Annotated in this window: 48 protein-coding genes (1 of these 48 running past the window's edge); 18 read left to right on the top strand and 30 right to left on the bottom strand. The window is 67.5% G+C overall.

The window, feature by feature from the left end; all coding sequences use genetic code 11:
• A protein-coding gene (locus ACULPM_RS08565) for a polysaccharide deacetylase family protein (RefSeq protein ID WP_445332141.1) crosses the window boundary here: on the bottom strand, positions 1–918 show its 5' portion. Its footprint begins 621 nt before the window's first position; the window shows 918 of its 1,539 coding nt (coding positions 1–918); it begins with the start codon at positions 916–918; the stop codon falls past the left edge of the window.
• Between the two features lie 177 nt (positions 919–1,095).
• The gene (locus tag ACULPM_RS08560; RefSeq protein WP_445332140.1) at positions 1,096–1,611 is read right to left on the bottom strand and encodes a nitroreductase family protein; all 516 of its coding nucleotides are present in this window, start codon (positions 1,609–1,611) and stop codon (positions 1,096–1,098) included.
• Between the two features lie 339 nt (positions 1,612–1,950).
• Here ACULPM_RS08560 and ACULPM_RS08555 point away from each other — a divergent pair, with 339 nt between their 5' ends.
• Positions 1,951–4,542: a DEAD/DEAH box helicase gene (locus tag ACULPM_RS08555; protein ID WP_445332139.1), complete on the top strand. Its 2,592-nt coding sequence runs from the start codon at positions 1,951–1,953 to the stop codon at positions 4,540–4,542.
• 146 nt (positions 4,543–4,688) lie between these two features.
• Here ACULPM_RS08555 and ACULPM_RS08550 read toward each other — a convergent pair whose 3' ends face one another.
• Positions 4,689–5,690 carry a DUF362 domain-containing protein gene (locus tag ACULPM_RS08550; protein WP_445332138.1) on the bottom strand — a complete coding sequence of 334 codons (1,002 nt, stop codon included), beginning with the start codon at positions 5,688–5,690 and terminating at the stop codon, positions 4,689–4,691.
• Positions 5,691–5,966: 276 nt separating this feature from the next.
• On the opposite strand from ACULPM_RS08550, the gene ACULPM_RS08545 reads away from it, so the two are divergent.
• Positions 5,967–6,800, top strand: a complete 834-nt coding sequence (locus ACULPM_RS08545; RefSeq protein WP_083662102.1) for a gluconate 5-dehydrogenase — start codon at positions 5,967–5,969, stop codon at positions 6,798–6,800.
• Between the two features lie 85 nt (positions 6,801–6,885).
• The gene (locus tag ACULPM_RS08540; protein WP_445332137.1) at positions 6,886–7,683 is read left to right on the top strand and encodes a hypothetical protein; all 798 of its coding nucleotides are present in this window, start codon (positions 6,886–6,888) and stop codon (positions 7,681–7,683) included.
• Positions 7,684–7,880: 197 nt separating this feature from the next.
• Here ACULPM_RS08540 and ACULPM_RS08535 read toward each other — a convergent pair whose 3' ends face one another.
• The 5 genes from ACULPM_RS08535 to ACULPM_RS08515 all read right to left on the bottom strand — a co-directional run bounded on the left by ACULPM_RS08535 (position 7,881) and on the right by ACULPM_RS08515 (position 13,306).
• Positions 7,881–9,860: a heparinase II/III domain-containing protein gene (locus ACULPM_RS08535; RefSeq protein ID WP_445332136.1), complete on the bottom strand. Its 1,980-nt coding sequence runs from the start codon at positions 9,858–9,860 to the stop codon at positions 7,881–7,883.
• 85 nt (positions 9,861–9,945) lie between these two features.
• Positions 9,946–10,770, bottom strand: a complete 825-nt coding sequence (locus ACULPM_RS08530; RefSeq protein ID WP_167930371.1) for a PTS system mannose/fructose/sorbose family transporter subunit IID — start codon at positions 10,768–10,770, stop codon at positions 9,946–9,948.
• Positions 10,757–11,545, bottom strand: coding sequence for a PTS mannose/fructose/sorbose/N-acetylgalactosamine transporter subunit IIC (locus ACULPM_RS08525; RefSeq protein WP_167930370.1), 789 nt, complete (start codon positions 11,543–11,545; stop codon positions 10,757–10,759). Before ACULPM_RS08525 ends, ACULPM_RS08530 begins: the two co-directional genes overlap by 14 nt.
• A gap of 69 nt (positions 11,546–11,614) precedes the next feature.
• Positions 11,615–12,109 (bottom strand): PTS sugar transporter subunit IIB, encoded by a 495-nt coding sequence (locus ACULPM_RS08520; RefSeq protein ID WP_445332135.1) that lies wholly within the window; start codon positions 12,107–12,109, stop codon positions 11,615–11,617.
• A 9-nt stretch (positions 12,110–12,118) separates the two neighbouring features.
• Complete coding sequence (locus tag ACULPM_RS08515; protein ID WP_445332134.1) at positions 12,119–13,306, bottom strand: glycoside hydrolase family 88 protein; 1,188 nt, start codon at positions 13,304–13,306, stop codon at positions 12,119–12,121.
• Between the two features lie 270 nt (positions 13,307–13,576).
• Here ACULPM_RS08515 and ACULPM_RS08510 point away from each other — a divergent pair, with 270 nt between their 5' ends.
• Both ACULPM_RS08510 and ACULPM_RS08505 read left to right on the top strand, forming a co-directional pair.
• The gene (locus tag ACULPM_RS08510; protein WP_167930367.1) at positions 13,577–14,218 is read left to right on the top strand and encodes an RpiB/LacA/LacB family sugar-phosphate isomerase; all 642 of its coding nucleotides are present in this window, start codon (positions 13,577–13,579) and stop codon (positions 14,216–14,218) included.
• Positions 14,219–14,412: 194 nt separating this feature from the next.
• A complete protein-coding gene (locus tag ACULPM_RS08505) occupies positions 14,413–15,423 on the top strand; it encodes a LacI family DNA-binding transcriptional regulator (protein ID WP_445332133.1) in 1,011 nt (336 codons plus the stop codon).
• Positions 15,424–15,536: 113 nt separating this feature from the next.
• On the opposite strand, the gene ACULPM_RS08500 is transcribed toward ACULPM_RS08505, so the two are convergent.
• The 14 genes from ACULPM_RS08500 to ACULPM_RS08435 form a co-directional block, all read right to left on the bottom strand.
• Positions 15,537–17,231 (bottom strand): DUF2264 domain-containing protein, encoded by a 1,695-nt coding sequence (locus tag ACULPM_RS08500; protein ID WP_445332146.1) that lies wholly within the window; start codon positions 17,229–17,231, stop codon positions 15,537–15,539.
• Entirely contained in the window at positions 17,228–18,067 is an 840-nt protein-coding gene (locus ACULPM_RS08495; protein WP_445332132.1) for a carbon-nitrogen hydrolase family protein, read from the bottom strand. Before ACULPM_RS08495 ends, ACULPM_RS08500 begins: the two co-directional genes overlap by 4 nt.
• On the bottom strand, positions 18,064–19,296 hold the full coding sequence (locus ACULPM_RS08490) for a right-handed parallel beta-helix repeat-containing protein (RefSeq protein ID WP_445332131.1): 1,233 nt from the start codon (positions 19,294–19,296) through the stop codon (positions 18,064–18,066). The genes ACULPM_RS08495 and ACULPM_RS08490 overlap by 4 nt, the downstream gene beginning before the upstream one ends.
• A 45-nt stretch (positions 19,297–19,341) precedes the next feature.
• The gene (locus tag ACULPM_RS08485; protein ID WP_445332130.1) at positions 19,342–20,142 is read right to left on the bottom strand and encodes a DUF7402 domain-containing protein; all 801 of its coding nucleotides are present in this window, start codon (positions 20,140–20,142) and stop codon (positions 19,342–19,344) included.
• Positions 20,142–21,788 (bottom strand): family 43 glycosylhydrolase, encoded by a 1,647-nt coding sequence (locus tag ACULPM_RS08480; protein WP_445332129.1) that lies wholly within the window; start codon positions 21,786–21,788, stop codon positions 20,142–20,144. Before ACULPM_RS08480 ends, ACULPM_RS08485 begins: the two co-directional genes overlap by 1 nt.
• Positions 21,785–22,633 (bottom strand): HAD family hydrolase, encoded by an 849-nt coding sequence (locus ACULPM_RS08475; RefSeq protein ID WP_445332128.1) that lies wholly within the window; start codon positions 22,631–22,633, stop codon positions 21,785–21,787. The genes ACULPM_RS08480 and ACULPM_RS08475 overlap by 4 nt, the downstream gene beginning before the upstream one ends.
• Positions 22,627–23,778 carry a glycoside hydrolase family 88 protein gene (locus tag ACULPM_RS08470; protein ID WP_445332127.1) on the bottom strand — a complete coding sequence of 384 codons (1,152 nt, stop codon included), beginning with the start codon at positions 23,776–23,778 and terminating at the stop codon, positions 22,627–22,629. The genes ACULPM_RS08475 and ACULPM_RS08470 overlap by 7 nt, the downstream gene beginning before the upstream one ends.
• Entirely contained in the window at positions 23,759–24,415 is a 657-nt protein-coding gene (locus ACULPM_RS08465; protein ID WP_445332126.1) for a hypothetical protein, read from the bottom strand. Before ACULPM_RS08465 ends, ACULPM_RS08470 begins: the two co-directional genes overlap by 20 nt.
• A gap of 78 nt (positions 24,416–24,493) precedes the next feature.
• Positions 24,494–25,357: a PTS system mannose/fructose/sorbose family transporter subunit IID gene (locus tag ACULPM_RS08460; RefSeq protein WP_445332125.1), complete on the bottom strand. Its 864-nt coding sequence runs from the start codon at positions 25,355–25,357 to the stop codon at positions 24,494–24,496.
• Complete coding sequence (locus ACULPM_RS08455) at positions 25,350–26,246, bottom strand: PTS sugar transporter subunit IIC (protein WP_445332124.1); 897 nt, start codon at positions 26,244–26,246, stop codon at positions 25,350–25,352. Before ACULPM_RS08455 ends, ACULPM_RS08460 begins: the two co-directional genes overlap by 8 nt.
• Positions 26,247–26,330: 84 nt before the next feature.
• Complete coding sequence (locus ACULPM_RS08450) at positions 26,331–26,807, bottom strand: PTS system mannose/fructose/N-acetylgalactosamine-transporter subunit IIB (protein ID WP_445332123.1); 477 nt, start codon at positions 26,805–26,807, stop codon at positions 26,331–26,333.
• A 77-nt stretch (positions 26,808–26,884) separates the two neighbouring features.
• Positions 26,885–27,307, bottom strand: a complete 423-nt coding sequence (locus ACULPM_RS08445; RefSeq protein ID WP_445332122.1) for a PTS sugar transporter subunit IIA — start codon at positions 27,305–27,307, stop codon at positions 26,885–26,887.
• A gap of 381 nt (positions 27,308–27,688) precedes the next feature.
• Entirely contained in the window at positions 27,689–29,482 is a 1,794-nt protein-coding gene (locus ACULPM_RS08440) for a DUF2264 domain-containing protein (RefSeq protein WP_445332121.1), read from the bottom strand.
• A 95-nt stretch (positions 29,483–29,577) separates the two neighbouring features.
• Positions 29,578–30,831, bottom strand: a complete 1,254-nt coding sequence (locus tag ACULPM_RS08435; protein WP_417802112.1) for an ATP-binding protein — start codon at positions 30,829–30,831, stop codon at positions 29,578–29,580.
• Positions 30,832–30,997: 166 nt separating this feature from the next.
• Here ACULPM_RS08435 and ACULPM_RS08430 point away from each other — a divergent pair, with 166 nt between their 5' ends.
• From ACULPM_RS08430 to ACULPM_RS08420, 3 genes are all read left to right on the top strand, one after another.
• Positions 30,998–33,118 (top strand): HelD family protein, encoded by a 2,121-nt coding sequence (locus tag ACULPM_RS08430; protein ID WP_445332120.1) that lies wholly within the window; start codon positions 30,998–31,000, stop codon positions 33,116–33,118.
• Positions 33,119–33,288: 170 nt separating this feature from the next.
• Positions 33,289–34,533, top strand: a complete 1,245-nt coding sequence (locus ACULPM_RS08425; RefSeq protein ID WP_445332119.1) for an AlbA family DNA-binding domain-containing protein — start codon at positions 33,289–33,291, stop codon at positions 34,531–34,533.
• A gap of 128 nt (positions 34,534–34,661) precedes the next feature.
• Positions 34,662–35,858: an MFS transporter gene (locus ACULPM_RS08420; RefSeq protein WP_445332118.1), complete on the top strand. Its 1,197-nt coding sequence runs from the start codon at positions 34,662–34,664 to the stop codon at positions 35,856–35,858.
• A 104-nt stretch (positions 35,859–35,962) separates the two neighbouring features.
• On the opposite strand, the gene ACULPM_RS08415 is transcribed toward ACULPM_RS08420, so the two are convergent.
• Positions 35,963–36,778 (bottom strand): fructosamine kinase family protein, encoded by an 816-nt coding sequence (locus ACULPM_RS08415; protein ID WP_445332117.1) that lies wholly within the window; start codon positions 36,776–36,778, stop codon positions 35,963–35,965.
• Positions 36,779–37,085: 307 nt separating this feature from the next.
• On the opposite strand from ACULPM_RS08415, the gene yihA reads away from it, so the two are divergent.
• Positions 37,086–37,676 carry a ribosome biogenesis GTP-binding protein YihA/YsxC gene (gene yihA / locus ACULPM_RS08410; protein ID WP_167930360.1) on the top strand — a complete coding sequence of 197 codons (591 nt, stop codon included), beginning with the start codon at positions 37,086–37,088 and terminating at the stop codon, positions 37,674–37,676.
• A gap of 132 nt (positions 37,677–37,808) precedes the next feature.
• Here the strand turns inward: yihA and ACULPM_RS08405 are convergent, their stop codons facing one another.
• Positions 37,809–38,384 (bottom strand): manganese efflux pump MntP, encoded by a 576-nt coding sequence (locus tag ACULPM_RS08405; RefSeq protein ID WP_445332091.1) that lies wholly within the window; start codon positions 38,382–38,384, stop codon positions 37,809–37,811.
• A 305-nt stretch (positions 38,385–38,689) separates the two neighbouring features.
• Between ACULPM_RS08405 and ACULPM_RS08400 the strand changes: the two genes are divergently transcribed.
• From ACULPM_RS08400 to ACULPM_RS08390, 3 genes are all read left to right on the top strand, one after another.
• The gene (locus tag ACULPM_RS08400; protein WP_417801546.1) at positions 38,690–39,553 is read left to right on the top strand and encodes a transporter substrate-binding domain-containing protein; all 864 of its coding nucleotides are present in this window, start codon (positions 38,690–38,692) and stop codon (positions 39,551–39,553) included.
• 84 nt (positions 39,554–39,637) lie between these two features.
• Positions 39,638–40,291, top strand: coding sequence for an amino acid ABC transporter permease (locus ACULPM_RS08395; protein WP_445332092.1), 654 nt, complete (start codon positions 39,638–39,640; stop codon positions 40,289–40,291).
• A complete protein-coding gene (locus ACULPM_RS08390) occupies positions 40,284–41,057 on the top strand; it encodes an amino acid ABC transporter ATP-binding protein (RefSeq protein ID WP_417801548.1) in 774 nt (257 codons plus the stop codon). Before ACULPM_RS08395 ends, ACULPM_RS08390 begins: the two co-directional genes overlap by 8 nt.
• 311 nt (positions 41,058–41,368) lie before the next feature.
• On the opposite strand, the gene ACULPM_RS08385 is transcribed toward ACULPM_RS08390, so the two are convergent.
• Both ACULPM_RS08385 and ACULPM_RS08380 read right to left on the bottom strand, forming a co-directional pair.
• On the bottom strand, positions 41,369–45,346 hold the full coding sequence (locus ACULPM_RS08385) for an FtsX-like permease family protein (protein ID WP_445332093.1): 3,978 nt from the start codon (positions 45,344–45,346) through the stop codon (positions 41,369–41,371).
• 15 nt (positions 45,347–45,361) lie between these two features.
• Positions 45,362–46,063, bottom strand: coding sequence for an ABC transporter ATP-binding protein (locus ACULPM_RS08380; protein ID WP_445332094.1), 702 nt, complete (start codon positions 46,061–46,063; stop codon positions 45,362–45,364).
• Between the two features lie 186 nt (positions 46,064–46,249).
• On the opposite strand from ACULPM_RS08380, the gene ACULPM_RS08375 reads away from it, so the two are divergent.
• Positions 46,250–46,795, top strand: a complete 546-nt coding sequence (locus ACULPM_RS08375; RefSeq protein WP_167931088.1) for a TetR/AcrR family transcriptional regulator — start codon at positions 46,250–46,252, stop codon at positions 46,793–46,795.
• A gap of 33 nt (positions 46,796–46,828) precedes the next feature.
• On the opposite strand, the gene ACULPM_RS08370 is transcribed toward ACULPM_RS08375, so the two are convergent.
• The 4 genes from ACULPM_RS08370 to ACULPM_RS08355 form a co-directional block, all read right to left on the bottom strand.
• A complete protein-coding gene (locus ACULPM_RS08370; protein ID WP_445332095.1) occupies positions 46,829–49,264 on the bottom strand; it encodes a homocysteine S-methyltransferase family protein in 2,436 nt (811 codons plus the stop codon).
• Between the two features lie 335 nt (positions 49,265–49,599).
• A complete protein-coding gene (locus ACULPM_RS08365) occupies positions 49,600–50,310 on the bottom strand; it encodes a hypothetical protein (protein ID WP_445332096.1) in 711 nt (236 codons plus the stop codon).
• A gap of 3 nt (positions 50,311–50,313) precedes the next feature.
• Positions 50,314–51,183, bottom strand: coding sequence for a methylenetetrahydrofolate reductase (locus tag ACULPM_RS08360; protein ID WP_445332097.1), 870 nt, complete (start codon positions 51,181–51,183; stop codon positions 50,314–50,316).
• Positions 51,184–51,514: 331 nt separating this feature from the next.
• Positions 51,515–52,033, bottom strand: coding sequence for a prepilin peptidase (locus ACULPM_RS08355; protein WP_445332098.1), 519 nt, complete (start codon positions 52,031–52,033; stop codon positions 51,515–51,517).
• A gap of 215 nt (positions 52,034–52,248) precedes the next feature.
• Between ACULPM_RS08355 and ACULPM_RS08350 the strand changes: the two genes are divergently transcribed.
• The 5 genes from ACULPM_RS08350 (at position 52,249) to epsC (ending at position 56,944) form a co-directional block, all read left to right on the top strand.
• Complete coding sequence (locus tag ACULPM_RS08350) at positions 52,249–53,349, top strand: acyltransferase family protein (protein WP_445332099.1); 1,101 nt, start codon at positions 52,249–52,251, stop codon at positions 53,347–53,349.
• Positions 53,350–53,399: 50 nt separating this feature from the next.
• On the top strand, positions 53,400–54,578 hold the full coding sequence (locus ACULPM_RS08345; protein ID WP_167931082.1) for a cation diffusion facilitator family transporter: 1,179 nt from the start codon (positions 53,400–53,402) through the stop codon (positions 54,576–54,578).
• A gap of 159 nt (positions 54,579–54,737) precedes the next feature.
• Complete coding sequence (gene pth2, locus ACULPM_RS08340) at positions 54,738–55,172, top strand: aminoacyl-tRNA hydrolase (RefSeq protein WP_075279487.1); 435 nt, start codon at positions 54,738–54,740, stop codon at positions 55,170–55,172.
• Positions 55,173–55,382: 210 nt separating this feature from the next.
• Positions 55,383–56,294, top strand: coding sequence for a cysteine synthase A (cysK, locus tag ACULPM_RS08335; protein ID WP_445332100.1), 912 nt, complete (start codon positions 55,383–55,385; stop codon positions 56,292–56,294).
• A complete protein-coding gene (gene epsC, locus ACULPM_RS08330) occupies positions 56,294–56,944 on the top strand; it encodes a serine O-acetyltransferase EpsC (RefSeq protein WP_445332101.1) in 651 nt (216 codons plus the stop codon). The genes cysK and epsC overlap by 1 nt, the downstream gene beginning before the upstream one ends.
• Positions 56,945–57,023 lie beyond the last annotated feature (79 nt).

Genomic DNA, 57,023 nt, shown 5'->3' with positions numbered 1-57,023 from the left:
GTCGTCGAAGGTCAGGGCGATGAGCTTGCGGCCGCCGTCAGCCTGCGGGTTGATGCTCATGAGCTTCACGTTCTGCGCGGGCTCGATGACGTCGCCGGGCACCGACTCGCCCGACTGGTCGCCGACGATGACCTTCTGCTTCCCCGCCTTGCCGTACTGGGCGACGAAGGTCACCGATCCCACGGAGTCCGCCGGCTCGAGCAGGGGCTGGATCTCGCGCTCCTCCTCGTGCGAGGCCTCGGTGGCGTCGGCGCCGTCCCCGAAGGTGATCTCCTCGTTGCCCTTGGCGCGGAAGGCGTCGCGGCCGGCCGCGTCGAGCTGCTCGCCGTTGACGGTGGCAGAGAACGCGTCGCCGCCGCCCTCCGTGAGGACGTTGCCGCTCACGGAGACGAGGTTGCCCGGCTTGAGCGAGAGCCCCTCGCTCTCCACGATCTGCTCGAGCGTGGAGTCCACGCGGACGTCGGTGCGCTCCCCGTTGACGCTCACGTTGACCGTGCGGTTGAGCCACATCCAGATGCCGCCGCCCACGATCGCCGCGACGACGAGAAGGCCCACGATGGTGGCGCCCCTCCCCTCGCGCCGCTTCTTGTAGCGGCTGCGCGGCGCGCGCTGGCGCGGCATGGGGGCCTGCCAGTCGGGCTCGGTGCGCCCATAGGAGCCGGCGTCCCCATAGGGATCGTCGTAGCTCGCTCCGTAGGGGTCATCGTACTGGTCAGCGTAGGAGCCCGCGTAGGGGTCGTCATAGGAATCGTAGCCCGACTGATAGGTCGGGCGGGACTGCGGACGCGCGCCGCGCGAGGTCTCGCCCGCGCGCGAGGACGTCGCGCTGGGAAGGTCGATCGGGCGCATGTAGGGACTGGACGCCTGCGAGCCGCGCGTGCGGCGGTGCGGGCGCTGAGGGTTGTTTCTACTGGTCATGATGCCATCCGTCTGCGCGGGGAAGGTCTCGACTCCGTATTGTGTTTACCGCTCCCGGTGCGGCTCCGCGCATGTTCAAGGGTATCAGTTCACGTCGCGGGCAACCGTGACGGAACCGTCATGCAACCAGAGGTGCACAACTCGCGAGAAGGGCATCACGGGCACGGCGCCGGGACCCTAGACTCGGGTCACGAGCTCGTCTGCGGGACGCCGCTTGAAGTGCATCGGCGCGGGCTCCGCGTCCTCGGCGGGATAGCCCAGCGGGAAGAGCGCCACGAGGTCGTAGGGCTCCATCTCCGGGAACGCCTCCTTCACGGCCGGGGCGTCGAAGTGCCCCACCCAGGTGGTGCCAAGACCGAGGTCATGGGCTGCCAGCATGACGTGCGTCCCCACGATGGAGGCGTCGACGTCGGCGAAGTTGCGACCGTCGTACTTGCGGACCCAGGCCTCCTCCGGCAGCGCGCCGAGCACGAGGATGACCCGCGCCCCGAAGTCGAACCGCGTGTGCGCCGCAAGGCGCGCGACCGCCTCCGGGCTCTCGACGACCCACATATGCCAGGGCTGCTTGTCAACGGCGGTGGGGGCGGCGAGGGCGGCGTCGAGAAGCGCGTCGATCTTCTCGCCCTCCACCGGGCGGTCCGAGAAGGACCTGCAGGAGTAGCGGTCGTGCGCGAGCTGCTGGAAGTCGGTCATGGGAGTCCCTCCTCACGTGGTTTCGGAAAGTATACGCCGCGCGAGGCCTCCCGCCGCGGGGGGGCACCGGCCGGCGGCGGCCCCTTGCGGGGAGAGAGGGGTGCCCCCGCCTGACGGGGCCGGGAAGGAAGGGGAGGAGCGGCGCATCGCGTCTGCGTCCGTGGGCAGGGGCACCCCCGTTGGCTTCATGGTATGACGGGCCTCGCCCGACGCGGCAGCTTCGTCGCAACTGGCCGGTTATGCGACACGATTGGCAGGCCGAGACGCTCACGCGGCTGGTCGGGCCGCACGCTCCCCACCCGCACGCTAGAATGGTGGTCCGTCTATCAAGGAGGCCGCATGCCCGCATTCCCCACAACCGAGTCCGTCGACGAGGGTCCCAACGCCGCAGGCTCTCTGGGGCGTCTCATCCCCTGGCCGGACGAGGAGACCTACCCCAACATCCCCGCCGAGGAGGCGCTCGACCTCTTCCTGGGCTGGGTGGACTCTCGCGGGATCGAGCTCTGGCCGCACCAGGAGGAGGCGCTGCTCTCCCTTGCGGCCGGCGACCACCTGATCCTGGGCACGCCCACGGGCTCCGGCAAGTCAATGGTGGCGCTGGGCATGTGCTTCATGAGCGTGTGCACGGATAGGCGCGCCTACTACACCGCCCCCATCAAGGCGCTGGTGAGCGAGAAGTTCTTCGACCTCGTCTCGCTCTTCGGCCGCGAGAACGTGGGCATGATCACCGGCGACGCGTCCATCAACGCGGGCGCGCCCATCATCTGCTGCACGGCGGAGATCCTCGCCAACCAGGCGCTTCGCGAGGGCGAGAAGTGCGACGTGGGCTGCGTGGCCATGGACGAGTTCCACTTCTACGCGGACCCCGACCGCGGCTGGGCCTGGCAAGTGCCGCTGCTCACGCTCCCCCACGCGCAGTTCCTGCTCATGAGCGCCACGCTGGGCGACACCTCCTCGATCGCGGAGGCGCTTTCCGAGCACACCGGCGGGCGCACCGTGGACACCATCGCCGACGCGCCGCGCCCCGTGCCGCTCTCCTACGAGTTCGTGGACACGGCGCTGGAGGGGACCGTCGAGCTGGCGCTGCGTGCGGGCGAGGCACCGCTCTACATCGTGCACTTCTCACAGGACGCGGCGCTGGCGAGCGCGCAGAGCCTTGCCAGCTACGGCGTCTCCACCAAGGAGCAGCGCGAGGCCGTGAAGGAGGCCATCAAGGGCACGCGCTTCACCACGACCTTTGGCAAGACGCTGCAGCGCCTGCTGGGCTGTGGCGTGGGCGTGCACCACGCCGGCATGCTGCCGCGCTATCGCCTGCTCGTGGAGAGGCTCGCGCAGCAGGGCCTTCTGCCGGTCATCTGCGGCACGGACACGCTCGGCGTGGGTATCAACGTGCCGATTCACACCGTGGTGCTCACCGCGCTCTCCAAGTTTGACGGACGGCGCATGCGCCACCTCAACGCGCGCGAGTTCCACCAGATCGTGGGCCGCGCCGGTCGCGCCGGCTTTGACACCGAGGGCCACGTCATCGCCGAGGCCACCGAGTACGACATAGAGAACGCACGGGCCCTGCGCAAGGCGGGAGGCGACCCCAAGAAGGCGCGCAAGATCAAGACCAAGAAGCCGCCCGAGGGGTTTGTCGGCTGGAACAAGCAGACCTTCGAGCGCCTGATCGCCGCCGTGCCGGAGCCGCTGCGCCCGCGCATGAAAGTCACGCACTCGATGGTGCTCGCCGAGGTCGAGCAGGGCGGTGACGCCTGGGCGCGCGTCCACCGCCTTGTGGAGGAGTCCGCGCAGCCGGCCGAGGAGAAGGCCGCGCTCGCAACGCGCGCGGACGAGATCTTCGCCACGCTGCAGGACGCCGGCGTGGTCACGCGCGAGGAGCTGCCGGACGGGGGCGCGTCCTGGTCCACGACCGTCGACCTCCCAGACGACTTTGCGCTGGACCAGCCCCTGTCGCCGTTTCTGCTGGCCGCGCTCGAGCTTCTGGACCCGGAGTCGGAGACCTACGCGCTCGACGTCATCTCCATGGCCGAGGCCACGCTCGAGGACCCCTGGCAGATCCTGCGCGCGCAGCAGCGCGTCGCGCGCGACCGCGCGATGAGCGAGATGAAGGCCGAGGGCATCGAGTACGACGAACGCATGGAGCGCCTGCAGGAGGTCACCTACCCCAAGCCGCTCGAGGACCTACTCGAGCCGGCCTTCGAGCAGTACTGCGAGCAGGTCCCGTGGGCGCGCGACTTCGCGCTCTCGCCAAAGTCCGTCCTGCGCGACATGGTGGAGACCGCAAGCGACTTCAAGGAGTACGTGGGTCGCTACAACGTGGCGCGCTCCGAGGGCCTGCTGCTGCGCTACCTCTCCGAGGCGTTCCGCGCGCTCGACCGCACGGTACCGCTCGAGAAGCGCGACGAGCGCCTGCGCGACATCATCGCGTGGCTGGGTCTCGTGGTGCGCACGGTGGACTCCTCCCTCGTGGACGAGTGGGCGGCCGCCGGCGAGGGGTCGTCGGAGGGGCTCGACGCCGCACCGCCCGCGGCGGACGAGGTCGTGCACGACCGTCGCGGCCTCACGCTGCTCGTGCGCAACGCGCTCTTCGCCCGCGTGCGGCTGGCGGCTCACGAGGCGACCGACGAGCTCGGCAAGCTCGACGCCGAATGGGGCTGGCGTGCGCCCGTGTGGCAGCGTGCCCTGGACCGCTTCTTCGAGGAGCACGAGGAGATCCTGCTGGACGCCGACGCCCGCAGCGCCGCGTACCTCTCGATAGACGAGAAGGACGAGAAGTCCGCGCACGTCTGGCACGTGCATCAGATATTCCACGACTCCGACGACGAGCGCGACTTCGGCATCTGGGGCGACGTGGACCTCGACGCCACGCAGGACGAGGGCGCCGTGGTCTTCTCCGCCTACCGCGTGGGGTTCGTGGACGACGAGTAGGCTGGCACGGCTGGCTCACGGCGTGCCATAACGCGTTTTTTCGCTACGGCCATCTACCTGCAGTTTTACAAGAAATAGCAGGTAGATGGCCGTATTTTTGCGTTGTGAAAAATGCCGTTATGGCAGGCGAGAAGAACGTCGGCTTCCTACCCCTCGAACGGCACCACGTGCGCCACGGCGTCCTCGGGCAGGATGCGCGCGCCGCCATTGTCGAGGTCCACGAGGACGTAGCGCCAGTTGCCCATCCCAAGCTCCTTCATATAGGAAAGCTGACGCAGGCCGTGGCGGGTCTCCATGCGCTCCACCAGGGCGTGGCGGTCCTCCTCCCCCATCGCATAGACGAGGTCGACGCACGCCTGGTCAATCGCCAGGATGTCCGTGGAGGCAAGTATGCCCACGTTGGGTGTCACGACGGGCTCGGCCGCCGTGCCCTCGCAGTCGCAGGAGACCGACATGTTGCGCATCACGTTCACGAAGGCGATCTTGTCGCCGAAGTGGTCGCAGACGGCCTTGGCGGACTCCATCATGCGCTCCATGAACTCCTCGTTCGAGATGTCCCACATGTCGTCCGAGCCGGGCGTGGTGTGAATCTCACGCTTGCCGATCTTGCCGTCGGCGCAGCCGATGCCGATGTTCTTGGCCGAGCCGCCGAAGCCGCCCTTGGTGTGCCCCTTGAAGTGCGTGAGCACGAGCAGGGAGTCGTAGCTCGCAAGGTGCGAGCCCATGTGCACCTCGTCGAACCACTTCCCGCCTGCAACGGGGAAGGGCGTGGCGCCCTCCTCGTCCATGATGTCGACCGGCGCGAACGTCCAGCCGTTGACCTCGAGCGTCCTGCGATGCTTCTCGGTGGAGTCGCGATCGCCGGCATAGTAGCTGTTGGTCTCCACGATCGTGGCCTCCGGCAGGTCGCTCTCAAGGAGTTCGGCGACCCACGGGCGCGGGATGATATTGGGGCCGTGCTGCTCCCCGGTGTGCAGCTTCACCGCCACCCTGCCGTCGATATGCGCGTTCACCTGCTCGTAGGCGCGCCGCAGCCCGGCAGCAGAGAGGTCGCGCGTGAAGTAGACGATTGACTCGTTCCCAGCACGCTCCCCATAGGAAACGCGACGCTCGCCGCCGGTGCCGGGCCGTGGGTTCTTCTCGGACATGATGCCTCCTTCTTTGAGCACTCCCTGTCTCTCATTATAAACTTTGGAGACGCCACGTCACTTGTCAATCACGTTGGAGCGCGGCGGGATTTTGCCAGCCGGAGACAAATCGGTTTACTTATTCACTGCGCCCGATTATCTTGAAAAATGCAGGCGAACTGTAGAGATTATTTGAACTCAACCGCTCGCGGGAGCTACTTTTCCGTTCCTGTTGACAAAACCGGTTTACTGTCCTTAACTGAGACTCAACAGAAGGCCACCCAACGAGGAGGACACATGGCAGAGCAGTACGCAGATCCCAGCACGTTCAGCATGGACAGCTTCCGTCTTGATGGCAAGGTCGCCCTGGTCACCGGCGCCTCCTACGGCATCGGCTTCGCCATCGCCACCGCGCTCGCCAAGGCCGGCGCCAAGATCGCCTTCAACGACATCAACGCCGAGAAGGCCGAGATGGGCGAGAAGGCCTACGCCGCCGAGGGCATCGAGGCCAAGGGCTACGTGGCCGACGTCACCAACGTCGAGCAGGTCGAGAAGCTCGTCGCCGACATCAAGGCCGACTTCGGCACCACGCCGGACATCCTCGTCAACAACGCCGGCATCATCAAGCGCATCCCCATGCTCGAGATGAGCGCCGAGGACTTCCGCCAGGTCGTGGACGTTGACCTCAACGCCCCCTTCATCGTCTCAAAGGCCGTCCTGCCCGGCATGATCGAGAAGGGCCACGGCAAGATCATCAACATCTGCTCCATGATGAGCGAGCTCGGCCGCGAGACCGTCGCCGGCTATGCCGCCGCCAAGGGTGGCCTCAAGATGCTCACCCGCAACATCTGCTCCGAGTTCGGCGAGCACAACATCCAGTGCAACGGCATCGGGCCGGGCTACATCGCCACGCCGCAGACCGCGCCGCTGCGCGAGATCCAGCCCGACGGCTCCCGTCACCCGTTCGACCAGTTCATCGTCGCCAAGACTCCCGCCGCCCGCTGGGGTACCCCGATCGACCTCATGGGCACCGCCGTCTTCCTGGCCTCCGACGCCTCCAGCTTCGTCAACGGTCAGGTCATCTACGTCGACGGCGGCATCCTCGCCTACATCGGCAAGCAGCCCCAGTAAGGGCTTCAGGCCGATGTCATCTCCCAGCGCCGCAGGATCGCAACCGCGTCCTGCGGCGCTTCCCGATTCACGGAAAGGAGTCGCGATGCCCCAGCTCACCCTCAGCCTCGTCGGCGCCGACGGCGCCGTGCGCGGAACCTCGACCGGTACCGACCTCGTTCAGCTCGACACCCGCTATGCCGAGTACCAGGCCGGCGACGTCCTCGTCCTCACCTCGGACGAGAAGAACGTCGAGCTCGAGGTCATGCTCGACGAGTCCCTGCCCCCGAGCGTCGTCTACCTGACCGAGGGGCGCCTCGAGTTCCCGATCCCCTTCGAGTCCGCCCGCGACTCGTACCCCAGCCACGCCTTCCTCGGCGACACCCACTGGGGCTACGCCCGCGTGCTCGACCCCCGCGAGCGCGAGACCTGGCGCAACCTCGCCCTCAACGCGCACGACCTCGAGGGCGCCGAGGGCGTCTACCCGCACGCCACCACCAACTCCGGCGCCACCAACCCCCGATTCATCGCGCGCAACGCGATCGACGGCACCTGGCAGAGCATCCACCACGGACGCTGGCCCTACGAGTCCTGGGGCATCAACGGCCGCGACGACGCCTGGCTCCAGGTGGACTTTGGCCGGCCGGTCCATGCCGAGGAGGCCATGCTCGTCCTGCGCGCCGACTTCCCGCACGACACCTGGTGGCAGCAGGCCAAGCTCACCTGCTCGGACGGCTTCGAGCTCACCGTGCATCTGGAGAAGACCGGCGTGCCCCAGCGCTTCTCCCTCGGCGCGGGCGGGCGTGACATCGAGTGGATCCGCCTCTCCGACATGGTGAAGGCCGATGACCCGGCGGAGTTCCCCGCCCTCACCCAGCTCATCGTCATGGGCACGCTGGAATAGCCCAACGCAAGACGGCCCGCCTCCGTCAATTGGGGACAGTCCCAATTGACGGAGGCGGGCCACAGAGTCTCTCTCGTTAGCATACACCCCACGCGGATTCGTCAACAAAACGCCTGTTGCCGAGAAGTGCGCCGCGTGGGGTGCATGTTATCGCGCGCCGGGCGGGCGACAGCCGCCACCCGCCCGGCGCGTCAGAGCTAGGCGCGCAGCACGGTGAGCTCGCGCGCGTCACCGGCGCCGTAGACGACGACGGCCTTGGCATGGAAGGAGACGCCCTCGAGGGCGAACGCCTTCACGCCGGTGTAGACCTCCCCGTGGAAGAGCGCCACGGTGTAGAACTCCCCGCCGGGAAGCTCAAAGCGCACAGCCTCGGCAAGGGCCGGGTCCACGGGCTCGGAGCCGCCGCGAAGCACCTGGGCGGGACTCACGCGCACGTCCGCCGGAACGAGCCACCAGAGCTGGCCGCCCCGCTCGGAGAGCGCGCTGCGGGCCTCGACGAGGGCGGCGTCGGACAGGGCATTGTAGTCGAGCGAGATCTGCTCGGAGCCGAGCGTCAACTCGCCCGTGGAGCCGAGCGCCAGCTCGCCCGCGGCGCAGGTGACGCGGCATCCGTCGTCCGCGGCCTCGACGCGCACCTCGGGATCAAAGTGGAACCGCGAGACAAGCTCGTGCTCCCCCTCGGCCATGGCCTCGTCCGCGCAGACCCAGATGCCGCAGTCCAGCGCCACGAGCTTGCGCACCAGGACGTGCAGCGGCTCATGCCCCACGAGGGCGCCCTCGAAGTAGTGGGCGCCGCCCGCGTGACGCGCGTAGGTCTTGAGCGGGTAGCCAAAGTCGGAGTACCCCCAGCTGCCCTTGGGCACGCAGCTCGAGCGGCCGTCAAGCAGCGGCACGTTGTGGGCGAGTGGGCCCTTGAGGTACGGACGCTCCGGGGAGTCCTCGCGGTAGGTGTAGCGCCCGCCGTCAACGAGCACGGGCACGCCGCGATAGACGGCGGTCACGTGCAGGTTATCAGAGTGCCCGTGGCCGGAGCCAAGGGGCCCGGAGGAGAACTCGGTGAGGTTGGCGTCCGCGTCCCAGGAGGAACGTGCCACAAAGAGGCCGGAGTCCATGCCGTCAAAGACGCGCGGCAGCTCGGCGCCCTTCTCGCCCGCGCACGCCACGAGGGCGTCCTCGACGTCGCAGCCAAAGGCAAAGACGTCGCCCGCGTCGAGCTCGGTGCGGCCGGAGGCCGCGGCGAGCGCGCCGTCCCCGAGCACGCCCGCGCACAGGGCCATAAGGCCCCGGACGTCGGTGCGGTCGGAGTCGCCCTGGGCGTCGATGCAGCCGTTGGGCATCATCTGCGCCGCAAGCGCGCGGGAGAGCCGCTCGGCCGCCCCACGCAGCCCGCGCGGGACCGGGGCGCCCTGCGCCTCCAGGACGTGGAGGGCGCGCAGCGAGTAGAGTAGCACCTCGACGTGGTACATCGTGGACTGCTCCCAGTCGATGCCGTCGGGGTAGACCTGCGCGGCCATCTGGGATTCGGCGCGCCCCTGAGCCCAGACCCAGTCGGGGTCGGAGGCGGGGTCGTCCTCGAGGGTGGCCAGGACCGTGAGGATGGCAAGCGTCTGGATGCTGCCCCAGTTGCTGGTCTCGTACTTGGGGAGGTAGCGCTCGCGCAGGGACGCGATCTGGTCGCGCACGCTGCGAACAATCTTCTCCAGCAGCTCATCGGTCAGCACGCCCATCGCGTCGAGCGCGGGAAGCACGCACACCATCGAGCGGATGCGGATGCCGGTGTCGAGCGTGCGCGTGGAGAGCTCGGGCACGATCGAGGGGTGCGCGTCCACCCAGGACTCAATGAGCCGGGCCGCCTTCTCGGCATAGGACGCGTCACCCCTCACCAGCGATACGAGCGCGAGGTCCTCGAGGTAATCCATGCGGTTGAGCATGAAGCACCACTCTTCGTCGTCGTTGTTGACGACGTTCCAGTCGTAGGCGCCGGCCGGCAGCGTGAAGGGCACGCGGCAGCGCTCCATGTCCCACGTCTTTGAGAAGGTGTAGGTGTCCGCCATGACTTCGTCGGCGCGGGCGAGAAGAACGCTGAGGTCGCGCCCCGCAAGGCGCTCGCCCATCTCTCCCACGCGCATGAGCGCGGCGGTCTTCTTGAGTCTTGCTCTAACGGAAACGATATCCATGCCCATCCCTTCTATCGGTGAGCCGTCGGGATATGAAAAAGCGCCGCCCCGCTGGAGGGGACGGCGCAATTGTTTCCTCGGAAAACTAGACGAGGACGCCGCAGACGGAAAGCACCACGCCGACGACGATCGTCAGGATGACGAGCTGGTAGGTGTTCCAGTTGCGCTTCTTGATGAGGTAGTACATGAGGAGCAGGTACAGCATCGGGAGCAGCTTCGGGGCGATGTTGTCGAGCATGCCCTGGATGCTCACGGTGGACTGCTTGACGCCCTCCTCGGCAGCGCCGGCCGCGAACTCGATATTCACGTTCATCTTGACGAACGTGGCGGCGAGGCCGGTGATGACCGTGACGCCGACCATGCTGGCGCACTCGGAGATGAGACCCATGGACTTGGACAGCGTGTCGATGACGGAGGTGCCGAGCTTGTGGCCCAGGTTCATCATCACGTACTTGATGGCGAGCAGCGTCGCGTTGATGGCGAGGAAGAAGCCCACCGGCGCGAAGGCCATGCCCTGCATCGCGAGCGACGAGAAGATCGTCGAGTAGAGCGGGGCGAGGCAGAACTGGGAGAGCGAGTCACCGATGCCGGCGAGCGGGCCCATGAGGGCCATCTTGAGGCCGCGGATCTCGCTGTAGGGGACGCCCTCGTCGGCCATGGCCAGGTGAAGCGACGTCACGAACGGCAGCAGGTTCGGGTTCGTGTTGTAGAACTCGCAGTTCTCGGCGAGGTCCTTGCACAGGGCCTCCTTGTTGCTGCCGTGAATCTTCTTGAGGGCGGGGTAGACGACATAGGAGTAGCCATTGCCCTGGTAGTTGCTGTAGTTGAAGCCGTTCTGCAGCAGCCAGGCACGAATCATCGTCTTGGTGTAATCGCCCTTGACGAGCTTCTTCTCGTTAGATCCAGTCATCGTGGCTGACCTCCTCGGTGGCGGCAGCGGGAGCGAGCTCCTCCTGCTTCTTCACTTCAAAGTAGTGCTTGAGGGCGAACACGAGGCCAACCATGGCGATGCCGACCGTCGGGATCCCGAGGTAGCCGGCGCAGATGTAGCCGAGCAGCGCGAAGGGGATGAACTCCTTGGTGAGCATGACGCTCATGATCATCGCGAAGCCGATGGCGGGCAGCATGCCGCCGGCGACGGAGAGGCCCGCGGTGAGCCACTCGGGGATGGCCTCGATGACGACCTGGAGGGCCGGCATCGCGAAGGCGGCGAAGAAGCCGAGCAGGAAGCCGCCCACGGCGAACAGGATCACGGTGATGTTGCAGACGAAGCGGTACTTGCCAAGCTTGTTGGCGGCGAGGGCGCGGGCAGCGGCCTCCTGGTTACCGGAGCAGGCCGTGTAGATGGCGGTCTGCAGGAACTGGATGGCAACCGCGAACGGGATGGAGAGGGCAAGCGCGCTCTCCGGGGTGACGCCCTCGGTGGTGATGGCCATCAGGGTGCCCACGATGCCGGGGCCGATGGCGTTGGGCGGGACGGTGCCGCCAGCACCGACGCCAAAGCCCATGAATGCGAGCTCGGCCACCGCGCCGACGCCAAGCGCCGTCGGGATGTCGCCGAGGATGACGCCCACACCGAACGCCAGCACGAGGCTGCGGTTGGTGTAGATTCCGAACAGCATGCCGCTCCAGCAGACTGCTGTCCAGAGGCCAATCAGAATGGCCTGGATGAACGAGATCTCCACGTTCCCTCCTTTTTCCTACCTGACACTACGTTCCGCCCTCCCCTTGGCGGGCGGTATGCTCAGCAGGGGCTACTTCCTGCAGAACTCCACGATGTCGACCTCGGCCGCACCGTCAGCGCCGGACGGGGTGGTCTTGGTGTTGAACTTGACGCCCTTGTCGGCCATGGCGAGAATCGCGGCCTTGTCCTCGGCGCCGACGAAGATGGAGCGGGTGACCTTCTCCTTGCCGTCGGCGTTGTGGATGTTGCCGACGTTGATCTCGGTCACGGGCACGCCGCCCTCGACGAGGGTGAGCGCGTCGGCCGGGTTCTTCACGAGCAGGAAAATGCGCTGCTCGGGAGCGGCCTTGTGGATGATGTCGATCGTCTTCTGAAGCGTGAAGAAGCGCATGGCGATGTTGCCGGGGATGACCGTCTTCATGAGGGTCTGGGCCATCTTGTCGCCCGCAGCCTCGTCGTTGGCGACGATGACCGTGTTCACGCCCAGGGACTTGATCCAGAGCTGACCCTGGCCGTGGACGAGACGCTCGTCGATGCGGGTCATAACGATGTTGGGTGTTGCCATTTCTTCCTCCTACCAGTACGGGTTCCAGCTCTTGGCGCTGCGAACCAGGGCTTCCATGAAGTAGTAGTCGCCCCAGATGTTGCCCTCGTCGACGCCCTTGCCGGAGTGCCAGCTGTAGACGCCGTGATAGAGGATGGGGCGCAGGGGCGCGTGGTCCTCGGAGGTGTACGAGTTGATGAGGGAGCGCATCATCTGCGCGGTGACGCCGGCGTAGACGGGCGCGTCGGGGTCGTCGACGGGGAGCATCGGAGCGACCTCCATGAACCCGCAGGCGGCAGCGGCGGCGGCGCTGGAGTCGCGGGACTGGCCGGAGCCGTCGCCGAAGATGAGGTCCCAATAGCAGATGGAGTCCTCGGGAAGGCGGTTGATGAAGTAGTTCGCCATCGCGCGCCAGGTGTCGAGGTACTTGCGGTCGTTCAGGTGACGCATGTTCAGCGGGATGCCGTAGATGCCCCAGGCCTGGCCGCGGGCCCAGGCGGAGTCGTCGGAGTAGCCCTGGCGGGTGGCGCCGTGGTCGGGCCCGCCGGTCTCGGGGTTCATATAGAACGTGTGGAAGGCGCTGCCGTCCTCGCGGATGATGTTGTTCACCGTCGTGTCGAAGTGCATGCGTGAGACGTCGCGGTAGTGCGTGTCACCGGTCTCCTCGGAGGCGAAGTAGAGGATCGGCAGGTTGAGCATGCAGTCTATGATGAAGCGGTAGTGCTCGGGGCTGTCCATGGGACCCCAGGCCTGCAGGAACTTGCCCTTGGGCTGCCAGCGCTCCATGAGCTTGTCGGCGGCGAGAAGGGCGGCGGTGCGGGCGTCCTCGCTGCCGGTGAGGCGATAGGCCGCAACGCAGGAGGGCACGTAGAGGAAGCCGAGGTCGTGGTGGTCGAGCTCGATGCGGTTCTCGACGCGGTGCTTGAAGCTCTGGACGTTCTCGAGGGCGCGGTCGCGGTACTTCTCGTCCCCCGTCATCTCAAAGGCAAGCCAGAGAAGGCCGGTCCAGAAGCCGTCGGTCCACTCGATGCAGTCGATGATCGGGTACTCGAGGCCCTTGGTGGCAGACCAGGGGAACCTCGTTCCGAAGGCCTCCATGTTGGCGTCGATCTGGGCGAGGCAGCAGGCCAGGCCGCGATCGATCTCCTCCTTGGTCAGGGGCTCGACCGAGAGCCACCGCTCGCGATCGGCAATCTTCTCCGTGTTCACGTGAGCCATGCCTGCCATCCTTTCCTACCGCTTTTCCGTATGGCCGCCTGAATTGTGAGCGGTCATATTACAAACCGGTTTACTCCGCCTCAGTTTTATAGGATATTCGCCTTTAGCTAGCAATAAGGTTCATGTTTCAATCATGTGAACGGACATGAATTGGCGGCGGACGGAGTAAACCGGAGTAAAGGTTGACAAAACTGGTTTTGCGCGTAGTCTTGTCCTGACTCATGTCTTCATTTCTGGAGCGTCACACCCAGAGGAAAGGAACGGGACCCCATGAAGATCGCCCTCATCAACGAGAACAGCCAGAACGCCAAGAACCCCATGATCGAGGCCGCCCTCAAGAAGGTCGTCGAGCCCATGGGCCACACCGTCTTCAACTACGGCATGTACGCCGACGAGGGCTCCAACCCCCTGACCTACGTGCAGAACGGCATCCTGGCCGCCGTCCTCATCAACTCCGGCGCCGCCGACTACGTGGTGACCGGCTGCGGCACCGGCGAGGGCGCCATGCTCGCCTGCAACAGCTTCCCGGGCGTCCTCTGCGGCCACGTGGCCGACCCCCTCGACGCCTACACCTTCGCCCAGGTGAACGACGGCAACGCGGTGGCCATGCCCTTCGCCCTCAAGAACGGCTGGGGCCAGGAGCTCAACCTCGAGTACACCTTCGAGAAGCTCTTCGGCTTCGGCTCCGGCAACGGCTACCCCGCCGAGCGCGTCGTCCCCGAGCAGCGCAACAAGAAGATCCTCGACGGCGTGCGCGCCGCTGCCTTCAAGCCGCTGACCGAGATTCTCGACGCCCTCGATCCCGAGCTCGTGAAGGGCGCCCTTTCCGGCGAGCACTTCCAGGAGTACTTCTTCGCCAACGCCACGGACGAGGCCATCATCGCCAAGGTCAAGGAGATCCTCGGCCTCTAGTCCTTCTCGCACATTCGCCTCGTGCCGCGGGCGGCCTTCGGGCCGCCCGCTTTTTTGCGCAATATTCCCCTCCGCCCACCTGATATGTAAGCGTTTTGTTGGCCCCTGATTTGCGGCCCCAGCTGCCGTGAATTGAGTAAACTATGTTTACTAAACATCCTGTGACACGAGCAGTGAGGGGCACGAAGAGCATCATGGCGCAGAAGAGGCGCATCACCATCAAGGACATCGCCGAGATGGCGGGCACGTCGAAGACCACCGTCTCGTTCTATCTCAACGGCAAGACCGAGCGCATGTCGGAGGACACGCAGAAGCGCATCAAGAAGGCGATCGAGAAGACCGGCTACGAGCCCAACCCCCTCGCGCGCGGCATGAACGCCAAGAGCTCCAAGCTCATCGGCGTCGTCATCGGCGACGTGACCAACGAGTTCTCCAACCGCATCGTCAAGGGCATCGGCTCCGTCGTCGACAAGGCCGGGTACCGCCTGCTCTGCTGCTCCTCCAACTACAGCGCAGACGGCGAGCGCGCCTACATCGACCGCCTGCTCGCCCTGGGCGTCGACGGCTTCATCGTGCAGCCCACCTCGCAGTTCAAGACCGTCGCGGACGACATCGAGGCCGCGGGCAAGAAGCTCGTCTTCTTTGACTCCAAGTACTACGACTACACCTCGAGCTGGGTGAAGACGGACAACTACGAGTCGACGTATCGGACGGTGAAGTCGTGCGTGGAGCGCGGCTACCGCCGCTTCCTGCTGGTCGCCGCCGCCCCGCAGCTCCTGAGCTCGCGCATCGAGCGCTTCTCCGGCTTCGTCGACGCGCTCGAGAAGGAGGGGACCGGCTTCACGCAGCTCGAGATCGCCCCGGGAGAGATCGACTCGGGGGCGCTCCGCCAGTTCCTTCGCGCCAACATCGACGGCGAGACCCCGACCCTCGTCTTTGCCCCCAACTGCTGGGCCCTGCCCGAGATCTACGTGGCCATGCGCGAGTTCTACCCGCTCATGCCCGACAAGGTGGGCCTCGTGGGCTTTGACAACTTCGACTGGACGAGCGTCGCCTCCCCGAGCGTCACCGCCATCGAGCAGCCCGCCTTCGAGGAGGGCCGCGAGGCCGCCCGCATCCTGCTCGAGCTGCTGGAGAGTGACGAGAAGAAGACCGTCCACCAGGAGCTCGACTGCAACGTCCAGTGGCGTTCCACCACGCTGTAGCGGGCTGGCACGCGCCGGTCGTCAGAGTCCCGTAGCACGCACCCGAGGCGATCGGCTCGCACGCCTTGCCTGATGGCGAGGGAGCGCGACCGCCTCGGGTGCGCGCTAGCTTCCTAGCCGAGAAGAACCTCAGTCACGAGGCGGGTCTCCCCCACCCCGATGCGATAGCGCACCGCGGGGATGAGCGTCTTTCCGCACATGAGGTTCGTGTTGGCCTCGGGGCGCACGAGCACGGGCTCGCCGTCCTTCTCGCCACGCGCGCGCACGCAGCACGCGCGCTCCACGTCCTCGAGCGTGCACTCGTGGTAGTCGCCGGGCACCGCGAAACCGCAGTCGTACGCCTCGCAATCCATGGAGCTCGTCACCACGTGCCGCCGAACATGCCCGCGGGCACACGGCTCGACCCTCGTCTCGACCTCGATGCCGGGCCACGGGCTCCAGCGGCTGACGACCGCATCCCCCTCGAGTCGGGCCTCGAGCACGCCGTCGCGCACGAAGACGCGCCCGTTGATGACGAACGCGAGCATGCTGTCCGGCGCCGCCTCCTCGAGCGTGCGCTGGGAGCGCGAGACGCTGAACCCAAAGCGCGAGGAGTAGGCGAACTTGGAGTACTTCGCGTCCGACTGCGCAAAGGGATGCCCCGGCACCCGCCCGCTCGGGTAGAGCGTGACCTCGCCCCCATCATCGCGCGCGAGCAGCGCACTCCCGGCAAAGGTCGGGCAGACACCCTCCTCTCGCAGGGATTCAACCTCGTTAGGGTCAATCTCCCAGAACGGGTCTTCGGGGGGCAGCATGAGACAGGAGAATGCCTTTAGGGCCCAATAGGGCGAACCCGGCGCGTTGTACCCTTCGGCCATGTGTAGGTTGGGATAGCAGTAGCCAATAGAAAGGGCACCCGCACCGTCACGCATCCGCGACATATCCCAAAAGGCGATGTTTGAGGCAACGATCCGTTTCGCAAGTGCGGGACTCACCTCGTTGAGGTCGATTCCAAGTCCAAGGGCAAGCGAGAAGAACGCACACTGAGCGCAACGATACGTCAGCGAGCGCCCATAGGGGACCGCATGACCATTCGCCGCAAAAAAACGCACGAAGTCCGAGGAAAGCTCGCGAGCGCACGAGGACACCCTCTCCAAGAGTTCGGGGCAGGCGTAGCGCAACACATCCGCATACAGCATCCCGTAGAAATGAAACGAGAAGGGTGTGTAGTAATCGGCGACGCCCGCCAATCCGTCCCTGAACCACCCACCGCCGAGATAGTACTCACTTACGCGGTCGAGCCCGTCACCCAGAGCGCTCTGGTCAAACGACATGCCAAGCCGCATGAGCACCGCGTTAATCAGAGCCGGAAACAGCTGCCAGCTCCCCTCCGGACACGTCACCTCATTGACCTGTAAGAGCCACCTCGCCACCCGTTGCCTCTCAATCTCGGACAGGGGGTCCCACAGGACCTGCGGGGCCTTGGTTAACGCGTACGCGATGGCACCGCTCTCGATGATTTTCTGATCGTGATTACGGAAGCCACCCCAATAGCCCTCAGAGTCCGGATTCGTACCGCAGACGAGCCCGTGGCGATAAAGCGCATCAAGCGGGCCGGCCGATCCACCGCCCGCCCAGAGAGGCACCAGCCCCCAGAGCTGCCGGGCCCACGCCTCCATGGGGATGACCTCGTCCTCATATTGCGCAGAGGTACTCCCGATGTCCAGCCCACTGCCGCCAGCGTCATATCGAGTCTCAAGAGGCACAAGCCATCTCAGGAGAATTGCGGCGAAATCGTCTCTCGTCCTCGGCAACCTTTCCGCTGTCATGCTCGGACACCCCTTCTTCGCATCCATTCCCTCAGATCCCCCATCCTCATCTCACGAAGGTGCGAGAAGGCATGAGGGTCGTCAATGTCGAGGATGACGACTCCTTCGGAATCGCGGCTCCCCTCAACGAGCACCCGGCCAGTCGGAGAAATGACCGAGCTCGGCATGCGTGGCTCTACAATGGGTTTGTAGCTGGGAACAGCCATAGCCGAAGCCACATAGATTCCGCTCTCATAGGCCCTCGCCGTAGCATACGTGGACTCCCAGCCCCACGTGGGACAGAGCACCAGATCCGCACCCTGGAGCGCATACGACTGGGCAACTGTGGGAAATTGCAGGTCCCAGCAGATGCCAATGCCAACTCGACCAAACTCGCCCTCCCAGATGGGAAAGCCGCAGCCAGCTGTCATGTAATCTTTCTCATCGCCGGCGAGAAAGTTCTTACGATAGCGGTGCGCTTCACATCCACGTCGATCAAACACGAGAGCAGTGTTATAGAGCGCTCCGTTTGCCTCCCGCCACAGAACCCCAACGACGATGTTCATGCCAGCGTCACAAGCGAGCCGAGAAAACCGCTGGTAGAGGTCATCCTGGCCGCAGGCAACGAGCTCGGCGGACGAGAGACCTCCCAACAAACCGGGGACGCCGGGATAGTTAACCGCCTCGCTGGTAAGAGCCAAATCGGCCCCGGCTTCAGCCGCCTGCTCGAGCAGCGAGAGGTTCTGCTGGACCATCTTCTCCATGAGGTCCAGAATGGCATCCCGCGGACCAAGAGGCTCTTCCGAGTGAAACGCGTAGAGCGCGTTCTGGCGCTCTTGGATCAGCGCCAGCCTCATGAGACAACCCTCCTCAAGAGCTCGGTGGCCGTGACCTCCTCGGCGCGGACCTCGCGCGACCCGGAGAGGGGCTCTCCCGTGGCGCAGGAGTACTCGACGTTCTTCTCGACGAGCGCGGCGCCCTCCCCGAGCTGGACGAAAGGCCGGCCCGCGCTCTCGGCGTCGGGCGCATACTCGAACGAGCAGTCGGCAAGCTCGAGCGTCCCCGGGACGTCCTCGCGGCCCCTGAAGAACGAGGTCATGCTCACGCCCGTCGCGCGGCAGCGCATGAGGTGCAGGTCGACGAGCGGCCGCTCGGTCTGGTAGCCCCTCTCGGAGCCGTAGTCGTAATTGATGAGGCGGCCCGGGTTCTCGAACGTGCAGTCCTGGACGCGCCAGTTGCACGCGTCCTCCCGGATCACGTCCCCCTTGATGGAGTAGTACTTGATGGCGGCATGCATGTGGTGCGTCCCCTCGAGGATGTGCGGGTACTCGCCGGGGCCGCGGAAGTCGCAGCGCTCGACGAGGAGGTTCGCGCAGCCCAGGCGCAAGGCGTTGCAGGCAGTGTTGAGCAGGCAGTCCTCCACCACGACGTTGCGCGCGTCAAAGCCTGCCACGCAGTCGTCGCCGCACTTGAGCGTGCACCGGCGGATGGTCACGTTGTTGCAGTGGTGGATGTTGAAGCCGTCGTGGCCGCCCAGGATGGTCACGCCCTCGGCGAGCACGTTGTCACAGGAGTCGATCTGGTGGCTCCAGTTGGCCGAGCGCTCGAAGGCGTAGCCGGAGAGGGTCACGTTGCGGCAGCGGCAGATGCGGATGCCCATGGCGCCGCGGAAGCCCTCCTCGCCCTTGGGGTCCGTGCAGTCCACGCCGTCGATGGCAGAGCCCGGCTCGCCGGTGATGACCACGTTCTCCGCGTCCGCGACGGTGATGAGCGCGCGCACGTAGTGCGGGCAGAGGCGCTGGATGCGCACGATGTCCGTGTCAACGGCGTAGGCGAGCGTCGTCGGGATCCCCCAGTCGGTATAGTCCGCGATGTCAGCGGAGCCCTCGACGCGAGCCCCCGCCTCAAGGTGGAGCTCGGTGTTGCCCCACATGCGGACCGATCCGATCCGGTAGGTCCCGGCGGGCACCACAACGCGCGCGCCGCCGGCATCGCGCGCGGCGTCGAGCACGGCCTGGAAGCGCTCCGTGACGAGCCCCTGCTCGCGACCGAGCTCAACAGGGACGACGATGACGGTTCGAGTCATGACGATCCTTTCGGTCTGTCGCTTTGTGACATGGGAATGAGGGGGCTATGCCCTGCGGCCCCAGACCTCGACCTGGGAGAGTCCGGGGAATCCGTCCCTCTCGGCACGCTCGAGGCGAGAGAGGCGCAGCCACTGGATGGTGCGCCCGCCCAGCGAGAAGGACTGGCGCCCGCCCATGCGGGCAAGCTCGAGGTCAATCGCGCGACCGTCGGAGAGCTCGAGGCGGGCCGAGCGCCACCAGGTGTCGTGCGGGAAGTCCGCGCGCAGGTAGAGGGCGAGCTCGTCGGCCACGACCGGCTCGCCGAAGTCCACGCGCAGCCACGCGTCCGGGTTGCCGTTGATGCCCCAGGACTCGTGCGGCCATGAGCCGTGCCCCGCGGTCTCGAAGATGCCGTCGATGGCGTTTCTCGCCCAGAACTGCGGGTTGTCGCAGATGACGTTGGTGCTCGCGTGCGGGAAGAGCGTGGGCGCCGCCCCGTCGGCAAGGCGAAGGTCGTGTGCGTTGAGCGCGAGGTTGCGCCAGGACGCCGCCTCGCGGGGGTCCTCCCTGCGCACGTAGGCCCAGTGGCGCTCGTCGGCAAACGCCCACCCCTTGCCGTAGGGGCAGCATTCGTCGGCCTCCGGGACGGGGAGCTCAAAGCGTCCGCCCACAAGCAGCACGCGGCTCTCGGCGAGGCAGACGTCAAGGCGCATCACGAGGTGCGCCCGGCTCTCGGCACACTCCACCACGAGGCGATCTCCCGGCTCGTAGGCACCGCGCCACGAGAGCGTGACCGCGTCCTCGCCCGTCGAGACGTGACGGACGGCCCCGTTGGCCGAGACGACGGAGAGGGAGAGCGCGCCCATCACACGTCACTCCCCTCGACGTCCGCATAGGAGAAGCGCGAGAAGGTCGCGCAGGCGGTCTTGTCAAAGCAGTCCACGCACGTCACGCCCACGACGGTGCCGGTGTAGGACCAGCCGCTCACGTGCTCGTCGGACATCGTCGACGCATCCAGCACGACAGGCGCGCCGTCCTGCCCGAGCACGGGCGCCAGGGCACCCCCGTCATATGCGTAGGAGAGCATGAGGTCGTACGCGCGCACGTCGACTGCCAGCGTGACCTCGCGCACGTCGTCGGGCACGCGCACGCGGGCGGCATCGCCGAGCGGCATCGAGAACGACCCGTTGTCGCACGCGAGCACGTCGATCGCACGCATGCCCGCCGCCTCGTCCCAGCCGAGCGAGAGGTAGACGAAGGCCCGAGCGTCGTACTCGCAGATCAGGCCGGCGCTCTGGTTGTAGTGCGCGGGCGAGAAGGACAGCGTCGTCTCCGCGTGCCACGAGAAGCTCGTCACGCGGCGCACGAGGGCCGAGCGGTCAAAGAGGGAGCTCGGGGAGTCCCCGCCCGAGAGGACGAGCCCCTCGCCCGCAAGCCCCATGCGCGCGGGGTCGATGGCGCGCGGGGCGAGCCACTCCTCACGCCAGAGACGCGCGAGGCCGCCCTCGGAAGAAAACGAGGTCTCATACGAGCGGCGGGGCCTGTCGACAGCCCCGGGGACCGCGTCCACCTGGGGGGCGATGCCGCCCGAGGCGAGGCGAGGCCATCCGTCAACCCACACCACGGGCTGGAGCGCCGTCTCGCGCCCGAGCGGCGAGAGGCCGTCCTCGTGCTCGTCGAAGACGTGCGGCGTGCCGTCACGGCGCGGCAGGTAGCGGCTCGTCAGATGGCAGACGTACCACTGGCCGCCCGGACCCTCGACGAAGTTGCCGTGCCCCGCCTTGCGCAGCGGGGTCTCGGCGCACCACGAGCACACGAGCGGCTCGGGGCAGACCTCGTACGGGCCCCAGAGCTCGCGCGAGCGCGCCATGCGGATGCGGTGCCGCCGGCCCGTGCCGCCCTCCGCGCAGGTGATGTAGTACCAGCCGTCATGACGCATCACGTGCGGGCCCTCGCGCAGCCAGTTCACCGCGTCATCGTTGCCGAGCACCACGCGCGGCTCGCCGACGAGCCCCTCCTCGAGAGAGAACTCCTGCATGACGAGGTCGTTGAAGCGGTGGTGCCCCGGGAGCGGCCGCGGGTCCCACTGGGGGTTCACCACGTAGTGGCGCCCGCCCTCGTGATAGAGGCCCGGGTCAAAGCCCGAGGCGTTCACGAAGACCGGCTCGGACCACGGCCCCTCGATTCGCTCGGCGGTGACCACGTAGTTGGAGACGTCCTTGAAGATGCCGTCGATCTGGCGGCAGACGGTATAGGTGAGCCAGAAGCGGCCGGAGTCCTCGTCAAAGGTGAGGTCGGGGGCCCACACGCCCGCGGAGTCGGGAACGCCGCGCAGGTCAAGACCCGTGAGCGCGCCGCCCACGCACTCCCAGTTGGCTAGGTCGTCGGAGACGTACAGCGAGACCCCCGGCAGCCATTGGAAGGTCGAGGTTGCCAGATAGTAGCGCCCATGCGCCGCGCAGAGGCACGGGTCGGGATGGAACCCGCGCAGCACGGGATTCTTCACGCTCATGATGCCCTTCCCTCCCGCGCGGCGAGGATGGCGTCGATCGCCTCCGCCACGCCGTCGTGCTCGTTGTCCGCGACGAGCATGTCCGCTGCATCGCGGACCGGCTCGATGGCGTTTCCCATTGCGATTCCAAGGCCGACCACGCCCATCGACTCCACGTCGTTCTCGTCGTCCCCGACGGCCGCGACCTCGGAAAGCGAGAGTCCCATCGCGCGGGCGAGGGCGGAGATGCCCTCGGCCTTGGAGCAGCCGGCGTCGGTCACGTCCATCCAGCAGACGTCCGACTGTGCGAGCGTGGCCTCCGGCAGCGCGCCGGCGAGAAGGGCGCGCAGCCCCTGATAGCTCTCGTCGTCTTCCGCGTGGAGCGCGCACTTGAGCAGCTCGCCCGAGCGGGTGCGGACCTCGCCCAGCAGCTCGTCGTAGCCCCCGCACCCCTGGTAGCGACTCGTCGCCGCCATCTCGCTCGCCGCACGGGTGACAGTTCCCGAGTTGAGGTTGAAGTCCGCTCCCGAGACGGAGATGTAGCAGCCCGCCCGCCTGGCGACCTCAACGGCGCGCTCGGCGCACTCGAGCGAGATGCCGTGGCGGAAGACCTCGCGCCCGTCGAGCATGACGTAGGCACCCGAGAGGCAGACGGCCGTATAGGGAAGGCCGAGGTCGTCCATGAGGGCGCAGACGTTGAGGGGGTGCCGTCCGCTCGCGATGGCCACCGCGAGCCCCGCCTCGCAGGCGCGGGCGAGCGCCGCGCGGTTGCCCCGCGAGACGTTCTTCTCGCTGTTGCAGAGGGTACCGTCGAGGTCGAGGCAGACGAGCCGGATGCGGGAGGCGGCGGGGCCAGCGTCTACCATAGGAGCACGTCCTCCCCCGTGAGCCTGAGAACCGCCTCGAGGAAGTAGTAGTCCGCGTAGCACATGTGAACGTGGCGGTCCTTCTCGGAGTGATACGCCCCCGAGCACATCTGGACCACGCCGTCGTGCGAGACGTCCCAGTCGCAGAAGCGCTCGTCGGTGGCGCGCAGGATCTTGACCGCCCAGTCCACCCAGCTCGCGCGCTCGGCCCCCTCGCAGGAGCGGGCGATCTCGAGCATGCCGCAGGCCGCGATGCACCCCGCGAGCGCGTCCCAGTACACGGGCTCCGCGGGCTGGCGGAAGTCGAGCAGCGCCACGTTGCCGGTCTGCGCGACCTGGCTTATGAAGTAGTGCCCCACGCGCTTGGCGCAGTCGAGGTAGCGCTCGTCGCCCGTATGGCGGTAGCTGAGCGCAAACCCGTAGACCGCCCAGCTCTGGCCGCGGCTCCAGGCAGACCCGCTCGCAAAGCCCTGTCCCGCGGGGGTCTCCAGGAGCTCTCCCGTGGCGGGGTCGAGCACGATGATGTGGTTGCAGGAGCCGTCGCCGCGCACCGTGTTCGCCATGACCGTATCCGCGTGGTCGGTCGCCACGTAGGTGAAGCGCGGGTCGCCGATGGCGTCCGACGCCCAGTAGAGCAGCGGGATGTTCATCATCGAGTCAACGATGACCCATCCGGCGCGGTCGCGGTTCCAGGAGCGGATGAAGCGCCCGCGCGGGTTGTAGCGGCCCGCAAGGAGATGGGCGGCGTGCAGGCCGCGCGCGAGGCTGCGCTCGTTGCCCGTGAGGCGAAAGTCCGCCACGGCTGAGAGGAGCCACATGAAGCCCACGTCATGATGGAGGCCCGTGTAGCGGTCGAAGGCGCCGTCGAGCCGGTCCTCGACGCCGCGTGCCGCCTCGAGGTACTTCTCGTCCCCCGTGACGTGGTAGCACTGCCAGAGGATGCCCGGCCAGAAGCCGTTGGTCCACCAGATCAGGTCCTCCGGCGTCTCGCCCAAGTCCTTCCTATAGACGTGGTCCTCGGCGATGTAGGGAATGCGGTCGCCGACGCGGTCGCACTCTGCGGAGAAGCGCTCAAGAAGCCTGTCGCGGGTCTTGCGCGCCCACTTCCAATCATCGAGACTCAGATTAAACGTAGGATGCAACATCAACGCTCCTCTCAAGCTCTTCCTGCCCCACCGAGTAGTCCTGGGCGGCACGCGCCCTCATGGCCTCCGCCCGTGCCGTGTCCCCACTCGTCTCATAGCACTTGGAGAGCAGATACTCGACATAACCGCGCGTCTTCCGAGCGGGACCGCCCTCAAGTTGGGACAGGCGCTTCTCCAGCTCGTCACGATGGCAGGTCTTTCCCTGGAGCACTGTGTCGAAGTAGATTCGATAAGTCCGGGCCGCCTCCGAGCTCATGACCCTCTCGATCTCATCGAGGAGGCGACGGCAGTGGGAGGCGTCCTCCCGACGAGCAAGTATTTCAAACGCCGTGCCAAGCACCTGAGAGCGCTGCGAGTCGTTCAGACTCATCCTCATGAGAGTGTTCGTCTGTTCGCGGACCTCCTTGTCAGTACCGCATTTCCCGAGCAGTTGCAGCGTAAGAAGCTCGCGCGCGTAGAGCGAGACGGTCGCCCGGGAAACATTTGAGTCCCTCAGAGAAGCGAACCCCTCTCTGTCTCCCCGCGAAACGAGCTCCTTCAGTCTTCCGTACTGACGCGAGCGCACACAAAGTGACACGACCCAGCAGACCAATGCCGCTAATGCAATCAGGGCGGCGGCGAGTACGAAGTCTTTCACCAATGCCTCCGGGGAGTTACGTCACGTCGGGCGCCGAGACCGTGCCCCGGCGCCCGACGGACAAAAGGCGTTCCAGTCTTAACCGCAGACGCCAAGCGCGGTCAGCGCAATGGCAGCCACGAACAGAATGAGCATGAGCAGCATGGGACGGTTGTGCTTGCGCAGGTAGGCAAAGCACAGGAGCGTGAGCCCCAGAGGGAGGATTCCTGGCATGATCTGGTTGAGAACCGACTGGAGGTCAAAGGTCACGCCGTTACCCATGTCAAGCACGAGCGAGGTGGAGAAGCCGACGAAGGAAGCGGTCATGGCACCGACCATGAGCATACCGAGCACGTTGAGCCCCTTCGTAATGGAGGCAATCATGCCGCTCTCGAGCGCCTCGGCCACAAATCCGGAGCCCAGCTTCATGCCCATCGTGCCCATGAGCCACTGAATCAGCAGGTTCGGAACGTTGTACACCACCAGGAACAGCACGGGACCGAGCCACAGGCCCTGCTGGGAGAAGCCAAGTGCGATGCCGGTCGTGAGAATGCGGAGCACGCCAACGGCAATGGAGTCGCCAATGCCCGCAAACGGTCCCATGAGGGCAACCTTGAGCGACTCGATCGAGTTGTCGTCGAAGTCTTTGCCCGCGTCGAGTGCCGCCTTGCGCTCGTACTCCATGGTCACCACGAGCGCCAAAATGAACGGGTTCATCATAGGCGTGGTGTTGAAGAAGTTGGAGTGGCGCTTCATAGCGTCGTAGAACTCGTCAGTCTCCTTGCCGTAAATGTCCTCGAGAAACGGCATCATGACGTGAGCGAACGTGGTGCCCTCAAGCTTGGTGTAGGAGTTCACGAAGAGCAGCCACCAGTTGCGCGTGATTATTCGCCTCAGCGTCTTCTTCTGTGCCGGCCCATCCAGAACGGGGGTCGCCCCCGTCGTAGCAGCTACGTTAGTCATTGAAGAAGTCCTCACTCTCGTCATCGGAAGCAGAGTTCAGCACAGGAGCAGCCTTGCGCTCCTTAATCTCCTTCAGGTCCTTAAAGATTATGATTGCGGCAATGGCGAACCCGAAGAAGGCAACCTCGACGAGCGTCATGACCGTGGAGGAAGAAGTTGCGAGCGCAATCACTCCGTCCTCGCCCAGCGTGGCGCCAGTGGCCGAGGTGTAGGTGAGGAACGCCATCAGGCCGAAGCCGATGAAGTACCAGGGCATGCTCTCCTTCGTGTACAGGGACTTGAGGAGCAGTGCGAGGCCGAGCGCAGGAACCATGGTCGAGGCGACGGTCATACCACTTGTGAACCAATCGGGGAGGGCGTTAACGAACGCGCCAACCGCATCGGCACCGGCGAGGATGCACACGAAGCCGAAAACGAAGTAGCAGAGGTGGTAAACCACGAACTGGCCCCACCATAGGGCGTTGTAGGCGCTGAGCTTGTGCTGGTCGAGCAGCTCATCGAACTTCGGAACGATTGCACAGACACCAACCTCAATGACGTTGAAGAGCACAGACCCGAGCATGGAGATCGGCACGGCGAGCGTGATCGCCGTGGCAACGTCCTGGCCAAGGACCATTGCAAAGGCGCCGCCGAACAGCGAGCCCAAGCAATAGTCGGAGGGCATGACACCACCCATGCTCACGTTGCCAATGAAGACGAGCTCGAGCTGGGCAGCAAGAAGGATTCCCGTCGTCGCTAGCTCAGGCTGACCCATAACGAGAGAGAGCAGAAGACCTTCGAACGCGACACAGAAGATCGGACGCGAGAGTTGCGACCAGAAGAACCAGTCCAAGAATTTGAACAGCGCTGCGCATAAACCAACCACGAGCGCGGGACCCATAAGATCCATATCTCTACCTACCTTTCCTGTCTCTACATAAATGTCGAGCTATCGCATGCGCTGGCCAGGCGCAGATGCACACTACGTATGCGCCTAACCCATAAGCGACATGAAGTCGCGACGAGCGTCACCGGGAAGCGCCTGATGAATGACCTCAACCCCCATCTGAGCAATCTTCTTTATGACGTCCTTGTCGTCTTCCGTGAGGTATACGGACTCGGAGAGCTTTTGCTTGCTGGCAAGGTTGCCACCAATTCGCCCGTAGTTCGCGATGTCCAAGACCGGACGCTCCCCTATGCCTTCAAACACAGCAAGAAGGTCGCGGGGGTCATTTGAGATAAGAAGGATTTTCATATTTCGAGAGCGCGGATCCGAGAGGAGAGAAATGGCCTTCTCTGTCGAAACAACAGCAGCTTTTACTCCCTCCGGAGCCGCCGCCTTAAGAGCGGCCACCTGCAGTGCGTTCTTGGCGATGGCGACGCTCGCCACGATGATGCGCGTCACGGCGAGCTCCTTGCACCACTTGACGGCAACCTGCCCGTGGATGAGTCGGTCGTCCACGCGAGCCATGCTGATCATCTTGCGTACCACCTTTCTGTTTGGGCTGCTCAGCTTCCACGGCCCGGCCCCGCCGAGCCGATCGGGTCCTAGAAGAAGTCGTCCTCGGCGTCCGCCGGGTCATCCGCCACCTCGAGCGTGACGAGCTGCGTCGTCGCGCGGGCGTCCTCTATGGCCTGCTCGATGTCCCCGTCCGTGAGCGCCCCGTCGACGGAGAGCAGGCCGATCACCAGCGGCAGGCTCATGCCGGCCACGATCTTGACGTTGTCCATCCCGTAGAGGTCCTGGAGGCACTGGTTGCAGACGCTGCCCCCCAGGATGTCGGCCACGACGACGGTCTGCTCGTCGGAGTGGGCGAGCACGCCCTCGCGCACGGCCTTGCCGAGCTCGACCACGCTGCCGTCCGGCGTGAGGCAGTGGGCGTCAACGTCGGCGCCGAAGATCATCTTCACGGTGCCGGCCATACCCTCCGCCAGCCTGTTGTGGGAGACCAGAACCACGCGCTTGTCCATCGAGCTTCCCTTCGTCCGCGCCCTTCTCGCTAGCAAACTTTTTTGGTAATGTTTTGCTAACTGGTTTAGTAAACGAGGTCATTATAGCAAGGGACCAAACGTTGTGCACAACTTTTTTCGGAAAGACGGTTAGTGGCAGATATTTCCGCTAATACACCGTTTATCGGCGATTTTATACCGTCTACCGAACAAAGTCTCCCACTCGAATGGCATACATTTGTGAAAAACAGCGTGATAAATCGTTTACTTCATGAGTCTGGCGGACCGTCCACTCACACTGAGACATGGCACGCACCCGAACCAATCGGTTCGCGCGCCTTGCCTGATGGCGAGGGCATGCAACCGCCTCGGGTGCGCACCTAGTCCGGGCGCCGTCCCCGGTCACTCCGCCGGATACCCCGGCTCGCCGCAGACCACGCAGGCGAGCCATGTGGTCCCCGCCGTGATCCGCGCCCTCAGCACGGGGACGGCGCTCCGCTCGCAGCTGTAGATGTTGGTGTTGGGGTCCTGGAGGACAACGTCGGCGTCGCGGTCGCTCCACAGGACGCCGCGCATGGCGTCGGCAAGCCCCGCCTCCTCGACGGAGCGCTCGAGGGTGTCGTCACACGCCCGCGCGTCCACGATGCCGGAGCGCCAGAGACGGCCCGCCTCGGACACGCGCGAGAGCAGCACGGCGCCGTCGCGCTCCTCCTCGGGAGCGTCCTCCTTGGGGTTCCACCCGAAGAGCGGGAACGCCCCCTCGCAGACGTCGAGGGAGCTCGACGACTCGACGTGGTGGATGCGCACGTGCGTGGACTCGTTCACCGGGATGAGCCAGGTCTCCACCTGCGCGATGGACGCGTAGCGCCAGAGGGTGTGGGCATAGCCCGCGCGCACCTCCCCCATGTCGACGCGGTCGCGCGAGGCGTACTGGTCAAGCCCCGCGACGGAGAGCGCCAGGCACGAGTCGACGGCAAAGTAGGTGAGGCCGCAGACGTCGCGCGAGATGTTCCACCCAAACGCGGACGAGTAGCAGAGCTTGCCGTAGCGCGACATCCCGCCCGAGACCGTGGGGCCGCCGAACTGCGTGGCGGAGAGCAGGTAGCTGTGGTGAGGGCCGCTCACGGCAAGGACGCCGGGGCCCGGCTCCACGCGCACGGGCTCTCGCGCGGGCTCGCGCTCCGCGACGGACCAGAACTCGTCTGCGGGCGGGAGCGCCAGCACCACGAGCGCGCGAAGGGCGCGCGCGGGAGAGGCGGGCGAGCAGTAGTTCTCCACGAGGGAGAGGTTGGGATAGCCGTACCCGGGCGCCAGCGGGCCGGATGCCGGGATCAGGTGCGCGTGCCACCAGCGCAGGTGCTGCAGGAGCAGGCGCTTGACCTCGCCGAGCCCCAGGGAGTGCGTCCCCGTGAGGGCCTCCGCCGCCCAGAAGCACCCGTGCCCGAAGCGATAGAAGATGCTGCGCCCAAACGGGACGGAGCGGCCCTGCCGGTCGAACCACGAGACGTAGTCCCGCTCGAAGGCGGCGGCGCGGGCCTCCTCGTCCGGCAGCGGGCACGCCTCGGGCGCAAACCGGTGCAGCAGCAGGAGGACGAAGTGGAAGGAGAGGCCGATGTAGTGGTCGCGCTGGAACGGACGGCCGTTCTCGTACCACCCGTCGCCCGCGTACATCGACTCGATCGAGCGCAGGTCAAGGGCGAGACGCTCGGCGTCGTACGGCAGTCCGGCCGCGGCGAGCCCCGCGTTCACGAGCGCACGGGAGCAGAACCAGCCGCCCCACGGGAGGTCCACCCCGTTGGCGAGGTTCAGCCAGGCGACCAGGCGGTCGCGCTCCTCGGGGGTGAGGCGCGAGAGAAGCTCCTCGGGGCACACGAGAAGGCCGTAGCCGAAGACCTCCATCTCCACGATGATCTGACGGCGCGGGAGCGTGGGCTCCGGGAAGGCGAGCGGACCCTCGGGATCGAGCCCGTCCTTGATGCGCCTGACGAACGGCCCCACGTCCTTCTCGTCAAACTCGCCGGACGCCAGGAGCGAGAAGATTGCCCAGAGGGGGCGGACCGCCCACTCGAAGCGCCGGATGTCCTCGTCGTAGGTCGAGCCCGAGGTCGCAGGATAGGCGTACGGATCCGGCAGAAGGTCGCGCAGCCACGCGATCAGGTCGTCGCGCGTGCTCAGGTCCCGGTGGCGCCGCGTCATGTCTGTCCCTCCCGCGTCTCGGTTTTCGTAAACGTTTAGTCACACGATAGCACGACGGTACTGTCCTGGCGCGCTTTCCGCCGGACAGAATATAACTAGGGCCGTGCGTACCTTGTTGCCCGCCCCTCACCGAGCCTGAGCACGGCCCCCTTTGACACAAGCGCGTCAAGCGCCGCGAGCGCACGCGCGCGACTGAGGTGCGCCTCATCCTCGATCGCCCGACGCGCGAGGACGCGTCCCCCTCCGAGGGTCTTGAGAACGCTCCTCTCGTCTTCGGTTCCCTCGAACGCATCCATGACAGGAAGCGTTACCGAGATAAAGCCATCGCGCAGGTCAAAGACGGGCTGGGCAACCGATCCCTGATACGACCTTCTGATTCGGGTGATGCCCGTACCAAACTTCTCGATGTAATCGAGCTTGAAGAACACCTCCGCCAACACCGGGTTTCTCAGCAGGGAGATCTGGCCGTAGAGATACTGCTCATCGGTCAGGCCCGAGGGAAGCCCGCCAGGAGACGTCACCACAATGCGGTTTTCGTACAGGGCAACCTGAACGTTTGCCCGAACGTCCCACGTTCGGTGGACAAGGGCGTTCGCCAGCGCCTCGCGAAACGCCTCGCGCGGCACGCGGGACAGGAGCTTCCTTGTGGTCCCCTCCACCCGCTCGTAGCAGTAATAGCGGACGAACATCTCAACGGCTCGGTCGATTTGCTCCAGCACCGAGATTCCCACGAGGGTCTCTCGGTCATAGATCACGTCCCCGCTATCCCCGAACCTGACGATGTCGACGCCGGGAAAGTCGTTCTCGTCCGCAAGAAGTGCGGCAGCGTTGGTGTACCCGTCCTTGTTAAGCAGGCCAAGCGTGAGAAGGACATCCCTACTCAGGGCCTCGATGCCGAGGCTTTTTGAGAGCTTTCTCTCCAGCAGGGAAAACGATACGTCCTGGCGGGCAGACGGCAACTCATCATATGTCCGATTGCTCCCCTCAAGCACCAGCCTGCCGTACTCGAGACGGTCGACCTCTATCGTTGCCGAGTCTCCACGCCGATACGCCCTCCCCTTGCTCCGATAGGGCTTGTCCGGGCCCTCGTAGACGGTGAGCGTCACCGTCCCCGCCGCCTCGTCAGGCTCAAGCGCGTACCGGGGGATGGGGTCGAGGCTGTCATTGATCATGTTCTCGATCCGCAGGCACGAGGAAACCGGGTCGTCAATGCCAACGCACACCCCGTTGTCATTGACGCCAAAAACGATGCGCCCGGTCCCGTAGTTTGCGAACGCGCTCACCGTCTTGAGGAACGTCGGCGTGACCGCCTCCTTGAACTCTGTCGTGGGCGTCTCTCGAATGACCATGGCTCCTCGTTTCGTACGCCTTCCATCACGATTGTAAGACGATTTTACATTTCGTACTGATACTTTGAGGACGAAATTATAAATCGTCTTTTCTTCAGGCATACGCGCCTCCCGCGCGATGGCGTATTATTGATAGCTCGATATTCCGCGCAACGGAGGGAGCGCAATGCCCGAGAGCGTCGACGTCGCCCACGGCGACGACCCGATCTTCCAGCAGGAGCAGGCCCACCTCACGGAGCTCTACGCCAAGCTCCTCAAGATCCGCGACGACATATCCCAGGACCTGGAGTCCAACCACCAGGGCGCCAAGCAGGACCTCATCGCCATGAGCGAGGAGGTGCGCCTGGACTTCGGCGGCGCCGACGAGACCATCGAGACGCTCGCCGCCATCGAGACGCTGAACTCCGTCATCGACGCCTACAACCAGTACCACGACTTCAACGTGGACAAGCTCCGCCGCGTGATGCTGCTGCTCATGCAGCCCTACTTTGCCAAGGTCACGCTCGAGATGCGCCCGGGGCGCCCCCCGCGCGACGTCTACATCGGCACCGCGGGCATGACCGACGAGCGCAGCCGCCCGCTCGTGGTGGACTGGCGCTCCCCCGTCGCCGAGACCTACTACAACCAGGAGATGGGGCCCACGAGCTACGAGGTGGACGGCAAGGTCCGCACCGTGAACCTGACCCTGCGCCGGCAGTTCGACATCGTGCGCGACCAGCTCAACTCCTACTTCGACACCACCATCGCCATCCAGGACTCGCTCCTGCTGGGCGCCCTCAAGAAGCACCACACCGAGAAGCTCCAGGCCATCACGGCCACGATCCAGCGCGAGCAGAACGAGGTCGTGCGCCACGAGGACGTCCCCGTGCTGCTGGTCAACGGCATCGCGGGCTCCGGGAAGACGTCTGTGCTGCTGCAGCGCATCGCCTACCTGCTCTACCAGGAGCGCAAGACCCTCTCGCCCGACCAGGTCTGGCTCTTCACGCCCAACGACGTCTTCGAGCACTACATCGACACGGTCCTGCCCTCGATGGGCGAGGCCAACCCGCAGACGTTCACCTGGCGCGCCTTCGTCGAGGCGCAGGGCGCGGGCGAGCGCGACCTCGGGGTGGACACCGCGCCGGAGTCGCTGCGCCGCCTGGACGAGACCGTCGCCGAGCTCGCGCTCGAGCCGGACGACCTGCGCGAGATCCGCTTCGCGGGGGAGGTCCTCCTCAAGGCGGGCCAGGTCCAGGGCGCGGCGGAAAAGTTCTCGCAGTTCCCCGTCGGACCCCGCTTCACCGCTCTTGTGAAGGACGAGCTCCACGACCGGCTGGAGCGGCGCTTCACGCAGCTCTCGAAGAGCGACGAGGTCCAGGAGGAGATGCTCGAGATGGACGTCGAGCAGCAGGTGGAGGTCTTCGGCGAGACCATCTCCCCCGACGATGACGACGAGGTCGCCGCCTACGCGCGCCGCCTCGTGGAGCAGCGCTACGCGGGCGCGCACGACGAGATCGAGCGCCTCTCGTGGATCCGCTTCGACCGCATCGGCATGCGCCTGCTCGGCCAGCACGCCCTGTCCGCGACCGAGTGGCTCTACCTGCGGCTGCTCTTCACCGGCACCGGCGACAAGTCTGCGCGCTTCGTCATGGTGGACGAGGTTCAGGACTACACCGAGGCCCAGCTCATGGTGCTCGCGCGGCACTTCTCGCGCGCGCACTTCCTGCTCCTGGGGGACGAGCACCAGGCCATCATGGAGGGCACGGCCACGTTCCCGCGGATCGCGGAGATCTTCCGCGCAAGCCATGGAAGCGTGGACGAGTGCCGCCTGCTCACGAGCTACCGCTCCTCGCCGGAAATCACCGAGCTCTTCTGCGGCCTTCTGGAGCCGGACGAGCGCAGGCGCCTCACCTCCGTGCAGCGCGCCGGCGTCAAGCCCGACGTCCGGGCGTTTGACGAGAAGGGCGCCTACCTCGAGGCGCTGCGAGCCGCCGTGGCGGAGCCCGGCGAGGGCCTCACGGCCGTCATCGCCGAGTCGGACGCGCGCGTGAGCTGGCTTGCAAAGCAGCTCGGAGACGCCGTCTGCGTGATGGGCAAGAACTCCGATCTGCCCGCCTCCGGCGTGGTGCTGCTCTCTCTGCGCGTGGCCAAGGGGCTGGAGTTCGACCACGTGATCGTGCCCGACGCGCAGGCCGAGGTCTACCCGGACACCCCGCTCGCGCGCCGGCGCCTCTACACCGCGCTCTCCCGCGCGATGCACCGCGTGACCGTGCTCGCCCAGGGCCCGCTCACGCCGCTGCTGGGCTAACGCGCTGGTGTCGGGTCTGTGCCACTGGCGTCAGGTTTGTTTGGCACGCCGAGGCGGCGCGCCAAACAAACCTGACGCCAGCGGCACAGCCCCCTTAACACGCCAAGAACGTGCTACGCTGCTTGTGACACCACCATCAGCGGAATGGCGCCGTCCCCCTAGGAGGCCCCATGTTCAGCCCGTTTCGTGATAGGCAGGGCATGCCCAAGGAGCTCGCGGACGTGGAGTACGCCGACCTCGCGCAGCTCGCGGACTACGAGGAAGGCTTTGCCCTAGAGTTCAAGCAGTCCTTCTCGCCAAGCGTGCGCAGGAAAATTCCCAAGGTGGTGGCGTCGTTCGCCAACTCACGCGGCGGCTGGCTCGTCATCGGCGTCTCGGATGCCGAGAAGGACGTCTGCCCGGTGCCGCGCCCCAAGGCCGACGTCAGCCAGACCATCGGCGAGCTCTGTCGGCGCCACGTCTCCCCCGCCCCGCGCTTCGACGCGCGCTTCGTGCCCGACCCGGCCGCACCCAATCAGGGCGTCATCCTCGTTCAGGTCTTCGAAGGCGACTTCCCTCCCTACGTGGCGGACGGCGTCGTTGAGATCCGCGAGGGCTCGACCTCGGGGCCCGCCGCCGGCACCGCGCTCGTCGACCTCTATGACAAGGCCACGCGCCGGCGCCTCGAGGTCCGCATGTTCTGCAAGCGGACCGTCCACTACCCCATGGGAGACGACGGACTGCCGCTCTTCAACCTCTACCTCTTCCGCATGGGCCGCATGACCGGCGACTCCTTCTCGCGCGAGAAGGACGGCGAGCACGCCCGGGCCATGCGCCGCGCCTTCGCGCGCCAGGGGCTCGGCTGCCGCGTCCAGCACGCGCACGACAGCCTCGTCTTCCGCATCCCGGCGCGTGACGAGACGGTGGTCCCGCACTCCGCCATCGAGCTCTTTCCGGACGAGTCGATCAAGCTCTCGGTGCCCGCCGTTCTTCTCGCCGGCGAGGAGCGCGAGGCCGCCCTCGGCGTGCTGGCATCGCGCGCGCTCTTCCCACCTGCCGTGGACGCCCAGCTCATTGACGCGCCCGCGACCCTCGGCCGCGTGACGAGGATGGCCTCGCTGCTCGACCGCTACGCGCGCGCCCGGGGCATCGCGTGGCGCGAGTACGCCGTGGCGTACGAGCTTGAGAACATGGCGGGAGTGACCCTCTGGTCGAACGACGAGACCTACCTCGCCTACGCCGAGCGCCATGGCGTGCTCTACTGCGCCACGACCGACTGCCTCTCGCGCGTCCGCTATCTCGATGACGGCGCGCACGACACCTTCCGCGCGCGGCAGTTCGCCGGCAGCCACTTCTTCGAGGCGTGCGGCCTGCCGCTGGGGTCGCCCGACCCGGAGGACAACGCCCTCGTGGACGCGCTGCTCCGCACGTCCTGAGCGCAACGCGCGCCGCTGGCGTCAGGTTTGTTTGGCACGCCGCCCCGGCGTGCCAAACAAACCTGACGCCAGCGGCGCGCGTTGCGTTATGGTTGACTGTCGAAAATGAGCGCTGGAGAGGGGAACCCATGACGGTCAATCAGAGGGGCGTCGTCGTCACGCTGGGATTCTGCGGGCTGGTCTCGGCGGCGGACAACTGGTTCGTCTCGCCAGCGCTGCCCGCAATCGCCCAGACGCTCGCCGTGGCGCCGTCCGTCGCTGCCGTGGTGCTCACGGCGTACCTCGTCCCCTACGGCATGCTTCAGCCGGTCTGCGGCGCCATCGGGGACCGCGTCGGTCGCCAGAGGCTGCTGCGCGTCATCGTCCTGGGGCTGGCGATAAGCACGGTCGTGTGCGCCGCCGCCCCGACGCTCGAGCTTCTCGTGGCGGCGCGAATCCTCACCGGCTGCTTTGCGGCAGGCATCATATCGGTCTCGCAGGCGCTCGTCGGCGACGTCGTCCCAGCCGAGGAGCGAGCCGGCGCCGTCGGCCTGCTCATGGGCATCACCTTCACCGGGCAGGGGCTCTCCGCGGGGCTCGGCGGCATCATCACGGACCTCGTGGGCTGGCGGGCGGCCTTTGTCTCGTTTGGCGTGCTCGGGCTGCTCGCATGGCTTGGCCTGCTGCGCCTGCGCGGAATTGCCGAGGCCCTGCCCCCGGCCGAGGGACAGCGCTCGCCCTTGGGCGAGGCTCGGGACTTCCTCGAGCGCGCCGTCCGCCTCTTCTTCCGGCAGGGGCGCGCAATCTACCTCACCGCCTGCTCGACCGGCATTATCTACCTCGGCGTCTATGGCTTCATGGGGACGTTCCTCGCAGAGCGGTGCGGACTCTCCCCCACCGCCTCCGGCCTGCTCATGATGTTCTACGGCATCGCCTGCCTCGTGGGCGGAACCATCTCGGGCCGCATCGGCGCGCGCGGTGGCCTGCTGCGCGTGATTCAGGTGGGCGAGGTCTCGGGGCTCTGCGCCGTCATCCTCCTCGCCGCGTCCGCGCTGACCGGCTCGTGGGCCCCCGCGCTCGGCGCCGCTGCCTGCCTGGGACTCGGGTACATCCTCGTCCAGCCCACGCTCGTCTCGCTCTCGATGGACGTTGACCCGTCCCAGACGGGGCTCTGCACGGGGCTCATCGGCCTCGGCGTATTTGCGGGCGGCGGCGTGGGGTCCGTGCTCGGGCAGATCGCCATCGGCACCGGCGGCTACCTCGCGCTCTGGACCTGCGCCGGCGTCGCGCTCGTGGCCCAGACCGTCATCAGCACGTGGGCGCTCGCGCGGCGCGGACGCGCATAGGCGGGGCAGGCGCCGCTCAGCGTGCATTCTGCGCGAGGTTCTTCTCGCCAACTGGGCGCATCCCGTCCTCGCCGGGCAGAATGCATGCTATTCCCGGCTGAGGGTCATGCGTAGCGCCGCGCCACCGCCATGGTCTCGGCGAGATACCAGCCGCCGAAGAGCACGCAGTGCAGGAGCAGCGGCGCCAGCTGGTGGATGCCCACCCGCTCCCGCCATCCGTCCGCAAGGGGCGACACCTCGTCGTATCCCGCGATCACCTCGTCGAGGAACGGATAGCCAAAGAGCGCGAGCATCGCGAGGTCGGTCTCGGCATGGCCACCGTAGGCCATCGGGTCGATGAGGACACCTCCGGTGGGCGCGTCACGCCCTGCATCCCAAAGCACGTTCCCCGCCCAGAGGTCTCCGTGCAGCCGGGCGCACGGGAGGCCCGCCGCGCGCACGAGCGCGGGCTGCGGGGCGTCGTACTCCCCCGAAGCGAGCCGTCCAGCCACCCGCTCTAGCACCGCGGCCTCCCCGTTGTCGAAGTCCCCTCGGTCAACGAGGACGCGCACGTAGTTCATGATGCGGTGCTCGGCAAAGAACGGGCCCCAGGCATCCGACGCGCCATCACGCGAGACATAGGGGGTGCGCGCCCGGCCGCACCACGGGTCGCCCGACCACCCCGCGGGGGCGCAGCCGAACCAGGGCGCGCCGGCCGCATGCGTCCGGGCGAGCGCCGCACCGATCCTGCGGGCGGCCGACGCCGAGGGGGCGCCCGTCTCGACGCGCTCCTCGACGAGCTCCTCCTCCGTCACGCTCAGCACGCGCACGACGCGGATGCCGCCGAGCGGCTCCGCCTCCGCGAGCCAGCGCAGGGCGGCCGCCTCGCCCGGCAGGTTGTCGCCGAAGCCGGCCGTCTTGACGAAGGTGCCGTTTCCCATGAGGCCTCCTCTGCGCAATCAGGGGGATAGTGCGAAAAACTTGACGCGGCTTGTGCAATCAGGGGGATAGTGTGAAGCCATTCTATGGCTTCGAGGCCCGAATTTGCATCCGGGACGGACGTCCTCCCTGCAAAAGGCCAGTTGCGCCTTCGGCCCCTACTTCGCGAGAGGGCAAAACACCTTCCCACTATCCCCCCGATTGCATCCCAGAGCCGTGTTTCTTCGCACTATCCCCCTGACTGCACAGTCAGACGGCGCCTGGCTCAAAGTACAATGGGTCATCGCGTCGCATCGAGAAAGGACCGTCATGGCCGGCAGCATCAACTACCAGACCGCACGCTTCGAGGCCTCCTATGGCACCGTGGCGCAGCTTCCCGAGTCGACCACGCCCGAGGTCGCGGTTGCCGGCCGCTCCAACGTTGGCAAGTCCTCCCTGCTCAACAAGCTCTTCAACCGAAAGGGCCTCGTTAAGGTCTCAAGCACGCCGGGAAAGACGGCGAACATCAACTTCTTCGAGGTGGACGGCATCCGCTTCGTCGACCTGCCCGGCTACGGCTTTGCCAAGGTGTCCCAGAAGGAGAAGCAGCGCTGGGCGGACCTCATCTCCGGCTACTTTGCGCAGGAGCGCAGCTTCAACCTCGTGATTGCGCTCGTCGACATCAGGCATGACGCCCAGCGGCTCGACCACGAGATGGTGGGCTTCCTGCGCGAGAGCGGCCTTCCCTTCGTGGTGGCGCTCACCAAGGCCGACAAGCTCGGGCGCTCCAAGCAGACGCAGCAGGCAGCTGCCATCGCACGGCAGCTCGGCATCGAGCGCAACCAGGTGGTCGTGACCTCCTCGGAAACCGGTCAGGGCATCGACGACCTGCGTCGCCGCATCGCCGACGCGTGTCTTTGATTCGGGGACGGGCTGTTCCTCTCAGGGATCTGGGGCGGGCGTGCCACTGGCGTCAGGTTTGTTTGGCGCGCGGACCGCGCGCCAAACAAACCTGACGCCAGTGGCACGCCGTACGGGACGATAGCAACTGCGCTATACCAATATCCCGAGGTGCTCGAGGAGGACCTTGAGGCCAATGAGGATGAGCACCACGCCGCCGACGATGCTTGCGGGCTTCTCGTAGCGCGCGCCGAAGTAGTGGCCCACCGCGACCCCGGCAAACGAGAGGCAAAACGTGATGACGCCGATGAGGGCGACCGTCGGGACGATGTCCACGGCAAGCGCCGCGAACGAGATTCCCGCCGCCAGCGCGTCAATCGAGGTGGCCACCGCCAGCACGAGATACTCCCGCAGGTCAATTCCACTCGTGTCCTCGCAGCCGCAGCAGTCGTCCTCCTCGTGGAAGGCCTCCCAGAGCATCTTGCCGCCGATGAACGCGAGCAGGACAAACGCCACCCAGTGGTCCACCGGCTCGATGAGCCACATGAACTGGCTGCCGAGAGCCCACCCGACGAGCGGCATCAGCGCCTGAAACCCACCAAAGAAGAGGGCCAGCACGGCGGCAGTCCGCAGGTTGAGCCTCCGCATCCCCAGGCCTCGGCAGATGGAGACGGCAAACGCGTCCATGGACAGCCCAACGGCGATGAGAAGCAGCTCGACAATACCCATGACGTCCCCTCTCGTCTCAGCGTCAAATAAAAAGACTCGCGACGAGGGCCCCTCACCCTCGTCGCGAGTCTCGTTGATTAAGGCGCGCCAGGCCCTGCGGCCAGCGTGTTGACGCACCACACGCCGCACGCGGCGTGCCACTACTCCCTCGTGAGGCGCCATCATACCACAGCCGCTCTGTTACCAACCTGAAAACCGACGACCACCCTCCTTGTACTCCATCGCGCTAAAGCGTATATTCATCCCTGCTTTAGCAGAGTAAAGTACCGGCCCAGCCGGGAAGCACCAAACCGGGAGGAACCGCCATGACCGCCATGAACAGAAGGTCGTTCATTCTCACCTCGCTCTCCGCCCTGTCCGTCGCCGCGCTCGCCGGCTGCGGAGGCACCCCCGCCAGCTCCGACGACGCCGCGGACCCCTCGGCCGAGGCCGCCGGCACCGGAGCCGCGGACACCGGCACCCTCATCGTGGGCTTTGACTCCTCCTACCCGCCCTACGGCTACGTCGGCGACGACGGCGAGTACACCGGCTTCGACCTCGAGCTCGCCCAGGAGGTCGCCAGCCGCAACGGCTGGGAGGTCCAGCTCGAGGCCATCGACTGGGACGCCAAGGACACCCTGCTCGACAGCGGAGCCATCAACTGCATCTGGAACGGCTTCACCATGGAGGGCCGCGAGGACGACTACACCTTCTCCGAGCCGTACATGATCAACGGCCAGGTCATCGTCGCGCGCGCCGACTCCGGCATTGCCAGCTTTGACGACCTCGCCGGCAAGGCCGTAATCACGCAGGTCGACTCCGCCGCCTACAACGTGCTCGCCGGGGATGACGCCACGCAGGCGGACCTCGCCGCCACCTTCGCCAGCCTCGAGACCATCGGCGACTACAACACCGCCTTCATGCAGCTCGAGTCCGGCGCCGTCGACGCCGTGGCCTGCGACCTCTCCATCTCCGCCTACCAGCTCGCCGCCAAGCCCGACGCCTACGTCCAGCTCGACGAATTCCTCTCCGAGGAGCACTACGCCGTCGGCTTCAAGAAGGGCGACGACGCCACAGCCGAGACGGTCAACGAGTCGCTGCGCGCCATGGACGAGGATGGCTTCGTCCAGGAGCTCTGCGAGAAGTACGCCGAGGACGGCATCTCCTACGAAAACTGGTGCCTCGCCTAGCGGCGCCCGACCCAAAGGTTCCTCCCAGGGATGCCTAAAAGGGGCCTGGTCCCTTTTAGGCATCCTGGTCGTGAAAGGAGCAGCGTGGACACGCTCACCATGACAGGGATGCTCGCCGAGGGATTCCTCGTCAGCCTCCAGATATTCGCCTTCACGCTGCTGGGGTCGCTGCCCCTCGGCATGCTCGTCGCCTTCGCCCGCATGAGCCGCGTGAAGCCGCTCGCCCTTCTCGCCCGCTTCTACATTTCCATCATGCGCGGCACCCCGCTCATGCTGCAGATGTTCGCCATCTACTTCGTGCCGTACTACGTCTTTGGCATCAGCCTCACCACCGACAGCAAGTGGTACGCCACAATCGTGGCCTTCATCGTCAACTACGCCGCCTACTTCGCCGAGATCTACCGCTCCGGCATCCAGTCCATCCCGCGCGGCCAGCACGAGGCGGCCGAGGTCCTCGGCTACTCCAAGGCGCAGACGTTCGTGCGCATCGTGCTTCCGCAGGTGGTCAAGCGCATCATGCCGTCCATGACCAACGAGGTCATCACGCTCGTCAAGGACACCTCGCTCGCCTTCTCCATCGGCGTCATCGAGATGTTCACCGTGGCCAAGCAGCTCGTGGCGAGCCAGGTGAGCATGCTCCCCTTCGCCATCGCGGCGGCCTTCTACTGGATCTTCAACCTGCTCGTCGACTTCGTGGCCGGGCAGATCGAGAGAAAGCTGAGCTACTACCATGACTAGCGTCGAGAAGAACGAGGCGCGCCCGGTGGTCTCCCTCGACCACGCGCGCAAGAGCTTCGGTGACGTGGAGGTCCTGCGCGACATCTCGCTCTCCGTCAGCCCCGGCGAGGTCATTGCCATCATCGGCCCCTCCGGCGGCGGCAAGTCCACCTTGCTGCGCTGCCTCACGCTGCTCGAACGCCTGGACGACGGCGACCTCTCCTACGAGGACGTCGCCGTGGCCCGCGGGGGCGCGTATGGCGACAAGAACGTGCTCGCCCGGGCCCGCCAGCGCTTTGGCCTGGTCTTCCAGAACTACAACCTGTTCCCGCACTTCTCGGTGCTGCGCAACGTCATGGACGCGCCCGTGTGCGTGCAGAGGCGCGACCGCGCGGAGGCCGAGGCGGAGGCCCGGGCGCTTCTTGCCAAGATGGGGCTCGCCGGCAACGAGGACAAGGTGCCCTGCCAGCTCTCGGGCGGCCAGCAGCAGCGCGCGAGCATCGCCCGGGCGCTCGCCATGCACCCCGACATCGTCTACTTCGACGAGCCCACGAGCGCCCTCGACCCCGAGCTCACGGCCGAGGTCCTGCGCGTCATCAAGGAGCTCGCGGCGGAGAACATGACCATGGTCATCGTCACGCACGAGATGGGCTTCGCGCGAGAGGTCGCGGATCGCATCGTCTTCATGGACGGCGGCGTGATCGTGGAGCAGGGCCCGGCCGAGCAGGTCATCGACCACCCGCGCGAGGAGCGCACGAAGGCGTTTCTCGCCCAGCGAGAGGGGTAGGCCGGAGAAAGGAACCGGCCACCGGCGCACGAGGACGCGCAACCTCGGTTTTCCGGAAACGCGCGATTACGCGTCCTCTCCTTACCGGTTTTCTTGAGTTACGCATTGCTGGAGCATGCGTAAACGGGAAAGTCCCGCGTATTTGACCAAAAAAGCCGAGTTGCGCATGGCGAGAAGAACGCGCAATCGCATGTTTCCGGAAAACCCAGATTGCGCATGACCTGCAAGGGGGACGGGCACGGGCCCGCCCCAGACTCCCCGGGAGAGATAGCCCGTCCCCTTCTGCCCGAGAGAGAACCCGTCCCCTTTCGCTACTCGGCGGACTTGAGGGCGCCGACCATGTCGATGCGGTCGAGCGAGCGATCCGTGATGAGGTTCACCAGCAGCGTGAACACGAAGGCCAGCACCGCGGAGATCACGTACGTGAGCGGGTCCACGACCACGTCGAAGTAGAGCGACGGCATGCGCAAGATCCACGTCAGAGACCGCGCGAGGAAGTAGCCCATCGGCATGCCGCAGACGATGCCGATCCCCGTAAGGATGAGCGTCTCCTTGTTGATGTAGCGATGCACCTCGGGCCGCCTGAAGCCAAGCACCTTGATCGTGGCGAGCTCGCGCTCGCGCTCGGAGATGTTGGTGTTGGAGAGCGTGAACACCACCGTGAACGAGAGCGCCGCCGCCAGCACGATGACCACGTAGACCACGGTGTTGATGAGCGTGAACGCGCTCGAGAAGTCGTTCACGAGCTTCTGGGTGGAGACCACCGAGAGGTAGCGGCCGTCCTCGGTGAGCCCCTCGGAGAAGGCGACCTGCTCGTCGGCGTCCCCCGTGAGGTGCGCGAGCACGCCGTTCTGCTCGCAGGGCGCGCCGAAGGCGGCCTCGTAGGCGCTCTCGGTCATGTAGAGGGTGTTGCCCAGGTAGCTCATCGCGATGCCGCCCACGGACGTCGCCCCCTCGGCGAGGGTCGAGTCCTGGAGGTGGAGCTCGTCTCCGAGCGAGAAGCCCATGACCTGCTCGGCGTTCTTGGTGATAACGACCCCGTCCTCCGGCAGCGCGACGGGCTGCCCTGACTCGTCCACGAGCCGCGCGTAGCCCGAGAGATCCGTGCCGTCCGGGACCACGATGAGCGAGACGCTCTCCTTGGAGTCGCCATAGCTCACGGTGAGGCTGTCGATGTAGACGCGCAGCACGTCCTCGACCTCGGGGTTCCCCTCGAGGTCGGCCACGGCCGAGTCGAGGTCGTCCGCCGAGGTCACGGCCATGAGGTCATAGCGGTTCACACCGTCGTCGCCGTACTGGCGCGGGGAGAGCGAGAGCACGGTGTCGCGAATGCCGAAGCCCGTGATGAGCAGCGCAACGCATCCCGCGATGCCAAAGACGGTCATGAGGAGGCGGCGCTTGTAGCGGAAGAGGTTGCGCGCCGTGACCTTGCTGAGGAAGCCGAGCCGGCGCCACACGGGCCCCACGCGCTCGAGCAGGATGCGCGAGCCGGCCCTGGGCGCCTTGGGGCGCATGAGCGAGGCGGGCGACTCGCGGAGCTCCCGCCAGCAGGTGATGAGCGTCGCGCCCACGATGCCCGCGGCGAAGAGCGCAAACGCCGCGAGCGCCCACGCGGCGTCGAAGCCGTAGGCAAACCCCGGCAGGGCGTACATGGTCGAGAAGATCGTGAAGATGATGGCCGGCAGCACAACGAAGCCGAGCACGTTGCCCACGACGCCGCCGACGAGGCACGCCGCCAGCGCGTAGAGGGCGTACTTCGAGAGGATGCTCCCGCGGCCGTACCCGAGCGCCTTGTAGACGCCGATGAGCCCGCGCTCCTCGTCCACCATGCGCGTCATCGTGGTGAGGCTGATGAGCACGGCCACCACGAAGAACACGATGGGGATGACGGTCCCGATGGCCTCGATCGAGGAGGCGTCGGATTCCACACTCGCGTAGCTCGAGAGGCTCGAGCGGTCCTGCACGTACCACGTGGCGTCGGGGAGGTCGGTGATCTCCTCGCGGGCGTCGGCGATCTCGGCGAGGGCGTCGTCGCGCTCCTGCTCGAAGGTGGCGCGCCCCTCGTCGAGCTCGGCCTGGCCGTCGGCGATCTCGGCGAGGGCGTCGTCGAGCTGGCGCTGGGCGTCGGCGAGCTGCGCCAGGGCGTCGGCGCGCTGGCGGTCGAGCTCGGCCTGGCCCTCCGCGAGCTGCGCCCGCCCGTCGGCTATCTGCTCCGCGCTCTGGGCGAGAAGGACGCGGGCGCTCTCGAGCTCGCCATAGGCGTCCCGAAGCTCCTGCCAGCCCCGGTCGATGGCCGCCTGCTGCGTGGCAAGCTCCGCCTCGACGGCGCCCCTCGCCTGCTCGATCGCGGGGTTGAGCTGGTCGAGCCCCGCCTGGGCCTGGGCAAGGCCCGCCTGCGCCTGGACGCGGCCGCTCGCCAGGGCCGTGGCGCCCTGTCCGTCCGCGGATTCGTCGCTTCCGAAGGAGATGAGCTGGTCGAGGCTCGTCTGATAGCCGGCATAGGAGTCGAGCTGGACCTGGAGCCCGTCACGCTGCCCCTCGAGGTCCTCGAGGTCCTTCCGCTGCCCCTCGAGCGTCCCCTCGAGCTCCAGCTTCTGATTGAGCAGGCCCTCGAGGTCGGAAGACTCGGGGTCGGACTCCTGGAGCTCCTCGATCCTGTCGGTGAGGTCCGCGAGCTTCCCCTCGTTCTCCTCGATGACACGGCCGAGCTCCTCGATCTGGCCATTAAGGCCTGCGATCTTCTCGCTCAGCTGGTCGATCTGGGCACCGAGAAGCCCTGAGAAGGTGGAGAGCGTCTTCGAGGCCCGGGAGAGCACCTCGGCGTACCCGCCCACGGCGGCGCTGACGGCCGCCTCGTCGTTCGGGTCGACGGCCGCCACGGCAGCCCAGGCGTCGCGCGCCTGCGTCGCCAGCTCCCCGATCCCGAAGTCCATCCCCAGAAGGCCCTTGAGCGCCTCCGATATCTGGTCGAGTCCCGACGCCACGCCCTCGGCGGTGGCGTCGATCGACGCGATGGTCCCCGGCAGGGTGTCCACGGCCGCCTGGGCCTGGTCGCGCTGCGCCTCGAGGTCGCCTATCGTGACGCCCTCGGCGACCTCGACGCCGGAGATGTTCTCGCGCGCGGCGTCAAGCTGGGCCTGGCCGTCTCGAAGCTGCTGCTCGGCACCCGGAAGCGCCGCCTCGTACGCGGCGAGGCCCTCCTCGTACGCGGCAAGGCCGTCCTCGTACTCCGCAGCGCCCTCCTCGAGCGCCCGGCGGCTCTCATCGATCGTGTCCTGGGCGTCCTCGAGCTGCGCGAGGGCGTCCGCGCGCTGCTCGTCGAGCTCGCGCTGGCCGTCCGCGACCTCGGCGCGCCCCTCGTCGAGCTCCGCCTGGCCGTCGATGAGCTCCTGCTCGGCGTCGGCCAGCTCCTCGAGGGCCTCGGCCTCCGCGTCGTCCACCTCCTCGGTGGCGTCGGAGCGGACCTGCTCCCCGCGGGCGCGCTCGCGCTCGGCGCGCGCGTCCTCGACGCTCTGGAGCACCTCGTCGACGATGCCCTCGTACTCCGCCGAGTAGCAGAGCGGCTCGGCGGCGCCGTCGACCATGACGTACGCCACGGTGTAGACGCTCGGGTCGACGACGCCGCCCTCCGTCACGAAGAAGGAGTACTGCGAGCCGCCGCTCGAGCGGAAGGACATCGTCCCCTCGCCCGCGTTGATCTCCATCGGGTCGAGCACGGACCCCACGATCGTGTAGTCCCCGCGCTCGAAGACCTCCGTCAAGCCGGAGTCGAGCGCGGACTCGTCCTCGCTGGGCTCCTCGCCGTCATCGGCGCCATGGAAGCTCACCGTGTCCCCGACGGAGAGGCCGGAGTCCTTGAGGTAGCGCGCGGTCACCGCGACCTCGCCCGCGGACTCGGGCAGGCGCCCCTCGAGCACGAGGGGCTCGTTCATGCCGGAGGCTGAGAGCGCCTTGACGTCCACCTTCTCCGAGGTGGCGCCCACCGTCGTGTAGCACGTCTCCACGTAGCCGCCCTCAACGGCCCCCACGCCGTCGAGCCGCGAGAGCGCGTCCACGTCCTCGTCCGTGAGGCCGAGGGTGGACTGCACCCGCACGTCGAAGAGGCCCTGCTCGTCAAAGAAGGCGTCGGCGGAGTTGCGCAGGTCCAGACAGGCGGCGCGAAGGCCCACGAGCATGGTCACGCCGAGCGCGGTGATCGTGGCGAGGGCCACGAAGCGCTTTAGGCTCCCGCGCACCGTGCGCAGGACGTCCTTGGAGAACGCAGTGGATATGCCGCCCCGTGCCGCCACGTCCTTCTCGCCTCGCTACCACTCGATCTCGGCGATGGGCTTGGGGTCGGGGTTCACGGTCATGTCCGTCACGCGCCCGCTCTTGAAGCGGATGAGGCGGTCGGCCATGTCGGCGAGAGCCGCGTTGTGCGTGACGATGATGACCGTGATGCCGTCGCGCCGGCAGGTGTCCTGCAGGAGCTGCAGGATCTGCTTGCCGGTGACGTAGTCGAGCGCGCCCGTGGGCTCGTCGCAGAGCAGGAGCTTGGGGTTCTTGGCGATCGCGCGCGCGATGGAGACGCGCTGCTGCTCGCCGCCGGAGAGCTGGGCCGGGAAGTTGTCCAGGCGCTCCGCCAGGCCGACCTTCTCGAGCGTCTCCGCCGCGTCGAGCGAGTCGGGGCAGATCTGCGCCGCAAGCTCCACGTTCTCCAGCGCCGTGAGGTTGGGCACGAGGTTGTAGAACTGGAAGACAAAGCCCACATCGGCGCGCCGGTACATCACGAGGTCGTTCTCGCCCGCGGCGCTGATGTCGCGCCCTCCCACCACGACCTTGCCGGACGTGGCGGTGTCCATGCCGCCCAGGATGTTGAGGGCCGTGGTCTTGCCCGCGCCGGACGCCCCCAGGATGACGGCGAGCTCGCCCTTCTCTACGACGAAGCTCGCCCCGTCGAGGGCGTTGATCTTGGCACCGCCCTTGCCGTAGCTGCGCACGACGTCGCTGAACTCGATGTATGACATGCCATCTCCGATTACTCGACAGCGTGTTGTCTAAACGGAAGTATACTGGCCGCAGGCGGCGAGAAGAACCACGGCTCGACACCCGCCGGGCAAGTGTCGAGTCTTCTCGGCGCGCACACGAAGCCACAGAGAAGCTGAACGTGGAAAAGGGACAGGCACTTTTCCACGCTCGGGGACGAGGGAGCCATGAGAAAGCAGCCGCAGGTCACCGAGCAGACGCGGGCAAACCTCCGCCAGGCGTTCTGGGAGCTCTACCGCGAGCGCCCCATCGAGAAGATCTCCGTGCGGGAGATCACGGACCGCGCGGGCTACAACCGCGCCACGTTCTACCTCTACTATCACGACGTCTACGAGCTTCTGGAGGAGATCGAGGGGCAGGTGCTCGGCGTCATCGACCACCTGGTCAACAAGCGCCTGCTCCAGGGCGACCGGCTCGACTTCTCGCAGCACATGAGCCTCATCCTCCGGCTTGCCGAGAAGTCCCGCGAGTACACGCGGGTCCTCCTGGGCGACCACGGCGACCCGGCGTTCACCCAGCGGCTGAAGGAGATCATCAGCCCGCTCGTGGACCGGTTCTTCCTGCCGGAGGAGCCCCTCGGCGAGCAGGCCGAGCGCATCGTCCGGGAGTTCTACCTCTCGGGGATCGTCTCCACGATCCGCACCTGGACCTCGGAGGACGAGCCGATGCCCATCGACCAGCTCATCCAGCTCGTGGTCCGCATCGTCACGTGAGGGCCGCCCGGGCCGGGCGCATCCGGGCGCAGGCTAGCGCCCGAGGACCTCGCCGGCGATGCGGGCGGTCTCCGTGGCGTCCTTCGCGTAGAAGTCCGCGCCCACCATCTGGGCGTACTCGGGCGTGAGCACCGCGCCGCCCACGACGACCCTGCACCACGGCGCCCGCTCGCGCAGGAGCTCGATGGTCTCGGCCATGGCCGGCACCGTGGACGTCATGAGCGCCGAGAGCCCCACCAGGCGCACATGACGCTCCACCACGACGTCGGCCACCGTCTTGGGCGCCACGTCGCGCCCGAGGTCGATGACGTCGAAGCCGTAGTTCTCGAGCAGCATGCGCACGATGTTCTTGCCGATGTCGTGGATGTCCCCCTTGACGGTGCACACCACCACGGTGCCCTTGTCGCCCGCGGGCGCCCCGTCCTTCTCGCTCGCCGCGCGCACCACCTCAAAGCCCGCCTTGGCCGCCTCGGCCGACGCCATGAGCTGCGGCAGGAAGAACGTCCCCGCCTCGAAGCGGCGGCCCACCTCGTCGAGCGCCGGGATGATGGCCTCGTTGATGACGAAGAGCGCGTCATGCGCGAGAAGCACCTCGCGCACCGCGTCGGGGACGGGGCCGCCGCGGCCGGCGAGCACGAGCGCGCGCACGCGCTCCACGGGATCGTCCGGAAGGCCGGCGTCGACGGGCGCCGCGGCCGGGGCGCCCTTCTCGCCCTGCGCCGGGGCGGCGGAGGCGTCCGAGCGGCCCGCGTAGTGCTCCACGTAGAAGCGCGCCTGCTCGTCCTCGCCGGAGAGCACGCGCCAGGAGTCCACGACGTCCATCATGCGCCGGCTCTCCGGGTTGATGATCGCGAGGTCGAGGCCGGCCGAGAGCGCGGCGGCGAGGAAGGTCGCGTTGACGAGCGGGCGGAACGGAAGGCCGAAGCTGATGTTCGAGACGCCGAGCACGCAGCGCACGCCCGGCAGCTCCTCCTTGACGCGACGGATGGCGTCGAGGATCGCGCGCGGCGCGGACTGGTCGGTAGAGGCGGCCATGGCGAGGCAGTCGATCGCGACGTCGTGGCGCGGGATGCCCGCCGCGTCCGTGGCGGCCACGATCTTGCGGGCAACGGCCACGCGCCCCTCGGCCGTGGGCGGGATGCCGCCCTCGTCCAGGGTGAGCCCCACGAGCGCGCAGCCGTAGCGCGCGGCGACGGGCACCACGGCCGAGAGCACGTCGTCGCGGCCGTTGGTGGAGTTGATGAGCGGCTTGCCCGGGTAGCCGCGCACGGCGGCCTCGATGACCGCGGGGTCCGCCGAGTCGATCTGCAGCGGCAGCGTGGTCACGCCCTGGAGCTCGTCCACGAGCCGGCACATGACGGAGCGCTCGTCGATCTCGGGCAGGCCGGCGTTGACGTCGAGGATCTGGGCCCCGGCCGCCTCCTGGGCGATGGCCTCGCCGAGCACGTGGTCGTGGTTGCCCGAGCGCAGGGCCTCCTTCATCTTCCGCTTGCCCGTGGGGTTGATGCGCTCGCCGATGACGCCCACCTGGCCGGGCGCGAGCGCGCAGAGGCCCTGGGGGCCGCACACCGCAAAGCGGTCGGGCCGCTCGCGCCGCGCGGGCACGCGGGCGGCGAGCAGCGCGCACTCGGCCGCGATGTGCGCCGGCGTGGTGCCGCAGCAGCCGCCCACGATGGTGACGCCCGCGTCCAGCATGCCGGCGACGGCGGCGGCGTACTCCCTAGGGCCGATGTCAAAGACCGTCTGGCCGTCCACCACGCGCGGCAGGCCGGCGTTGGCCTGCACCATCACGGGGCAGCTCGCCCACGGCAGCATGCGGGCCGCGAGCGGGGCCACCTCCTCCGGCCCGAGCGAGCAGTTGATGCCCACGGCCGCCGCGCCGAGCGAGGAGAGCGTGAGCGCGGCGACCTCCGGCGTGGTGCCGAGGAACGTCCGGCCGTCCTCCTGGAAGGTCATCGTGACGAGGGCCGGGAGGTCGGAGTTCTCCCGCACGGCGAGAAGGGCCGCCTTGGCCTCCGCGAGGTCGGCCATCGTCTCGATGACGAAGAGGTCCGCGCCCGCGGCGTCAGCGGCGCGGACCTGGCGGGCAAAGAGCCCGTAGGCGTCGTCGAAGGGGAGGGTCCCCATGGGCGCGAGGAGCTGCCCCGTGGGGCCGATGTCGGCCGCCACGTAGCGCGGGCCCGCCGCGCGGGCGCAGGCGACGGCCGCCGAGAAGACCTCCTCGACCGTGGCCGCGGACCCGAGCTTCTCCGCGTTGGCGCCGAAGGTGTTGGTGGTCACCACGTCGGCCCCGGCCGCCACGTAGGCGGCGTGGACCTCCGTCACCACCTCGGGGCGCTCGAGGCACAGGAGCTCCGGCAGCTCCCCCGCGGCGAGGCCGCGCGCCTGGAGCTGGGTGCCCATGGCGCCGTCAAAGAGCAGGAAGCCGTCTCCGGCGAGGGCCGCCGCGAGGGTGTCGACGTTGGTCATGGCGCCTCCTTGCGCGCGTTCTTCTCGGTCGTTCTTCTCGGCCGTTCTTCTCGGTCGTTCTTCTCGACAGCATCCTAGCAGCCGATGATTTCCGGCGGGAAACGCACGCCCGCTGCGGATAGTCGGGTCGTGGCAGGCTTTGGCCTCGGGGCGCTGCCCCGATCGGGGCTGTGGCAGCAATCGGGCTGCCACAGCCCCCATCCCGCAGCATGCCGAGAAGAACGCCCTGTTGGCGCTCCGCGCCGATTGCCATAACTCCGCTTTTCGCAACTCCCGAGCGGCGACGGGCGCCACAGCCCCGTTTCCGGCAACGCGACCACGCGCGCCCCGCGCGCTCAGCCCCGACAGGTGCTCCCCGCGCGCAGCAGCACGCAGAAGTCCCGGCAGGGACAGCCCGCGCAGCTGGCGTGCGCGGTGCCGCGCGGCCGCTCGAAGAGCCCCACCACGGCGGTCACGCTCTTGGTGGGCGACATCAGGAGCTCCCGGGACAGCGTGATGCCCAGGGCGCGCTGGGCGTCGAGCGAGGCGAGAAGGACGGGCTGGGTCGCAAGCGGCAGGTCGCCGTAGCCTGGCGAGAAGCGCGTCCCGCAGAAGAGCCCGCGCGAGGCGGCCTCGGCGACGACGCCCGCCTCCGCGGCGTCGGCCGCGCGCTCCACGGCGGCCGTCCCCGCCGCATCGAAGATCACCTGCGCGAGCGGGTCCGTGAGCGAGAGGCGACGCAGCTCGGCCTCGACCCCCATCCCCACGGTCACGGCGAGCGCGCCCACCGCCACGGCACCGTCCAGGTGCTCGGCGATGGAGCGCCCGACGAGCTCGAGCGAGGTGCCCGCGAGCGAGATGACGGGCACGCCGTCCTTCTCGCCGCGCGCCGCGACGTCGAAGACGCGCCGCACGCCGCGCGGGCGGCACGTGGCGAGGCAGCGCGCGACGACCTCGTCGATGCGCGCGTCCAGCTCGGGCGTGATCGGCTGGCCCGCGTAGCCGAGGTAGCGCAGCACCTCGCCACGGTCGACCGACCTGACGTCGTAGGGCTCGGCCGCCGCCACGCGCTACGCCTCGAGGTAGCCGCAGGCGAGGAGCGCCTCACGGGCCGCATGCGCCACCGACGGCTTGTTCATGCTGTAGACGTGCAGGCCGTCCACGCCGTTGACGGCGAGGTCCGCCAGCTGCTCGCAGGCGTACTCCACGCCCGCGCGCGCCTGGTCGGCGGGGTCGTCGCCCGCCAGCACGAGCCGCTTCACGACCCTGGCCGGGATGGACGCGCCGCAGGTGAACGCCATGCGCTGGATCTGCTTGACGCTCGTGAACGGCATGATGCCCGCCACGATGGGCAGGCGCACGCGATGGCGCAGGCACTTCTCGCGGAACCGGTAGAAGTCCTCGTTGTCAAAGAAGAGCTGGGAGACCAGGTAGTCGGCGCCCGCCTCCTGCTTGAGGTAGAGCGAGCGGAAGCTCTCCTCCTCCGAAGGCGACTCGACGTGCCCCTCGGGGTAGCATGCTGCGCCGATGCAGAGGTCGGACCCGCGGTCGCGCAGGTAGGCGATGAGGTCGGACGCGTGGCCGAAGTCGCGCGCCTCGCGCCCGGGGGCGCGGTCGCCGCGCAGGGCGAGCACGTTCTCGATCCCGGCCTCCTCGAGCGAGTCGACGTAGGCGTCCACGTCCTCGCTCGTCGAGCCGAGGCAGGTGAGATGCGCGAGGGCGGTGACGCCGAGGTCGCGCTCTATCGATGCGGCGATGGGCACGGTGTTCGCCGAGTTGCCCGAGCCGCCGGCGGAGTACGTGACCGAGATCCAGTCCGGGCGGTCCTGCGCCATCTCGCTCGCCACCTCGTAAGCGGTCTCCAGGGGGAGCTCCCCCTTGGGCGGGAAGATCTCGAACGAGAACGTCTGGCGCGCGGAAAGCCTGTCGATGATCCTCATGGTGTCCCCTCTCCTCGTCCCCCCCATTCTAGCGGCTCCGTACGACGGCGTTCGGGCGGCGGGCCGCGTCCGTGACGACCCAGCGGGGCCGCCACTCAGCGGCGGGGCGGGCCGTTCGCGCCGCCCCGCCGCGGGGACCTCCCAGGCACGACGGTCGGGGGCCGTCGTGCCCGAATGCGTCGCGCACCCGGCGCGGTGGCAAGGGTGGCGACATCCTAGATATAACCCTCGCGCGCCCGATGTGCGCGCAGAATGTCGCAGACGGCATGCCGCAGGCCCTCTACGTCGGGCTTTGCCGTCAGACGCGCGGCGAGCGGCCGCCGCCGAGGCCTCACCGCGGCAGGCCGAGAAGGACGATTCCCAGGGTCGTCACCGCGATTCCCGGCGCGAGGGGCACGCCCGCACCCGCCGCTGCGCCGCGCGCCGCGCCGGCCCCGACGGCCCTCCGAACGAGCCGCGCCGCGCCCCAGAGGACGAGCGCCGCCGCGCAGGAGAGCGCGACGGCGGCGAGCCCCCACGCGGGGCCGAGCCACACCCCGACCGCGCCGAGCAGCTTGACGTCCCCTCCCCCGACGCCGGGCGTCCCCCGCGCCCGCCACGAGGCGAGCGCCGCGCCGAGCATCACGGTGAGCGTCGCGAGCGCCCCCGCGAGCGCGTCTGCCACAAGCGCGCCGGCCGCCTCGCCCGCCGCCGCCCGCGCCGCGACCGACGCGGCCCCCGATGCCGCCACCGCGACCGAGCACCCGTCCGGGATGACCCTGCGCGCAAGGTCCTCGATGGCCGCCAGCCCGAGCGCCACCGCGAGCACGGCGCGGGCGGCCACCCAGGCGGACACAACGACAAGCCCCATCGTCTCTCCCCTCTTCCGCCGTCCTTGTGGGCATTCTAGGGGCCGGAGCAGAAGGGCGGGACGCCGCCGCAGGGGCGAGAATGCCCGCAAGACGGCACTTCTCGCCCTCCCACCTGCCATTCCTCCGGAAACGACGCCCTCCGTCGGATTCGTGGCAGATTCGCGCAACCAAGGTCGCGGACGTATACTTGACCCCACCACGACGAAAGGACCCCATGACCGAGAACGCCCAGGCCCCTCGCAACGCGCGCATCGAGGCGCTCAGGCTCGTGGCCATTCTCGGCATCGCCGTCTTCCACACCTTCCAGCCGTGGTTCTCCGCCGCGACGGTCGACGCCTGGGACGTCTGGGTGACGAGCCCCGGCATGCTCGCGACGCTCGGGTGCGTCAACCTCCTCGGCTCATACGGCAACCACGTCTTCTTCCTCATCTCGGGCCTCTTCCTCGTGCCGCGCGCCGCCGCGCGCTCGGGCGAGCCGGGCTACTGGCGAGAGCAGGCGAGGGGCGCCGCGCGACGTGCGGCCACCATCCTCCTGACCGTCGCCCTCTACGTCCTGGGCGCGCTCGCGGTCGACGCCTGGGTCGTCCCCATCGAGGGCATCTCGCTCGAGAGCCCGCTCTGGGTCTTCTCCTGGCTCGAGTTCATCTGGGTCTATCTCGTCATCGTGCTCGCCACGCCCCTCATCGGCTGGGTCTGGGGACGCCTGCGCCGCCCCGTCGCCGTCGTCTGGGCGCTTGCGGCCTGCGTCTTTGCGGTCAACGCCTACATCGCCTTCGTCTCCCCGGGAGACGAGGTGCGCGACCTCCTCGAGTGGCGCAAGCTCATGAGCGCCGTCAGCTATCTCGCGGCGTTTCTCGTGGGCGGCGCGCTCGCCGAGCGCGGGCTTCCCCGACCCGGGATCGCGCTCGCCTGCTGCTCGGGGCTGACCGTCGCCGTGGAGGCCGCGGCGGCCCTCGCGGGCAACACGGACCTTCTCGTGGCGCTCTCGTTCAAGTCGACCTCGGCCCTCTCCTTCGCGCTCGCCGTCTGCTCGGTCGCCGTTGCCGCCGCGCGCGCCGACGACCGCATGCCCCCGCGCCTGTCCGCGCTCCTGCGCCGGCTCGCCTCCTCCATCCTCGGCTTCTACGTCGCCCAGGCGCTCCTCTCCCCGCTCTGGCGCTCCTTCGGCTGGGACCTCTGCCTCGCGGCGCTCGATCACGGGGAGGCCGCCCTTCTCGCCACGGGCGTCGCCTGGAGCCTCGTCCTTCTCGCCGCCCTTCTCGCCCTCGACCAGCTTGTGAGGATTCCCCTGCTCAGGGCCGCTCGCATCCGCTGAATGTGGGTATACTTCTCCCTTGCCGAACAAGATGGCAGGGGGAGATTGGCATGACGAGCTGGCTGATACGGACGTTTGTCCCCAACGCGGATGACACGGGGGACCCCGCGGTGCGCACGCGCTACGGGCTCGTGGCGAGCATCACCTGCATCGTCTGCAACGTCCTGCTCTGCGTGGGGAAGGGCGCCGTCGGGCTCGTGTCCGGCTCGGTCTCCATCGTCGCCGACGCGGTCAACAACCTCTCCGACGCCTCGAGCAACGTGGTGAGCCTGCTCGGCTTCAAGCTCGCGAGCCGGCCCGCGGACGAGGACCACCCCTACGGCCATGGCCGCTACGAGTACCTGGCGGGCCTCGTCGTCGCCGTCCTGGTATGCGCCATCGGCATCAACCTGGTCGGCTCCTCCGTCGAGAAGATCATGAGCCCCGAGCCCACCGAGTTCGGGCCGGCCGTGGTCGTCGTGCTCGTGGGCTCGATGGCGGTCAAGCTCTGGATGGCGGCGTTCAACCGACGCCTCGGGCGCGCCATCTCCTCGGAGACCCTCGAGGCCACGGCCGTGGACTCGAGAAACGACGTCATCGCCACGGCGGCGGTCCTCGCGTCCGCCGTCGTCTCGCAGCTCGTCGGCGTCGACCTCGACGGCTGGGCGGGCCTGGCCGTGGGCGGCTTCATCCTCTGGAGCGGCGTGCAGCTCGTCCGGGAGGCCGTGAGCCCGCTTCTGGGCAAGGTCCCCGACCCGGCCTACGTCGAGCACATCCGCAACAAGATCATGAGCTATCCCGGCGTGCTCGGGACGCACGACCTCATGGTCCACGACTACGGCCCCGGCCGCCAGTTCGCGAGCGCGCACGTGGAGATGGCGGCCGAGGGGAACCCGCTTGACCAGCACGACCTTCTCGACAACATCGAGCAGGACTTCAAGGACGACGAGGGGCTCGTGATGACGCTCCACTACGACCCCATCGTCACCAACGACCCGCAGGTGCGCGACATGCGCCACTGGATCGACCTCGCCGTGAAGGGCATCGACGAGCGGCTCTCGATCCACGACCTGCGCTGCGTCCCCGGCCCCACGCACACCAACGTGATCTTTGACTGCGTGCGGCCGACCGACTGCGCGCTCAGCGCCTCCGAGCTGCGCGCCCGCGTCTCCGAGCTCGTGCGCGGCCACTACCCGCGCGCCATCTGCAAGATCACCGTCGACGAGTCCTACGTCTCCCCGAGGCAGTAGGCGAGACGGCGTGCAAAGGGGACAGGCGTGCAAAGGGGACAGGCACTTTTGCACGCCGGGACGCGTGCAAAAGTGCCTGTCCCCTTTGCACGCCTGTCCCCTTTGCACGCCCCCTCGCACGTCCGTCCCTGCCCCCATCCCGCACAGATTGGAGCCGATATGCCATCCAGCAGCTACCTCTCGAAGCAGATGATCGTCATGCGCCGCGACCTCAAGATGCGCAAGGGCAAGATTGCCGCGCAGGCCGGTCACGCGTGCGTGGAGGCGACCCTCATGGCGCTCGTGCGCGAGGGCCGCGCAGGCCAGCTCCGCGCGACGGACGGCTGGGCCTGGCTCGAGCATGCGGACGCGGATCGCAGCCCGCTCACGGACTGGTTCGACGCCGGCGTGGCCAAGGTCTGCGTCTATGTGGACTCCGAGGAGGAGCTGCTCGACCTCGCCGCGCGCGGGCGCGAGCTCGGGCTTGCCGTCGCGCTCGTCCGCGACGCCGGCCACACGGAGTTCCACGGCGAGCCCACCTACACCTGCCTCGCCTTCGAGCCGCTTCCCGCCGAGACGATCGACCCCCTGACCGGCGAGCTCCCCCTCTACTAGTCGCGCGCGTGCCATCTGCGTCAGGTTTGTTTGGCACACCAAGCAGGCGTGCCAAACAAACCTGACGCAGATGGCACGCCCGACGCCGGGATGTTTCAGGAGCGTAATTCCTACTTGCACAGAGGGTTTATACGTGCCACCCTTAGCGAAGCGAGCACATCGCCGTCCGGCGACACCTCGCGACCAGCACATATCGCGAAGGAGGCACCCATGCGTCACGCACGCACCGTCGAGGCCCTCGTTGGCTCCACCCCCCTGGTGGACCTCTCCGACCTCACCAGCAGCCCCGTCACCATCCTCGGAAAGCTCGAGGCCGCCAACCCCGGCGGCTCCGCGAAGGACCGCGTCGCCCGCGCCATGGTCGACGCCGCGGAGCTCGAGGGGCGCCTCGCCCCCGGGGGCACCATCATCGAGCCCACGAGCGGCAACACCGGCGTCGGCCTCGCCATGGTCGCCGCAGCCCGCGGCTATCACCTCGTCCTCACCATGCCCGAGACCATGAGCGTCGAGCGCCGCCGCCTCGCCGCGGCCTACGGCGCCGAGGTCGTGCTGACGCCCGGCTCGGAGGGCATGGCCGGCGCCGTCGCCCGCGCCGAGGAGCTCGCGGCCGCCACCCCCAACTCGATCATCGCGGGGCAGTTCGACAACCCCGCCAACCCCCGAGCCCACTACGAGACCACCGGGCCCGAGATCTGGGCCGACACCGAGGGCTCCGTCGACGTCCTCGTGGCCGGCGTGGGAACGGGCGGCACCATCTCGGGCTCCGCTCGCTTCCTCAAGGAGAAGAACCCCGGCCTCCGCGCCGTCGCGGTGGAGCCCGCGGAGTCGCAGGTGCTCGCCGGCGGCGTGGCGGGCCCCCACAAGATTCAGGGAATCGGCGCCAACTTCGTGCCCGGCAACTTCGACCGCTCGGTCGTAGACGAGATCATGCCCGTGGCCTCAGACGACGCCGTCGCCACGATGAAGCGGCTCGCCGGGGAGCTCGGCATCCTCGTGGGCATATCCTCGGGCGCCGCCGTCGCGGCCGCCCTCTCGCTCGCCGAGCGGCCCGACATGGCAGGCAAGACGATCGTCGCCGTCCTGCCCGACACGGGCGAGCGCTACCTCTCGATGGACCTCTGATGGACGCCGTCGCCATGGTCACCGCGAGCACCCCGGCACCGGGCGAGAAGGACGCGCGGCTCGGCCTGCGCGCCATGATCCGCGAGGACGCCGAGGCGGCCTTCGCGCGCGACCCGTCCGCCGACAGCGTCTCCGACATCACGCGCTTCTCGGCGGGCTATCGCATCGTGCGCGCCTACCGCATCCAGCACTGGCTCTACGAGCGGGGGCATCGCTCGCTCGCGCTCTGGCTCGCCATGCGCTCCCGCATCAAGTACGGCGCCGACATCCATCCCGCTGCGCGGATCGGCCGTCGATTCACCATCGACCACGGCGTCGGCGTGGTCATTGGCGGAACCGCCGTCATCGGGGACGACTGCCTCATGTACCACGGCGCCACCCTCGGCATGACCGGCAAGCACGGCGGCAAGCGCCATCCCACCCTCGGCGACAACGTGCTCGTCGGGGCCGGCTCCATCCTCCTCGGCACCATCACGGTGGGCGACGGCGCCCGCGTGGGGGCCGGCTCGGTGGTGGTGGACGACGTCCCTCCTCACACCACCGTCGTGGGCAATCCCGCCCGCGTGGTGCGCACGCGTGAGTGCCCGCTCTTCGACGACGTGGTCTGCGTCACCGACGACTCCGGCAAGAGCTGGCTCGTGGAGAAGTAGCGCGGCCGTGCAGAGGGGACCGTGCAAAGGGGACAGGCACTTTTGCACGGTACACCCGTGCAAAAGTGCAGATCGGAAG

Source organism: Thermophilibacter sp. ZX-H3, from assembly GCF_052599055.1.
Note: the sequence above shows the minus strand (reverse complement) of the source record. Positions and strands in the feature narration are given on the sequence as shown.

Excerpts from the sequence above, each read along its gene's own strand:
- ACULPM_RS08355 (WP_445332098.1), bottom strand. The coding sequence starts at position 52,033 with ATGGGGCTTGTCGTTGTGTCCGCCTGGGTGGCCGCCCGCGCCGTGCTC.
- ACULPM_RS08380 (WP_445332094.1), bottom strand. The coding sequence starts at position 46,063 with ATGTCATACATCGAGTTCAGCGACGTCGTGCGCAGCTACGGCAAGGGC.
- ACULPM_RS08400 (WP_417801546.1), top strand. The coding sequence starts at position 38,690 with ATGACCGCCATGAACAGAAGGTCGTTCATTCTCACCTCGCTCTCCGCC.
- ACULPM_RS08440 (WP_445332121.1), bottom strand. The coding sequence starts at position 29,482 with ATGACGCGGCGCCACCGGGACCTGAGCACGCGCGACGACCTGATCGCG.
- ACULPM_RS08505 (WP_445332133.1), top strand. The coding sequence starts at position 14,413 with ATGGCGCAGAAGAGGCGCATCACCATCAAGGACATCGCCGAGATGGCG.
- ACULPM_RS08470 (WP_445332127.1), bottom strand. The coding sequence starts at position 23,778 with ATGTTGCATCCTACGTTTAATCTGAGTCTCGATGATTGGAAGTGGGCG.
- ACULPM_RS08450 (WP_445332123.1), bottom strand. The coding sequence starts at position 26,807 with ATGGCTCGCGTGGACGACCGACTCATCCACGGGCAGGTTGCCGTCAAG.
- ACULPM_RS08545 (WP_083662102.1), top strand. The coding sequence starts at position 5,967 with ATGGCAGAGCAGTACGCAGATCCCAGCACGTTCAGCATGGACAGCTTC.
- ACULPM_RS08520 (WP_445332135.1), bottom strand. The coding sequence starts at position 12,109 with ATGGCAACACCCAACATCGTTATGACCCGCATCGACGAGCGTCTCGTC.
- ACULPM_RS08445 (WP_445332122.1), bottom strand. The coding sequence starts at position 27,307 with ATGGACAAGCGCGTGGTTCTGGTCTCCCACAACAGGCTGGCGGAGGGT.
- ACULPM_RS08345 (WP_167931082.1), top strand. The coding sequence starts at position 53,400 with ATGACGAGCTGGCTGATACGGACGTTTGTCCCCAACGCGGATGACACG.
- ACULPM_RS08350 (WP_445332099.1), top strand. The coding sequence starts at position 52,249 with ATGACCGAGAACGCCCAGGCCCCTCGCAACGCGCGCATCGAGGCGCTC.
- ACULPM_RS08455 (WP_445332124.1), bottom strand. The coding sequence starts at position 26,246 with ATGGATCTTATGGGTCCCGCGCTCGTGGTTGGTTTATGCGCAGCGCTG.
- ACULPM_RS08555 (WP_445332139.1), top strand. The coding sequence starts at position 1,951 with ATGCCCGCATTCCCCACAACCGAGTCCGTCGACGAGGGTCCCAACGCC.
- ACULPM_RS08405 (WP_445332091.1), bottom strand. The coding sequence starts at position 38,384 with ATGGGTATTGTCGAGCTGCTTCTCATCGCCGTTGGGCTGTCCATGGAC.
- ACULPM_RS08370 (WP_445332095.1), bottom strand. The coding sequence starts at position 49,264 with ATGACCAACGTCGACACCCTCGCGGCGGCCCTCGCCGGAGACGGCTTC.
- ACULPM_RS08475 (WP_445332128.1), bottom strand. The coding sequence starts at position 22,633 with ATGGTAGACGCTGGCCCCGCCGCCTCCCGCATCCGGCTCGTCTGCCTC.
- ACULPM_RS08375 (WP_167931088.1), top strand. The coding sequence starts at position 46,250 with ATGAGAAAGCAGCCGCAGGTCACCGAGCAGACGCGGGCAAACCTCCGC.
- ACULPM_RS08530 (WP_167930371.1), bottom strand. The coding sequence starts at position 10,770 with ATGACTGGATCTAACGAGAAGAAGCTCGTCAAGGGCGATTACACCAAG.
- cysK (WP_445332100.1), top strand. The coding sequence starts at position 55,383 with ATGCGTCACGCACGCACCGTCGAGGCCCTCGTTGGCTCCACCCCCCTG.
- yihA (WP_167930360.1), top strand. The coding sequence starts at position 37,086 with ATGGCCGGCAGCATCAACTACCAGACCGCACGCTTCGAGGCCTCCTAT.
- pth2 (WP_075279487.1), top strand. The coding sequence starts at position 54,738 with ATGCCATCCAGCAGCTACCTCTCGAAGCAGATGATCGTCATGCGCCGC.
- ACULPM_RS08430 (WP_445332120.1), top strand. The coding sequence starts at position 30,998 with ATGCCCGAGAGCGTCGACGTCGCCCACGGCGACGACCCGATCTTCCAG.
- ACULPM_RS08420 (WP_445332118.1), top strand. The coding sequence starts at position 34,662 with ATGACGGTCAATCAGAGGGGCGTCGTCGTCACGCTGGGATTCTGCGGG.
- ACULPM_RS08415 (WP_445332117.1), bottom strand. The coding sequence starts at position 36,778 with ATGGGAAACGGCACCTTCGTCAAGACGGCCGGCTTCGGCGACAACCTG.
- ACULPM_RS08560 (WP_445332140.1), bottom strand. The coding sequence starts at position 1,611 with ATGACCGACTTCCAGCAGCTCGCGCACGACCGCTACTCCTGCAGGTCC.
- ACULPM_RS08480 (WP_445332129.1), bottom strand. The coding sequence starts at position 21,788 with ATGAGCGTGAAGAATCCCGTGCTGCGCGGGTTCCATCCCGACCCGTGC.
- ACULPM_RS08515 (WP_445332134.1), bottom strand. The coding sequence starts at position 13,306 with ATGGCTCACGTGAACACGGAGAAGATTGCCGATCGCGAGCGGTGGCTC.
- ACULPM_RS08435 (WP_417802112.1), bottom strand. The coding sequence starts at position 30,831 with ATGGTCATTCGAGAGACGCCCACGACAGAGTTCAAGGAGGCGGTCACG.
- ACULPM_RS08485 (WP_445332130.1), bottom strand. The coding sequence starts at position 20,142 with ATGGGCGCGCTCTCCCTCTCCGTCGTCTCGGCCAACGGGGCCGTCCGT.
- ACULPM_RS08535 (WP_445332136.1), bottom strand. The coding sequence starts at position 9,860 with ATGGATATCGTTTCCGTTAGAGCAAGACTCAAGAAGACCGCCGCGCTC.
- ACULPM_RS08510 (WP_167930367.1), top strand. The coding sequence starts at position 13,577 with ATGAAGATCGCCCTCATCAACGAGAACAGCCAGAACGCCAAGAACCCC.
- ACULPM_RS08425 (WP_445332119.1), top strand. The coding sequence starts at position 33,289 with ATGTTCAGCCCGTTTCGTGATAGGCAGGGCATGCCCAAGGAGCTCGCG.
- ACULPM_RS08550 (WP_445332138.1), bottom strand. The coding sequence starts at position 5,690 with ATGTCCGAGAAGAACCCACGGCCCGGCACCGGCGGCGAGCGTCGCGTT.
- ACULPM_RS08360 (WP_445332097.1), bottom strand. The coding sequence starts at position 51,183 with ATGAGGATCATCGACAGGCTTTCCGCGCGCCAGACGTTCTCGTTCGAG.
- epsC (WP_445332101.1), top strand. The coding sequence starts at position 56,294 with ATGGACGCCGTCGCCATGGTCACCGCGAGCACCCCGGCACCGGGCGAG.
- ACULPM_RS08500 (WP_445332146.1), bottom strand. The coding sequence starts at position 17,231 with ATGACAGCGGAAAGGTTGCCGAGGACGAGAGACGATTTCGCCGCAATT.
- ACULPM_RS08390 (WP_417801548.1), top strand. The coding sequence starts at position 40,284 with ATGACTAGCGTCGAGAAGAACGAGGCGCGCCCGGTGGTCTCCCTCGAC.
- ACULPM_RS08490 (WP_445332131.1), bottom strand. The coding sequence starts at position 19,296 with ATGACTCGAACCGTCATCGTCGTCCCTGTTGAGCTCGGTCGCGAGCAG.
- ACULPM_RS08495 (WP_445332132.1), bottom strand. The coding sequence starts at position 18,067 with ATGAGGCTGGCGCTGATCCAAGAGCGCCAGAACGCGCTCTACGCGTTT.
- ACULPM_RS08460 (WP_445332125.1), bottom strand. The coding sequence starts at position 25,357 with ATGACTAACGTAGCTGCTACGACGGGGGCGACCCCCGTTCTGGATGGG.
- ACULPM_RS08540 (WP_445332137.1), top strand. The coding sequence starts at position 6,886 with ATGCCCCAGCTCACCCTCAGCCTCGTCGGCGCCGACGGCGCCGTGCGC.